The organism is Lwoffella lincolnii (genome assembly GCF_002014765.1).
In the GTDB taxonomy this organism is placed as follows: Bacteria; Pseudomonadota; Gammaproteobacteria; order Pseudomonadales; family Moraxellaceae; genus Psychrobacter; species Psychrobacter lincolnii.
Genome location: NZ_MUYT01000006.1, coordinates 1 through 57,671, shown reverse-complemented (window position 1 = coordinate 57,671; position 57,671 = coordinate 1). Strand labels below are relative to the sequence as shown.

Here is a 57,671-nt window from a genome sequence, read left to right as displayed (position 1 = left end):
AATCACCCCTATTATAAATGGAAACTGCATGCACAAAATGCGTGGGCAGTTTCCTTAATAGATGATGTGGTGCAATTACTAAAGGACATGTTAACTTTATCAACGTCCATCTTGACAACTTTGTCATCTCATGAACAAAACATGTCTAAACAAAGTAAGCAAGCAAGCCCACCACCATTAATACTCACACCATTATGGACAAAAACTGATTATCAACATGCTTTTGATAAGGTACAAGCACACCTACACGCAGGAGATTGTTATCAAATTAATTTAACCCAATGTTGGCAAGCTAAATTACCAATAAAAGCCAATGGTGATTTGTGTCAGTTAGTGGAATACTTACCTAAACTGCATGGCAGCACTCACGCTCCTTTTGCAGGATATTTGATGCTGGCAAATACGCCATCATTTAATCATGACTGTAAATACTTTGAGTTATTAAGTTGTTCGCCTGAGCTGTTTGTGCAGTTTCAATTTACGCTCGATGGTTTAAGCCCTTTAAAAATTACCACAAAACCCATCAAAGGCACACGGCCCAGAGGTAAGACATTAGCCGAAGACCAAGCTTTGTACAACGAGCTGTTAAATAGCCAAAAAGATTTGGCAGAAAATGTGATGATTGTGGATTTGTTGCGTAATGATTTGGGTAAATATGCCCAAACTGGCAGTGTTACTGTGCCAAAGCGATTTGCTATAGAAAGTTTTAGTAATGTTCATCATATGGTCAGCACCATCACCGCCACATTAAAGCAAGATGTGCATCCCATTTGGGTATTATTTGATAGCCTGCCTGCTGGGTCAATTACTGGCACACCAAAAAAACGCTCGGTAGAGCTTATTCACCAGCTAGAGCTTATGCCTAGAGGGGCATATTGTGGCACATTGGGTTATCTTAATTTTGATGGGACGGGTGTGTTTAATGTGTTGATACGTACCTTACAAGCAAAAAATGACGGCACTGTACAATTATGGGCTGGTGGTGGCATTACTGTGGCATCTGATTGTGAGTTGGAATGGCAAGAATGCCATGATAAAGTGGGTAATTTATTGAACATTTTGTCCAATTAGATAGCGTCATTAACCAGATAAGGCAGTGTATGGCATACCATCATTATCATGGTATGTGTGCGATGGTTTAATTGATGTTGACTGTTGCCATCATGATTATTACTATGATGCAATCAAAAGGAGGTTTTATGTCGCCCACCAGTAATCATCAGTTTGCCAATAATCAGCTTGCTAATAGTCAACTTGCCAACCGCCTGGCCGATGTGGTCAATGCCACAGATAACGTTCCTACCCAAGACCAGGTGCTTGATAGCGACAAAGATGCTCCGCTATTGGCAGAAACTAAGCTGTTAAGTGAGTTGATTGTTAAAGTCATTGAATCACAAACTTCTCAGTTAGTGACTAATTTGGTGCATCAACTGTTATCTGGTGATAATCCCAAAACCACCATCACCGAAGCTTTGCCAAAACTGGACGAGACGCAAACCGAAAACTTAATTCGAGCGTGTGGGCTGTTTGCTCAAATGTTTAACATCGCTGAAGACCGTCATCATGAACGTCGTCGTGAAGCATATGAACTGGCGGACACTGTTTCACCCAATAGTTTTGCTGGTGTATTAGCAGATATCAAAGCTCAAGGAGTCCAAACAGAACAGTTGCAACAACAGTTAGAAACAATGCAGGTAAGTGCTGTCTTGACGGCTCATCCCACTGAGGTTCAGCGACAAAGTGTGTTGGGAATGCACCGCAAAATCCGCCAATTATTAGACAAACACAGCCACACTCAAGGCAACAAGCAACAACGTATTAAAGACAAGATAACTACTGTATTATTGGCACTTTGGCAGACTAATGAAACTCGCCATTTCAAAATCACAGTAGATGATGAAATTCAAAATGACATCGCTTACTTTGACTTAAGTTTTTTTCAGGCACTACCCAATTTATATGCAGATTTACAGCGACAGTTGAATGAACATTACCCCAATGCTTGGATACCAGAGATGATTAATATCGGTGGTTGGATTGGTGGAGACAGAGATGGTAATCCTTTTGTCGATGCAGACATTTTAAAAAAAGCTTTTACCAAACAGGCTCAAACCGTATTTTGCTTTTATCATAAAGCATTATTGTCATTGTATGATGAGTTACCATTATCCATCAAACGAGTACAAGTAGATAAAAGTGTCTTAAAGATGGCAGCCATATCACCTGATATGGCAATCTCTCGTACCGAAGAGCCTTACCGCCGTGCCATTGCGTTGATGATTGCTCGCTTAAATGCTTGTGCCGATAACCTTGGCTTATCACTTCATTTTACCTATCAATTTAAGTCTTATCATGATTCTGTTAACAAGAATAATGAAATAGCAAATAATGCAACTAACCCACAAGGATACCAAAATAGCGAAGCATTTTTGGCAGATTTGAAGTGCATTAAAACATCTTTACTCAGTCATGGTAGTGGCGAATTAGCACAAACAAATCTTGATAATCTTATCCGTGCAGTATCAGTATTTGGTTTTTATTTGATGCCACTGGATTTACGTCAACACGCTGGTATTCACACCCAGACGGTACATGAGTTATTTGAAAAAGCCGACTTGGAAGATTATTTATCATTATCTGAGTCAGCACGACAACGAGTACTGTTAAGAGAGTTAGCAACTGCCCGTCCACTTTATAATCGTTATCTCAATTATAGTAAACAAACTCAAAAAGAGCTTGCCATCTTTATGCAAGCTGGCAACATAAAAGACAACTATGGTGAGCTTGCCATTACTCAAAGCATCATCTCTAACTGTGAATCCTTAAGTGATTTGTTGGCATTATCATTACTGATGAAAGAGACGGGGCTGTTAATCATCAAAAATGGCAAACCGCACAGTCGAATCAACATTGTGCCTTTATTTGAAACCATTGATGCTCTTAAAACCTGCCATCACATCATGAATAATCTTTTTACCATACCATGGTATCGCCAGCTATTAACCAGTCGAGATAACATTCAAGAAATTATGCTTGGCTATTCAGATAGTAATAAAGATGGTGGCTATGTTACCAGTCAGTGGTCATTATACCAAGCTGAAGCAGAGCTGGTGAATATCTTTGCTCAACATGGTATACGACTGCGTTTATTTCATGGACGTGGAGGTAGCGTGGGGCGTGGGGGTGGTCCATCATTTGAAGCAATTTTAGCACAGCCAGCAGGATCGGTAGCAGGGCAGATACGCATCACTGAACAAGGGGAGACCATCACCGCCAAATATGCCGATGCCACCAATGCCGAACATAATCTTGAGGCTTTGGTATCTGCCACATTAAAAGCCACTATATTGCCAAATACCACGTTAACCCCCGACCATAATCTGATGCAAACATTCTCACAAGCGGCATTTGTGCATTATCGTGAATTAATCAGTAATCCTGCGTTTATTGATTATTTCATGCAAACCAGTCCCATCACTGAAATTGCCAGCTTAAATATTGGCTCTCGTCCCGCCAGTCGTAAAACATTATCTTGCATTCAAGATTTACGAGCCATTCCTTGGGTGTTTTCTTGGATGCAAAATCGGCTCATGCTCCCTGCATGGTACGGCTTCGGTACAGGAGTACAAACCTTGCTAAAAGATGATGCTCATAATCTTCAAGTACTACAACATCATGCCAAGCACAGTGCTTTTTTTTATGCCATGCTATCTAATATGGAACAAGTGCTTGCTAAAGCTGATTTAACCATTGCTGAAAGTTATCTTGAGTTATCAGAAGACCAAGCCTATGCTAAAGTCATCTTTAGCAAGATAACCGATGAGTTTAACCTTAGCAAACAAGCCTTATTAGACATCACCCAACAAACACATCTACTCACCAGCAACCGATCGCTTGCTCGTTCACTAGCGTTGCGATTACCTTATTTAAATGCCCTAAACTGGTTACAAGTATCATTACTTAAAGAACGTCGAGGGCAGGGTAAACAAAAACCATCATCATTATTTGCTCAAGGAGCAAGTTTTGATGATGAGCGTTTATTAAAATTAACACAATTAACCATCAATGGAGTGGCGCAAGGACTTAGAAATACAGGCTAATCCCAGTAATGAGCCAACGAGAGATAAAATCAAGCCCTAAATACACCCCAAATAAAACCATCGCAACCATATAAACAGTAACCACATGACCATAACAACCACCAAAAACATGACAAATGATATCTTATTGGGCGATGACATTGATGCCGTAACCACCGCTGTGGTACTGGCAACGTTTGGTCATCAAGTGCAGATTTACAGTCACAAACAACGACTACAAGCAACCTTAGAAAAATACAGTTTTGAGCATCAGGTGATGGCGTTATGGCAGTTGTATGTGAATAAAGGGTGTATTGAATTATCCCAGCTACCCCAAAAAATTCATGCTGATGATGCTGACATATCCGTTTGGCAAAATATTTGTCAATCAAAGGTTGAAGCGATTTGGTGGTTTGTGAATGACACCATTCAAGCCAATCAACAGCTGGTCAATCAACGAAAACAAGCTCAACACGACGCCATTGATTGGACAAAAAATGACTGGACAGATGCCATGGTTACGGCTTGTAACACCAGCGAACACCAGTCAGTTGCCATTGTGTTATCAGGCAAACAACCCATCGGCTATTTTCATCAATTATCACAACAATTACACCGCCCTTGGGTGTATTATGTGCCGTTTGTATTTTTACAAGATGGTCAAGCATATCACTCAATGCTGTCTCCATTTTTATGGCTATTGGGTGAAAAAACACCCAACAGTGGTCAACGGGTGTCTTCTTTGACTTTATTGCAAAATCATGCCAAACAAAGTGAAGTGGCGGATATCAATACCATGGAGTTTGCTCGCAGTGGCATCATGGCGATGCTTGCCACTCGGGTCAGTTATATGAATGAGCTGTCAAGACTGGCAGACGCACATAAAGTAGACATCACACGCATCAGTCACATCATGGGATTAGACAGTCGCATCGGAGCAAGCTATTTACAAGCTGGTTGGGGCTTTGGTGGGCGAACGCTTCCTGTCGAGATGCAGCTGATTAAGCAAAGTTTTGCACAGACACACACTGACAGTCAGCTCATCACTGCAGTAGATGCCATTAATGAAGACCAAAAAGAGCTGATATTTCGCAAGTTCTGGCAGTATTTTGATGGTTTGATAGATAATAAAACCGTACTGATTTGGGGTGGCAGTTATAAAGCAGGCTCAGGACGCACACAAAACTCTGCCATTCATCCGTTATTGCGTTTATTATGGTCGTATGACATTCAAACCTTAGTGTATGCAGATAAAGCCACAGAAGAATTGCGATTGACTTATCTACAATCAGAACAATCACAACCAAATCAACCACAATCGGTTAAGCCAAAACTGACGTTGTTACAGCACCCTTATGAACGCATCAATGATGCCCATGCGTTATTTGTGATAAGCTGGGATAACGCTCAGGCGGTGCAAGTGGCTCGCATCAATGACGTGGCGATTCCAGTATTTGACGCAAAAAATTGTTTCAGCACATCTCAAGTTGCTCAGTTGGTGGGGGACTATGTGGGCATGGGCAGATAATTTAATGTGAGCATGGGTTAGTCATGCTTCGCTTTCTTTGGTCAGTGATTCAATCAAGGTTTCCATGCACATATGCCGTGAGCCTTTAAATAATAAGGTGGCTTTGCTGGTTTTTTCTTGGTTGATGCGTGCTTGTAAAGCAGTGAGTAAATCCGTTTTATTATCAAAAGCAACCGCCTCGATACCGCCCACTTCATTTGCCCCTTTGATGGTATATGGGGCAAATTCCCCAACGGCAAATAAGGCATCAATACCAACAGTGGCAATGGTGCGTCCTAAAGCTTGGTGTTCGGCAACTGCTGCCTTGCCAAGCTCGCCCATGTCGCCCAATACCAAAATCTTATCCCCTGTTTGCGATGCCAATACTTTGGCAGCAACACGAACAGAATGGGGATTGGCGTTATAGGTGTCATCAATCAAGCGATGTTTGCCAAGTAACTGACTGCTTAAACGGCCTTTTGGTGGGCGGGTCTGCTCAAGGCCTATGATGATGTCTGCGATGTCAATACCCACAGCATAAGCACAAGCAGCAGCGGCTAAGGCATTATTGACATTATGTTCACCAGATAAAGGCAGTTTTACGTGATGAGTAAAATGCCCAAAATGCAACATAAATTCACTGCGTTCTGGCTCAACTTCCAAGTGACTGGCACTGATGTCTGTGTTGCCAAAACCGATGACATGGCTGGTATGTTGTTCAGCGACTTTACGTAATTCATGACTAAAGTCATCTTTATCGGGGACAATGGCATGTTGTTTGTCGCTTAAAGTATGATAAATCTCAGCTTTGGTTTGACAAATACCTTGACGACTGCCAAACTCGCCCAAATGTGCCGTCCCAACATTCAGCACACAAGCCACATCAGGACGGACAATATTGCTGGTGTAAGCAATCTCACCAATGTGATTTGCCCCAAGCTCTAGTATTGCATATTTATGTTGGTCGGATAATTCTAGGAGCATCATGGGTACGCCCAAATCATTATTAAGATTACCACGAGTAATTAAAGTCGGAGCAAGACGGCTAAAAATACTACCAAGCATCTCTTTACACGTGGTTTTACCACTTGAGCCTGTGATGGCGATGATGGTAACACCACGATGAGCCATACGGCGATGAGCCGCCAACAAACCTAGGGTAATGCGAGTGTCTTCAACGACCAACTGGGGAATATTGATGGAACTCGGACGCTCAACAATGACAGCCACTGCCCCAAGACTGACTGCCCTATTGATATAATCATGCCCATCAAAGTTATTACCTGATAACGCCAAAAAAACATCACCCGTCTGTAGTGTGCGAGTGTCTGTTGAAATACGACCACTGGCAAAAGATGGCATTGTGTCATCGGCAGTCAGCCATTTGCCATTCATCGCTTTGGTGGCAGTGAGTAGATTATCTGCTTGCCAAATATACAACCCTTGACTGTTCATGGTGTTTTGTTTGGTGTGTTTCTGACCATTCAATTGCTGATTGGCAAGTTGCTGATTGGCGTATTGACCATCGGTTTTCGTCATAGGGCATTGTCCTTATTATGATTATGTTGACCATCTGATGTTTTTAACATTCACGTTTTTAACATTCACGTCATTGTTATCATCAATCACGTCCGCTCACACAAATGTCCCCATCTCGCTTGCTTGTTTTTCTAATTTTTTGAGTTTCTTTTTACCCAACCCGCCAAGCACGTCGATGGCATGACGCAAGCGTACCAGTGTCATGTCTGCACCGATGACAAACATGGCGTTCATCACAGGGGTAGATGAAGCACTGCCTGCAATCGCCACAAAAAACGGGGCCATCATGTCTCGCAATTTGATGTCCAATGCCCCACTCAGTCCTTTTAAGGTGGCAAATATGTTGTCTTCTGTCCATATTGGCAAGGATTCAAGTTGCCATGTGGCAAGTTGTAAGATGTCCATAATTTGCTCTTGGCTTAAGGTTTTATGCTCAAAATCGCCCGCTGTGATGGTCGGCAGATTTTGAAAATAAAACCCTGCCCAATTAACCGCATCAGAGAGCAAATGAATGCGTGGTTGAATGGCGGCGGCGATGGCGGTCAGTTTATCGCTATCATTTGCCCAGTTTAGGATTTTATTTTTTAGCTGTTCTGGGGTCAGCTCACGCAGATATTCGCCATTAAGCCAGCTTAACTTGTCAGTATCAAAGATGGGTCCACCCAATGACACTCGTTTAATATCAAAACCATCAATCATCTCATCTAGACTAAATTTTTCTTGTTCAGATGGCAATGAATATCCCATACGACCCAAATAATTAAGCAAGGCTTGTGGTAAAAATCCTGCATCTCGATAATAGGTGATGGATGTGGGGTTTTTTCGCTTAGACAACTTGGATTTATCAGGATTACGCAATAAAGGCATGTGGCACAAAACAGGCATTTCCCAACCGAAGTATTGATACAACAACTGATGTTTGGGTGCAGAGCTGATCCACTCTTCACCACGAATGACATGGCTAATCTGCATCAAATAATCATCGACCACATTGGCAAGATGATAAGTTGGCATGCCGTCCGTTTTTAGCAACACTTGCATATCCACTTGTTCCCAAGGAATGGTTACTTGCCCACGGAGTATGTCATCAAAGGTGCAATTGCCTTCGCTTGGCACACGCATACGGATAACAAAAGGTTTGCCTGATTCGGCAAGTTTGTCCGATTCTTCTTTGGATAAATGGGCATAGCGTCCGTCATAGCGAGGGGCTTCACCTTTTGCCATTTGTTCAGCACGCATGGCATCGAGTTCTTGTGGGGTGCAAAAACAACGAAACGCATGTCCATCATTCAACAATTTTTCGGCATACTGCTTATAAATATCACGACGCTCACTTTGGCGATAAGGAGCGTGTGGACCTCCCACGTCAGGACCTTCTGACCACTCAAGCCCAACCCATTTTAGGGCATCTAAAATCATCTGTTCTGATTGGCTGGTTGAGCGAGTTTGGTCGGTGTCTTCGATGCGTAAAATAAATTCACCACCATAAGCTTTGGCAAATACCAAATTAAATAAGGCAATATACGCCGTTCCCACATGTGGAAATCCTGTCGGACTTGGGGCGATGCGGGTTCGGACAGGACGGTGATTGACAGTGGCTGGTTGCTGATTGGGTTGGTTGGCAAGTGTGGACATGATGGCTCTTTGGTTTGTTAAAATTGGGTTGTTAAAGTTGGTTTACTGACATTGAATTGGTTAAAAACATGAATTGGTTAAAAACAAGCGTGATGGCTTTATTATACTGGTTTCGTAAGATAATTTCATGTTTGCTTGCCAAAACCTGTTTTTGTTCAGATTATCACCATAAAATTCACCATTTACTCTTGACCAATGATAATTGTGCGTCATAATAGTAGGTTGTATAAATTTTAGCCAAAATGTGCCTGCCTGATTTTGATGTGTGTTCTGCGATGAATGACCACTTGCCTAATGATTGCCTAACTGACGATGCCTGCTTGACTGGCAAGGATGTCAGCGATGATTTTGTTCACAATTTTGCTCACAAAGATTTTACGCACAAAAGTGTGTTGTTGTCAGAGACGGTGGCAGCAGTGCTTGGGGTGAATGATTTGGCACATGCCAATTTAGCCACAGGGACATTTGTTGATGCAACTTTTGGGCGTGGTGGGCATAGCCGTTTGTTATTAAAGCATTTACATGACGATGCTCGTTTATTGGTGTTTGATAAAGACCCAGAAGCGATTGCAGTGGCACAGGCATTGGCTGGTCATGACCCCAGAGTGAAGGTGATACATGACAGCTTTGCTCATTTAACCCAACAGTTACAACGACTGGGCATTGAGCATGTCGATGGCATCATGGCGGATTTGGGGGTGTCATCGCCCCAGCTTGATGATGCCAGTCGTGGCTTTAGTTTTATGCGTGATGGGGCGGTGGACATGCGAATGGACACCAGTCAAGGGCAGTCAGTGGGAGAATGGCTATCATCAGTAGATGAGACAACACTGGCAAACATACTGTATGAATACGGTGAAGAACGCCACAGTCGCCGTATTGCCAAAGCGATTAAACAAATGGATAGCTATTCATCAACACTTGAGCTTGCTGAAGTCATCAAACAGGTTCACCCTAACTGGCAAAAAGGCAAACACCCTGCCACACAAAGTTTTCAGGCGATGCGAATTTTTATTAATAATGAGCTTGGTGATATTGACACATTTTTGCACCAAAGCATACAGGCATTAAACACAGGTGGACGGCTGGCAGTCATCAGTTTTCATTCATTAGAAGACAGACGCATCAAGCAGTTTTTGCAAAACCACAGCAAGGGGCAATACCTTGAAGATACCATCTTACCCATACCCCCAAAACGTCCAAAGTACTTTGCCAAACCCAAACGCATTGCCCCAAGTCGCCAAGAAATGCACACCAATCCCAGAGCCAGAAGTGCTTGGTTGCGGTTTGCGGTGCGTTCTGATGTCCGCCATCAGATGGGGTGATTTGACAGTTTTTTAAAACAACCCATTTTTAAAACAGCCCATCAGCCCATTTTTTCAAAATAACCAAACAGCCGTTGAGATGTTATTGAGTAACCCCACACCATGACCAACCACCACCACACCCATTCATTTAAATACGATGGGCTTGCAAACAAACCCCACACACAAGTCTCCCATCATAACGCCCAACACGATGGTTCTGACCTTGCCGATTTGTTGTCACACCGTTATCGGGGGGTGAGCATTTATTTGGTGGCAATGATTGCCTTAGTCATTGGCATCATTGGCACGGGCATCAACATTGCTGAACAAACCATGCAATATCGTCAAGATTATCAAACCCTAAAAAACAAAGAAAAAACGCTCAGTCAATTACAAATCGAACACCAACGCCTATTGATTGAACAACAAACCTTCAGTGCCACCCCACAAATCGCCGCCCGTGCGGTGGCCCAGTTGCGTATGTATTCACCCAAATTGTCCGAAAAACTCATCGTCCAACCCGTCAGCATCAAAGGCATGCCACAAACAACCACACCCAACCAAAATCAACACCGCCAAAACCAACACCACCAAAATCAACAAAACATTGCTCAGTCAATCAACAACAAACCAAAGGCAGGGCAATGACCATGGCAAAGCAACCCACAAACCCAAATGGCAAAATAAGCCATACCCACAAAAAACCAGCCAACCAAACAGCAAAAGCAACCAAAGTAACCAAACTTTTGAAGCGAAACTCACCATCAACATCACCAACAGGGGCTAAACAAACAGGAACAAAACAAACACAGACAAGTTCTCAAAATAAGACAAATACAAAAATCTCTTGGCTAAATAAAGTCAAACGTGAACCAACCAATGACGCTCGTCTGACAAAACGTAAAAAAAACAAGCACGCTGATGACAAGCGAGGACGGTTGGCTCGTTGGTTCATATATGAGTCATCAGGAGCATCTACCTTAGGCAACCATCAAACTGATAAATTCCGCTTTTATTTTATGTGGGGAGTCAGCGCGTTGCTGTTTGCCATCTTAATCAGCAAGGCATTTTATCTGCAAGTCATCAACCCCAAGTTTTATCAAGACAAAGGCAACCAACTTATTCACAGTGTCAGCACACAAACCGTCTATCGAGGAATGATTGTTGACCGCAACGGATACCCTTTGGCAATCAGTGCCCCACTGTCTACGGTATATTTTAGCCCCCACGACTATGCCCGTGATTTTTATGAACTCAAAAAACAATGGATTGACAGCAAACCTGGCGAAACCAAAAATAACTTAGCCAAAAAAATGCAACAGATGGATTTAAACAACTTAGCAACCGCCGCCAAAGTCGATGTCAATGCCCTAAAAAAAAGCGTCAATCTGCGTGATGACATTGATGTGCATGACGATGATGCGGTTAAATCTGCCTTACCATCAGGGGCAGGGTCACATTATTTTTTGTTGTTTAACAAAGTTACCCCAGAAATTGCCAAAAGCGTTACTGATTTAAAGTTTTATGGCGTATATGAAGATAGGCTCACACGCCGTTATTACCCACAATCACAGCCCAACGCACAGCTCATAGGCTTTATGGCAGAAAGTGCAAGCGATCCCAAAAGTGGCTATCGAGGACGGGCAGGTATCGAACGCCAGTATGATGACGTACTGGCTGGTAAAGCAGGCAAGGTATTGGTGGTCAAAGATGGCAAACGCAACACGTTGCAAGAAGTGGCACAGATTGAACCAGAGGTGGCAGGGCAAGATGTTACCTTAACCATCGATTCTCGCTTACAATATCTGTTATATAAAGAGCTTGAAGCAGTCGGCAAATACCAGCAAGCCATGTGGGCAACGGGCATTGTGGTCGACATCAAGACTGGTGAAATATTGGGGTTATCGTCATGGCCATCTTTTAATGCCAACAACTTATCTGAGATGACAGGAGAAAGTCAACGTAACCGAGCCTTATTAGACAGCTTTGAGCCAGGGTCGGTGATGAAACCATTTACTGTTGCTGCGGCATTGGCGTCAGATAAATATCACAAAGATTCGCTGATTGATACATCACCAGGCTTTATTCGCATTAAAGGACATACGATTAATGATCATGGCAATCTTGGCACAATCAGCTTTGCCACACTATTACAAAAATCCAGTAATGTTGCTTCCACCAAAATTGCCCTATCGTTACCCAGTGATGCCATCAGTAACATGCAACATAAATTTGGTTTTGGGCAAAAAACAGCCTTAAACTTTCCTGGTGAACAAAAAGGCACGGTTGTTATCCCCAAGGATAACGAAACCGCCCGCCGTGCCACAGTCAGCTATGGTTATGGGTTAGAAGTTACCTTAGCACAATTGGCTCAAGCCTATGCCACATTAGGTAATGGTGGCATTAAAGTGCCACTTAGCCTGATTAAATCTGACCCATCTCAAAACACATCGAACACAACCCCATATCAGCCAAAACAAGACAAGCCCAAAATGGCACTAAGCCCAACACAAGTCATCAGCCGTGCCGATGCCAACGCCATTGTTGATATGATGGAAGCAGTTACCCTACCAGGAGGAACAGCAACATCAGCTGCCATTGATGGTTATCGAGTGGCAGGCAAGTCTGGCACATCACGCCGTGTTAACCCAAAAGGGGGGTATTTTAGCGACCAGTATCGCACCGTTTTTGCTGGCGTTGCTCCTGTGTCTAACCCACGTTTGGCGGTGGTCATCTCAGTAGAGAACCCACAAAAGCAACACTATGCAGGTCAAGTAGCCGCTCCTGTCTTTCATAACGTCATGCAAGAAGCCTTACGCCTGTATGATGTGCCATATGACAAACCATTAAAATCCGCCACAACCTCATCATGATGAGCAATTAAATCCATAATAGCATAAAAAAACATTCCTAGAATTAAGAGTTTATAAACCATGAAAAAAGAAATTGTTAATAATTTACTCAATACCATTTTAAAAGGCGATTGTATTGAGCAATTAACAACTGTGCCAAGTGAAAGTATTGATTTAATCTTTGCTGACCCTCCTTATTTTATGCAGACAGAGGGTGAATTATTACGCACTAATGGGGATAAATTTGCAGGCGTTGATGATGCGTGGGATAAGTTTAATGATTTTTCAGAATACGATTCTTTTTGTGAATCATGGCTAAAAGAATGCAAAAGAATCCTTAAACCTACTGGCTCTATTTGGGTTATCGGCTCATTTCAGAATATTTATCGAATCGGCCATATCATGCAGAATTTAGATTTTTGGATTTTAAATGATGTGATTTGGAATAAGACAAATCCAGTTCCAAACTTTGGCGGTACAAGATTTTGTAATGCTCACGAAACCATGCTATGGTGTTCAAAAGGCAAAAAAAATAAATTTACTTTTAATTACAAAACAATGAAACATTTAAATGATGACAAGCAAGAACGCAGTATTTGGCAAATATCATTATGTACAGGAAGTGAAAGAATTAAAGGGGAAGATGGTAAAAAAGCCCATTCCACACAGAAGCCTGAAGCCCTACTTTACAAGGTGATTTTATCATCTTCAAAACCAAATGATGTCGTGCTAGACCCATTTTTTGGAACGGGGACAACTGGGGCGGTGGCTAAAGCATTGGGACGCAATTATATCGGGATTGAGCGAGAACAAAAATACATTGATATAGCCGAAAAAAGGCTTAGAGAAATCAAGCCAAAACCTAGCGATATTGAACTGCTTTCTTTGGAGACAAAACCTCCAAAAGTACCAATGAAAACACTTATTGAATCTAATTTTTTGAGTGTTGGACAAACTTTATTTGATAAAAATAAAAATGAAATTTGTATTGTTACCCAAGACGGTAATGTAAAAGATAATGAAGAAACCTTGTCAATACATAAAATGAGTGCCAAACATCTAAAGAAAATAAATAATAACGGCTGGGATTATTTTTATTTGTTTAGAGATGGTAATTTTATTACCCTTGATAGTTTAAGATATGAATACACCAACCAATCAGGCAAACCCCATGAATAATGAAATTTCAGACCTAATAAACCAAGCGGTTTCTAATATTTTAATCAATAGCAGTAGTGAAAATAAACTAAAAAATTTGATTAAAAAGCATGAACTAAAAATACATTTTATACCAAGAAATTACCGTATTTTTGGTGGTATATTACAAAGTATGAATATCCAATTTGGGAACTTTTTAGAAGAGTTTATGACTCTTCTAATAAAATCTGACGGTAGATATGAAATTCTAGAAGATTATAGTGGCAAAAAAAGCAATAAATTTCAATTATCCGCACAAAATGACAATCGAATAGACCAGTTCATAAGTTTATGCCAGTATAGCAATATAATCAATCTTGATGAAGAATTTCTAAAACTTTTAAATGAAATTAAAAATGATGATGATTTAAATCTTTCTTCAATCAGTCATGATATTGATATTTTATTTAAAAATAAAGAAACAGGTATCGTTTATTATTTGGAAGTCAAATACAATGATGACCACGATACGGGAAAATTTGTTGATATAAACAGAAAATTCATTAAAACATATGCTTATTTGGTTCGTGAACTTCCAAACACACAAATTAAACCGATACTTTTCTTTTTTAATAACAAGAAAATGAAGGGAAATATTTATGTTCCAGAAAATACAAACATCAGGCGTGGTAAATCATTTTTTGATGAGTTTTTGAAAATTAAATATGAAGATGTTGACTTGTATATGCGTACTCTTTCAGAAAGCTCAGAAAATATCAAAGCCTTTGATGATTTGTATAGAAAAATAATGGCGATAAAGTAGAGAGCTTGGATTTAAATATTGATGATTTCATCACCAAAGTAAGCAATCATCTTGTTGGTAAAAAGTAGCAAAAATTTACGTAAATATAATATATGGTTGTTTAATGTCATCATGATTCAACAAAAATTCCCCACAAGGACACCGTATCATGCCAATCACCCTTGCCCAGCTTTTTGACCACCCATCATTACATGCGATGAATACCGATGGCCTACAACACGCATTAGCACCCATTTGGCAGGTGGCGTTTGATGGCTTTTGTTTGGACTCACGACAACTGCCCAGTCAGTCGCCACAATATGATAGTAAGCATGATGACAGTAAGCATGACAACAAGCCAGCTTTTGTCTTACTTGCCAGCACCACACAAGACATGGCACGCAGTGCTGAATATGCCAAACAGGCCTTACCAAACACCGCTTTTATTTTAAGCGAGATTGACCCAATATTGTTAGTAAAACATTGTCCACAACTGTCAGATTACCCCCATATCGTACACACACCTGACATTCGTCAATTTTTGGGCAGTATGATGGCCGTTTTTCTATCAACCAAACACTCAACTAAAAACCAAGCAAGCACCCCCTTACCCACTGTGGTGGCAGTAACAGGTACGAATGGTAAAACCACCATCACCCAGCTGGTTGCCCAACTGATGCAAAGCATGGGCAATACCAGTGCAGTCATGGGAACAGCAGGTAACGGCAAACTTGGCTCACTGACACAAGCCACCCATACCACAGGTGATGCCTTGGCGGTACAACAGTTTTTTTATCAAATGGCACAAGATGGCGTGTCAATCTTGGCAATAGAAGCCAGTTCACATGGGCTTGACCAATACCGCTTGCAAGGTCTGCCCATCAAAGTTGCCATTTACAGCAACTTAAGCCGTGATCACATGGATTATCACGCCAATATGGACGAATACGCCATCGCTAAGGCACGGTTGTTTGACCGTTACCATTTCCCAAGCCTTACCCATGCCATCATCAATGCCGATGACACTTATGCCAACTTGATGATAAACACTGCCAAACATGGCGGACTGACGGTATGGACGTATTCTTTAGTCAAGGACAAAAGCATTGGCAAAGAAACAGATGCTCACTTTGTCGCTACCGACATTCAGCCAAGCCTGACTGGCACACAAATACACCTTAACAGCCCCTTTGGTCAGCTGACAGTCAACAGCCCATTGTTGGGTCGGTTCAATGTTGCCAATTTATTGGCAGCCATGGCAACATCGACTGCCTTGGGTGTGTCATTAGATGCTTTACCGACACAAGTCAGCCAGCTCAAAGGGGCGGACGGACGCATGGAGCAAGTGTCAGTACCAATGGCATCACCGATGGGGTGTTTTATTGTGGATTATGCCCATACACCTGATGCGTTAACGCAAGTGCTTAGCAGTCTAAAACCCCATTGTATGGGTAAACTTTGGGCAGTGTTCGGTTGTGGTGGCAATCGAGATAAAGGCAAGAGACCACTCATGGCACAAGCAGGTCTGGCAGTGGCGGACAAGGTGGTATTGACTTCTGACAACCCCAGATATGAAGACCCCAATCAAATTTTAAATGACATGCAAACAGGCATGACTTGTGAGCAACATTATAAAACCATCATCGAAGCTGACCGCAGACAAGCAATTGAATATGCGGTACGCCATGCCAAAAAAAACGACATCGTGGTCATCGCTGGCAAAGGACACGAAACCTATCAAGAAATCCAAGGGGTGCGTCATGATTTTGATGACCGTCAAGTGGTCAGCGAACTTTTAAAAATCCATCACCAATAGCTTAGAACCTATTGCTAATCAGCCATGCTTAATCAATCACGCTTAATCTGTCTCGGTTATTATCCACCGTCTTTTGCCCAATGCCTTTGACCTTCGCCAGCTCATCAACATTGGCAAAACCACCAAACATCTCACGATAAAGAATGATTGCTTGAGCCTTGCTTGAGCCAATGCCCTCTAATGTGGTCAATGTGGCTTCATCGGCACGGTTAATATTAACCATCGGACGATGCTGTTCATCATACTGCATGCAATCGCTCTTGAGCAATGACGTGAGCATAAGCGGTGTGTATGTCAGCATGGCATTGATGGTTGCTATGATGACCACCATGTTTCAGATTTTTATTTGCTAAAACCTTGCCCATATCAGCAAACGCACCAATGGGTAATGTGATGAACAAAGCAAATAGAAACAAAACAACCAAAAATGACACATTGGCAAACAAGACATAAAAAGCAGACATTCGACAGCCTTTTTTTAGCTGTTTTTGATGCCAATATTTGGTTATTATTTGTGTCATGATGTCTGTCTTATGAGGTCTGTATCATGATTGGGTTAAGGATTTTCAAGGTCTTTTGCTTGTTCCCACAGAATATCCATGTCGCTAAGGGTGCTATTTTCAGGGGTTTTGCCAATTTTAGCCAGTTCTTGTTCGATATAAGCAAAGCGTGAGCGAAACTTATGCACACAACTAAGTGTTGCAATCTCTGCATCTAATCCCAATTTGCGAGCAATGTTCACCAAGGCAAAAAAGCAATCGCCCATTTCTTTGTTCATCGCTTGTTTGTTCATCGCTTGCTGTTGATTATCGCACTGCTCTTGATTCAGTCTTTGCCTATCTTTAATCAGGGCTTTTAATTCGTCAATTTCTTCTTGTAGTTTGTCAATGGCATCAAACACCCCCACATCATCATCGCTCCAATCAAAACCAAGTTTGCTGGCATGGTGTTGTAAAGCTTGGGCTTGCATCAATGCTGAGCCTGCTTTGACCTTATCCAACTGACTGACTGCCTTGCCACGAGCCAGTTTATCTGCCAATTCTTGAGCCTTAATGCTGTCCCAACGCTGTTTAACAGCGGCTTCATCGGGTAGATTATCGGCATCAAACACATGTGGATGACGGCGGATAAGCTTCTGTTGCAAGGTTTGGATAACATCTGCCATGCCAAAACGCCCTTGCTCAGCATATAATTGACAATGAAAAACCACTTGTAACAACACATCACCCAACTCAGACTTTAATTCCTCATCATCTGTGCCACCGTCTTGCAAGTCAGCTTGTACTGCTTCTGCCAGCTCATAAGCTTCTTCAATGGCATAAGGAATCAGACTTTGATTGGTCTGTTTGATGTCCCATGGACAATCCGCTCGTAACCGTGCCATCAATGACAGTAAGTCAACAAGTTGTCCTGTGGCAACTGGGGGATTATCAGCAGTCGGTGTGGGTGCGGTTACCACAGTGGTTATGTTGGTGGGTGGGTGAATGTTGGCGGGTGGGTGAACTGAGTGGATTAATGAGTTGATTAAATTGATGTGGTTAGCTTGATTGGTCATCACAATACCTTTGTTAATCACAATGCCTTTATTAATCACAATGCCCTTGTTAATCGTGCCAATGACGTTAAACAAAAGACGTTAAGCAAAAAATGTAAAATGCCATTTAAACAAATTTTTGCACAAAACACACACATAGCAACAGGATAACATGCCAATTTATAGCAATATGTGCTAAAGTAGACAACGGTTTAAGAGCGGTTTAAGTAAAGTCGATGATGGTTCAAGTGTACTAGGTTCAAGTGTACCAATTTGAATTGAACTTGTTACTTGTCATTAAACCCAACTTGAATCCAAATAGAACCTAAAAATGTTAACATTGTAACTAAAAATGTAACATTGAACCTTAAATACAAATACGCCATTTACTCTACCACAATCAACAAATAAGGAAAACATTCTCATGAAATCATTATATTCAACTCAAGCCACGGTAACAGGTGGACGCACTGGTAAAGCAACACTGAGCGACAGCGATTTAAGCATCAACATGGTATCACCTGGTAGCGGTCAGGACGGCAATAATCCTGAACAGTTATTTGCTGTTGGCTATGCTGCCTGTTTTGATGGGGCTTTATCTGTGGTTAAAAAATCACAAAACGTTAACTTTGCATCAACCACTCAAATCACCGTGGAGCTGTTGCAAGGTGATGAACATGATTATCAGTTGGCAGCCAAAATTCATGTCATTGCAAAAGACACTGAATTATCTTCTGATGATGTGCAAAAATTAGTTGAAAAAGCTCACGAAGTTTGCCCTTACTCTAAAGCCACCAGAGGCAATATTAAAGTAGAAGTAACATCAGAAGTTCAATAATTGCCATTTTTTACCATCAAAAGCCCCAAATCACAAATATGGTTTGGGGCTTTTATCGTTTTTTTGTTAGTTTTTTCATTTTCTGTTATTTGATGCCACATGACCATGACCAACAACACCATGACCAACCATTCTGCCATGAATCTAACCCAACTTTCTTCAGCCCAACTGCATCAGTTAAATGACATGCCCAATGTGGCAATCATGGACACCACACACATTAATAAAGAACAGCCACCTTTTGTGTTGGTTGATGGCTCTTATTATCTGTTTCGTACTTATCATGCCCTGCCACCGATGACCACCAGCAAAGGTTTACATACCAACGCCATCAAAGGCACATTAAATGCACTCAACAAGCTGATGCGTCGTCATCACCCCACACACATGGCAGTGGCATTTGACAGCAAATCACCCACGTTTCGCCACAAGCTGTCTTCTGATTATAAAGCCAACCGCCCATCTATGGACAGCGAACTTGCTGAGCAAATCCCCTACATTCATCGTCTGATTCAAGCGTTAGGAATTCCACTGATTCACATCGAAGGAGCAGAAGCCGATGACATCATTGGCACACTGACCCATCGTGCTTGTCAAGAAGGGCATCATGTCATCATCTCCACAGGGGATAAAGACATGGCTCAACTGGTCAATGACTGCGTGTTGCTAGAAGACAGCTTTACTGGAAAAATCACCGATGTCGCTGGGGTAAAAGAGAAGTTTGGCGTTGAGCCACGACAAATGATAGACTATTTGACCTTAATGGGTGATCGTTCAGATGGCATTAAAGGCATACCCGGAATTGGTGAAAAAACCGCTAAAAAACTGCTTAATGAACACAACAGTTTAGACCGCATCTTACAAAATGTTACCAACATCAAAGGACGAGTGGGTAAAAATTTGGTCGAATATGCCGATGACATTCCCATAAACCGCCAGTTAGCAACCATCGTTACCGATTTACCGATAGGATTGGATTGGAATGACTTGGTCATTAACACCAACCCCACCGCTCACGTTGATGAGCTAAGACAGCTTTATGGTGAGCTTGAGTTTAAAGGTGAGTTGGCATCACTTGGACACCCACACCACCCTGCCAACCGCCATCATATCCAAACACAAAAAACCCCAAATCAAGCCAACACACTCACAAACACCATCATCGATGATGTCAAATCCAGTAAAGCCAGCCCATCACAGGATAAAGCATGGCACATCATACTGGACGACTCTGCATTTGATGCTTTGGTTAAGCGGCTTAGCACTGCCAAGCAGTTTGTTATTGATACTGAGACCACCGATTTGGATTGGCGACATGCCAAGATTGTTGGGTTATCCTTTGCACTGCAATCTCATGAAGCCTATTATGTGCCATTGGCTCACTGCCATCAAGATGACCCACTCACCAATAAACAGCTCAACCGTGAGCAAGTATTAGCAAAGCTAACACCAATTTTACAAAACCCTGCCATCGGCAAAATTGGGCAACACCTAAAATATGACGCTCATGTGCTGTCAAATCATGGCATCAACTTAAACATCAACTTTGATAATTGGCAATTTGATACCATGCTTGCCAGCTATGTCATCAACGCAGCTGCCACTCACCATGGCATGGATAACTTGGCACGGCACTATCTACACACTCAAACCATCAGTTACGAAGACGTGGCAGGTAAAGGGGCAAAACAGGTCAGCTTTGATAAGGTTGCTATTGACATCGCCAGTCGCTATGCTTGTGAAGATGCTGACGTAACCTATCAGTTATTTGAATTGTTTACCCAAACACTAAAAGATGATGACAACAACCAACGCCTATTACATCAGCTTGAAATTCCCATCGCCCAAATCCTAACGCAAATGGAATCAGATGGCATTTTATTAGACATTGATTTTTTAACCAAACTGTCTGCTCGTTTTGATGAAGAGATTGCTGTGTTAGAAAAACAGGGGCATAAACTGGCTGGTGAAGCGTTCAATCTGGCATCTCCCAAACAACTGGGGGAAATTTTATTTGAAAAATTGGGCATCAGTGGTCATAAAAAGACCAAATCAGGACAATATTCCACCTCAGAAGCCATCTTATCCACCATTGACCACCCATTAGCAGACGTGGCACTGGAATACCGTAGTCTTGCCAAACTGAAAAATACTTACACCGATGCCCTAGCAACGGTGGCAGATGCTGACAGCCAACGAGTGCATACCAGCTATCATCAAGCATTGACCAGCACAGGGCGACTGTCATCTACCAATCCAAATTTACAAAACATTCCCATACGCACCAAGACAGGAAGACTTATACGCCAAGCGTTTATCGCACCTGCTAACCGCTTGATTATGGCAGCGGATTATTCTCAAATTGAGTTGCGATTAATGGCTCATTTTTCTGCTGATGCCAATCTTACTCGCGCCTTTAACAAAAACTTAGACATTCACACTGCCACCGCTGCTGACGTACTGGGTAAAACGGTGAATGAAGTCACTGCCACTGAACGCCGTAATGCCAAGGCAATTAATTTTGGTTTGCTGTATGGCATGAGTGCTTTTGGGCTTGCTAAGCAGTTGTCCATGAGCCGAGTCGAATCCCAAGAGTATATTGATGTGTATTTTACCCGTTATCCTGCTGTTAAAGATTATATGCAAAACACCCGAGCCTACGCTTATGATAACGGCTATGTGAAGACAATTTTAGGGCGAAAGCTATACACCCCAGACATTTATCACAAAAATCGTATGATAAAACAAGCCGCTGAGCGAGGTGCCATCAATGCCCCTTTACAAGGCAGTGCCGCTGATATCATTAAGCTTGCCATGATTGCGGTCGATGCCATTATCAAAGATGGTTATGCCAATCATGCCAAAATGTTGCTACAAGTGCATGATGAGTTGGTATTTGAAGTGGATACCAACAAGGCAGATGAATTTGCCAGTGCCATCAAAATTGCCATGCAAAATGTGTTGTCTGATACCGCCAAAACCTTAGGTTGGGACATTGATTTTACAGTGCCATTCTTGGTAGAAGTGGGAATGGGTAAGAATTGGGACGAAGCTCATTAGCTTAAGCCCTTATCAATCACAAGACAATATTGATTATTCATACATGCCAAAAGCGGTAGATTTAGTGCTAATGACATGTTCTAGTAATTTACTCTTAGCTCATACCACCGCCCATCAATGTATAGCCGTGCAATAGGTATAATCCCACGCACGGCATTACAAAAAAATAAAGCAGATAAATTAGCCAAGTCGGCATTGGTAAGCCTACGTTCATTAACCTTTTTCCCTTGCGATTGTAACGTGTCCATAACCACTTGTCGCATCACTCCTGACACACCAGATTGAATGATTGGGGGAGTATGCCAATGAGCATGATTTAATTTAATGTTTGTTCTGACATTGTTTTTGGAATTTAAGTTAGCATTTATTTTATGCTGTGGCTGATTATCAGATTGCTGTTTGTCAATTTGCGATATCGGCTCAGCCAATTGATAAAACACATTACTCATCACCCCTTCTACCCAGTTACCCATCACATCTTGCACCAATCCCTCTACCAATGTTGGTTGTTTTTGTCTGTACCTTTCTAATTCACCTGTAACCAATACGCTATCTAAACGGTTAAGTGATTTTAATCCCACCAGTGGCTTAGGCAGACAGGCTATCTGTTGGTGAATACACATGGCATCACCTGTGGGCTGTTTAGGTAAGTCATCAAAGCTCAACGATTGACCTGCCATTAATTTATCAACCAACAACTGATTAATAAAATTTTGCTGTAAATTGTTGGTTTGGGTAAAAATTGCGGTTTTGGTTTCTGTAATGTCCACCACACTGTCGCCATTTATCCAACCATAGCCACGAACAGGCTGTGATACACGACTAACCACCACCTTGATGATGCCATCACCCAAACCAAGAGCGCGCTCAATCAGTTGTTGCATCAGCATTGGCACATCAAGAGTCAGTGATAATGCCATCGCATGACTAAGCAGACGCTGACGATGATGGATAGCCCATAAAATTTGCCCTTGACATACCCCCATGGTGCTAAAAAATCCGTCTGCATAGGCAAAACCACGTTCTGCCAGTAATTTTTGGGAATAATCCTGCGTGCGAATGGTCATGGTCATGAAATTGAGATTAGTTTTGATTTTGAGTGTTTTTTGAGTGTTAAAGTGTCAAATAGCAATGCTGGTTTTATAATCAACTATTTTGATGATGAGCTGTTTCGTTTATCTAGCACCAGCATACAGCTATAAAATTGGCATTTTGCCAACGCCACTTTGACACCGCTGACGTCTTTATCTTTGATGGTCTGTCCACTGAGCATTTGCTTCACCAAATTGCCCCCTTGGTCGCCCATCACATGCCGAGCGAGTAAATACGCTTTTTTGGCATGGCTGATGCTGGTTTTTTTCTCGCTGTCGCTGTCGTTGGGGTTGGCATAGTACCAGTCAATTTCAAAGTAATTGGCAGAATCCACGATGTCCAGATATGGTTCATCGTTTGCCATATGGCGGTATTTGGTGGCAGGACTGCTGTCAAAATCAAGACTATTTTCGTCAATGTCTTTAGGCTTGCCCAACACTGAAAAAATGGCGTCTGTGTCGCTAAGGGCAATGCGTTTGACATCACCACCGCCCCATGATGGGGTATCATAATTGATGGTGGTGCTTTGGGTAATGGCGTTGTTTTGTGTGTTTTTTAACTTGACTTTATCCACAGATTTGTCAGTATCAGTAGAATTGGCAGATGTGTCTGCCACCACTTGTTCACTGCTTTTTTGTTGACAACCCCCAAGCCCCATTAACACAGTAAACGACAAAGACGATGCGACTAAAAAAGTCGTTAAGTTACGCAAGGCTGGCATATATAAGCACTCTTTGAGTAAAAAACTTCAGTTGATTAAGTTGGCTAAGTTTATTAATGAATATGTTTATGAGCATTTCGTTAAGTTTACTTTTTTTTGTCAGTTTTGACCAGTTTTTAGATTGGCTTTTAGCAATAGGAACATCACCCATCATGCCCTTACATTTCATTGTCATTGGCAATCCCATCAGTCACAGTAAATCGCCCCAAATTCATCATGCGTTTGCCAAGCAAGTGGGCTTAGACATCTGCTATCAACGACAGTACTGCCCCAATGATGCCAATGCCTTTACTGCTGTGGTGGGGGCGTTTTTTGCTGGGGGTGGTATTGGGGCAAATGTTACCGTTCCCTTTAAACAAACTGCCCATCAGCTGTGCCAACAAACAGGCAGACTGACCGCACAAGCTGAACTGGCACAAGCGGTCAATACCTTGTATCAACAAGATGGCGTTTTGGTTGGGCATAACACCGATGGTAACGGTTTGGTCAATCATTTGCATCAACTTGGCTGGCTGAGTTCAACCAATTCTACCAATAACAATTCTAACAGCAACCATTTTGCCAGTAAAAAAGTTGCCATCATTGGGGCAGGTGGGGCGACTCGTGGCATCATTTTACCCTTGCTGTCAGCAGGCATTCATCATATTGACATCGCCAATCGCACCGTGGATAAAGCCAAACAGCTCATTTGTGATTTGCATTCAAAAGCCAAACAGATGCCCAATGACATCAAACATCTGTTCGCTCAAGCGTCATTATCTGCTTGTGCCATTGATGCACTGACGGGGCATTATCATCTCATCATCAACGCCACCTCGGTGGGGTTATCAGATTCTCGTTTGCCTTTATCAGAGCATCTTCGTTGTCAGCATGCTTATGATTTGATGTATGGGCGAGAATTGCCATTTTTGCAACACTTTGACGCATTAGGAGCAGACACCAGTGATGGCATGGGCATGTTGATTGGGCAGGCGGCGTTAAGCTTTAAACAGTGGACTGGTAAATCTATTGATACGAGCCAAATTTATAAATAAAAGTTATTAAAATAATACAATTATATGAAATAATTTTATTATTAATAGGTTTATAAAAATCTTTTGGTTATACTGAAGTTGGTTATGCCTGCTTATCAATTTACATACATAAGGAAATTCCATGCTGACTTATAAAGCCCCCTTGCGTGACATCAAATTTTTGCTAAATGATGTGTTTGATTATCCCTCACACTTTAAGACCTTAAGAAATGGCGATAATGCTGACCCCGAAACTGTGGATATGATTTTACAGGGCTTGGCAGACTTCACCGAAACTGTGCTGTCCCCTCTTTATCAGCCTGCTGATGAAGAAGGCTGTCATTTTAAAGAAGGTGAGGTAACCACACCAAAAGGCTTTAAAGAAGCATATGATCAGTTTGTTGAAGGTGGCTGGCAAGGGCTGTCTTATCCTGAAGAATATGGTGGTATGAACCTACCCATGTCATTAAACTTAATCAAGTCTGAAATGATGGGTACTGCCAACTGGCCTTGGGCAATGTATCCTGGGCTGTCCACAGGCTGTATCAACACCATCATGCAATATGGCACTCAAGAACAAAAAGACGTGTATCTGCCCAAACTGGTTGATGGCACTTGGGCTGGCACTATGTGCTTGACTGAGCCACAGTGTGGCACAGATTTGGGACAAGTCAAAACCAAAGCTGACCCCAACAAAGACGGCTCATACACACTCAATGGCACTAAAATTTTCATCTCCAGTGGTGAGCATGACCTGACCGAGAACATCATTCACATCGTATTGGCACGCTTGCCCAATGCCCCTGAAGGCACCAAAGGCATCTCATTGTTTATTGTGCCAAAGTTTTTGCCAGATGAAAACGGTGAGATTGGTGAGCGTAACGGCGTTACTTGTGGCTCAATCGAACATAAAATGGGCATTAGCTCATCTGCCACTTGTGTGTTGAACTTTGATAACGCCATCGGTTTTTTGATTGGTGAGCCTCACAAAGGACTAAAAGCCATGTTCACTTTCATGAACACCGCTCGCATTGGCACAGGCATTCAAGGCTTGGCACATTGTGAACTTGCGTTCCAAAATGCCCTACCCTATGCCAAAGACCGTCGCTCGATGCGTGCATTATCTGGCACGAAAGAAGCCAATAAACCTGCCGATGCCATCATCTATCATGCTGATGTCGCACGCATGTTACTCACCATGAAAGCCTTTGCCGAAGGCGGTCGCTCAATGATTTATCACGTTGCTCGCTATGGCGATAAAATGGCTGAAGGCATCGCCACAGGCAATGACAAAGAGTTTCACAAATGGGACGATAAATTGGGCTTTTTTACCCCTGTTATCAAAGGCTTTTTAACCGAACTTGGTATTGAAGCTGCCAAACATGGTCAACAGGTCTATGGCGGTCATGGCTACATCAAAGAATGGGGCATGGAACTGATTGCCCGTGATGCACGAATTGCCACCCTTTATGAAGGCACAACAGGCGTGCAGGCACTTGATTTATTGGGGCGTAAGGTCATCTTGCAATCCAAAGGCAAGGTGGTGCGTGATTACACAGCAGGCATCATGAAATGGTGTGGCGAATATGCCTTAGATAAAGACATGCGTAAGTTTGTTTGGGCGTTGACCAAGCTATGTGCTGAGTGGAATACCCTAACCGTGCGTATCATGTTAATGGCACGCAAAGACCGTGAAATCATCTCAGCTGCCAGCGAAGACTATTTGATGTATGTTGGTTATGTGATGATGGGCTATCATTGGGCTCGCATGGCGGCCGTGGCATATGACAAGCTAGAAAATGGTGGCAGTGAATCTGCTGAGTTCTATAAAGCCAAAATCCAAACAGCAGAGTTCTATTTTGATAAAATCTTGCCACGCACGTCAGGGTTAGCAGAGAGCATGGTTGCCCCAAGTCAATCCATGACCGACATGGAAATTGACAATTATTCGTTTTATGATGAATAATGGGTTTTATGATGAATAATGGATTGTGTTGGCACATTCTTGTGTTGGCACAATCACCATAAAAACCCCAAGCGTTGGCTTGGGGTTTTTATTGTTTTGGATTGATGGGGGTTGTTTGCCATGGCTTATGATTTGATACGTGATATTGAAACAAGTAACCATTTACCATATTCATTTTTCATGGTGAAATGCCTTGTCTCAGGTTTTCCTGTGGCATTAGAGCTAAATACCGCACTGAATTTCAACGTATTTTCTCCATCTAAACGCCAACCACCGACATTATTCACCGTCAAACATTGATCTTTTGGCTCACCCACCATAAAGGGAATGATGGAATGATTAACACCATGATTGGGTGATAAAGCATCACCTGCTGCCAAATCATAACCTTGTACTTGGCATGAAGCGACTAATAGAACCTGAGAAATATTGTGCTTTGCACCAAGAATCGCATTATCTAATTTTATATCTCCAGTATGAATTGTTAAATTATTGGCAATGCTTGCTAATTGAGACTCGGTTGGAGAAGTAATGGCAGAACTGCTCATTGTCATCACGTTACCTGACGCATCATGATTACCTGTCGTCGTATTGACTGTATTTAATACTTGATTAACCGCCCCAAGTGCTTTGTTTACCTCATCAAAAAAACCAGCATTCGCATGGTTGCTTATGATAAGGACAGATGAAGCCATCATTAGTTTTAAAATATTCATAGCATTCCTTTATTAAATGTTTAAAATGTTTAGAAACCACAATTTACCATATCAAATCCTAAATACATTAACAATCAACATATCAAATCTGCAATTCACCAATATCCGCCACACTCAAAAACAGATTTCTCACCTGTTTAAGCAAGGCTAAACGATTGTTTTTTAAACTCACCTCATCGGTATTGACCATGACTGTATCAAAAAATGCGGTCAATGGCTCAGCAAGATTGGCTAAAGCGGTTAAAATGCCTTGATAATCAGCATTTTCTTGTAACGGTTTGGTCGCTGTTTGGGCGTTTTGTGTCGCTTTAAAAAGCTCTTTTTCTGCAGATTCGGTGAGCAGATTTTTATCAACCGTTTGGCTAATGTTGCCATCAACCTTGGCTAAGATGTTGCCCACCCGTTTGTTGGCTTGTGCCAAGCTTTGTGCTTGGGGCAAACGACGAAACGCCTGCACAGCACGGATACGCTCGTCAAAATCCAATGGCATGTGCGGATTTATCGCTTGTACTGATTGAATGGTATCCACCGCCACACCTTGGTCTTCATACATTGCACGGTAGCGAGCATTGATAAAGTCCATCACATCAGCGAACGTTTTGCTCAGATTGTCAATTTTATTGCCATAATTTTTTAGGGCTTGCTCAATTAATATCACCAAATTGAGCGGTAACTTTTTTTCAATTAAAATTCGCAAAATACCGATGGACGCTCGCCGTAAACTAAACGGGTCTTTTGAGCCTGTTGGGGCTTGCCCAATGGCAAAAATACCCACCAAAGTATCAATGCGGTCAGCCAATGCCAATGCTGTGCCAATGTCAGTCGTGGGCAGGTCATCGCCACTAAATTTTGGCAAATATTGCTCTTTGATGGCATCTGCCACCGCTTTAGGCTCGTTATTTAAGTGAGCGTAATAAGTGCCTGCCACCCCTTGTAATTCAGGAAATTCACCCACCAATGTGCTTGCCAAATCGCATTTGGACAAGATGCCTGCTCGAGTGGCATATTCCACATTAGCGCCGATTTGATTGGCAATAAAGGCACAAAGTTTGGCAATGCGTTCAGATTTTTCCCAAATTGTGCCAAGTTTTTCTTGAAATACTCGGTTTTTTAGATTTTCAGTCAGGGCAAATAAGGGTTGTTTTTGGTCTTGTAAAAAGAAAAATTCAGCATCAGCAAGGCGTGGGCGCACCACTTTTTCGTTGCCTGCGATGACTTGTGATTTGTCTTTGCTATCAATGTTACTGATAAAGATAAAATAGGGCTGTAGTTTGCCATCTTTATCGGTTAGGCAAAAATATTTTTGGTCAGCTTGCATGGTGCTGATTAGCGCTTCTTGTGGTACTGCCAAAAATCGCTTCTCAAAACTGGCTCTCATGGCAACAGGTAAATCCACAAGGGCGGTAACCTCATCAAGCAAGTCTGGTGGTACGATGGGCATCGCATTCACTTCATCGGCAAGGTGTTGTACTTGGTTTTTAATGTCAGCTTGACGTTGGTCAAAGTCAGCTTTGACAAAGGCATTATCCAAAATTGCTTCATAATTATCAGCGTGGTCAATCGCCACACATTCAGGAGCATGAAAACGATGCCCACGGGTTTGATTGCCAGTTGGGTGTCCTTGAATGATGGCATCAATAACTTTGTCATCTGCCATTAATACCACCCACTGCACAGGACGGACAAATTCATCACGGCTGTCTGCTGAACGCATACGCTTGGCTATGGGCAGGTCATCTAAGGCTTTTTGTAACATGGTGGGTAATAGGTCGTTGGTGGCTTGACCTTGCACCTGTAATTCATGACCGACATAGTCGCCTTTATCGGTCTTGATGATGATAAGGTCATTGACATCAATGCCTAAGCCTTGGGCAAACCCTTGGGCGGCTTTGGTGGGGTTGCCATCTGAGTCAAACGCACCCTTGACAGCTGGGCCTCGTTTTTGTTCCACTCGGTCGGGTTGTTTGTTGCTGATGCCATGGATTTGTAGGGCAAGACGGCGTGGGGCAGCATAACTTTTGATGTTGTCAAAACTGATATTGGCTTCAGCCAACGCTTGGCTGACATTGTCATTTAACGCATCACGCAGTTGTCTTAGGTTTTTGGGTGGCAATTCTTCTGTGCCAAGTTCAAATAAAATCGTGGTCATGGTGGTCATTTATCCTTTTCATTACTTTTGTGGCTTTTGTGGCTTTGCTTTTTATTGGGCTTTTTTGGCTTTCTTTGATTGTGGTTGATTTTATTATAACAAAACCATGATAAAAATCTGCTGATGTTTTGTTTGCTTATTGGCTTAAGCAAGTTTGTCAATCACCTGAGTTAAAAAACATGCTAAGATGATGACGCCCCAAAACAGTGAATACACACATAGATAAAACAGCCACGTTTTTAGGAACGATTATGATTTATGACATCATTGGTGATGTACACGGACAAGCCAATAAGCTGATAGGACTGCTTGGCAAACTTGGCTATCAGCAACACTTTTATGAACAAAATGATGAACAAAATGGCATCACCACCCCCTATTATCAACCACCCGTGGGTCATCATGCTGTCTTTATGGGTGATTTGATTGATAGGGGTAAACAAGAAGTAACAACGCTACAGATTGCCTTTGCCATGAAAGATGCGGGGGTGGCGGACATCGTCATGGGCAATCATGAATACAATGCCCTTGCCTACGCCACCAAAAACCAAATTCACCATGCTGACAATGCCAACGATGCTTTCAATGCCAACAATATTGACAATCACGATGGGGGTTATTTACGCTCACATTCGGACGTGCATCATCGTCAGCATCAAGCATTTTTGGCAGAAGTGCCGTTTGGCTCAGATGCTCACGCTTATTGGCTGTCTCGCTTTTATGAGCTGCCTCTATGGCTTGAGACACCACACGCCTGCTTTGTTCATGCGTGTTGGGATACCGACAGCATGGCGGTATTAGCACCGCTATTAACCAATGACAACCGCCTTACCCCACATGCCTTACAACTGACAGGACAAAAAAACTCAATACAATACGATGCCCTAGAGCGTGTGCTAAAAGGGGTAGAAACGCCCCTGCCTGATGGCTTGTATCTGCTGGATAAAGACGGTGGCAAACGCCACAATGTGCGAGTCAAATGGTGGCTAGATGAACTTAACAACCGTCCCATTCATCAGATAGCTCACGCCCCTAACTTCGCCTTAGCCAGCATTCCCATTGATGCGATTAGCCCACCCATCGAATTTGGGTTAAAGACGGATAAGCCTGTGTTTGTTGGGCATTATTGGTTGACTGGCACACCCAAGCCGTTAAGTGAGCAGGTGGTGTGTGTGGATTATTCAGCAGCAAGTAAGACAGGGCATTTGACGTGTTATCAGTTTGACACGGACAATCCATTGCCATTATCAGCAGATAATTTTGTGCAATATCGGCAGGACTGATAAACAAAACACACGTTAATAAAGGTGAAAGCGTGTCACTCATTTGGCCAAATCAAGCTTGGCACAACAAGACTTCATGAGCCAAATCAAAGACACGCCCTAACATGACCTAAAACAATCTAAATCAAACAGAAACCAAACACCGTTATTGCCCAAACCATTTTTGCTCAATTTGCTGATATTTGCCATTTTGACGAATGTTGGCCAGCCCCTGATTGATTTGATTTAGCAGTGCTGTGTTGTCTTTTTTTACCACAATGCCATAAGGGTCATCACCAAACTCTTTATCTATCATTAAGGCAAAATTTTTATCCGCTTGTTGCTGTTGATAATATTGCAAAATGCCACTGTCATGCACCACCGCATCGGTTTGATCATTAACCAAACTTCTAATTAGCGGAAACACCATGTCTTTATTTGTGGTGGCAATACCCATCTGTTGCATTTCTTCTTCTTGTATTGTTCCTGCCATCACTTCCACCCGATGACCTTTTAAGTCTTTAAAAGACGTGATATTGGCAAGCTCAGGTTTGGTTAGGGCTGCTTGGTATGAGACATAATAGGGGTTAGAAAAATTATGAGTTTTTTGACGTTCTGGGGAAGCACTGATATGGGCAATGGCAATGTCCGCTTTGCCTTCAGCCATGCTTGGCAATATCAATGGCCATGGCAATATGTCATAGGTAACAGCAAAGTGCTGATCTTGGGCAATGGCATTCATCACATCAATGTCAAACCCTACTGGTTGTCCGCTTTCATCACGGTAGGTAAAGGGTATACCATCAGTATCGGTATAAACTTTATAAGTGGCGTCTGTGCCAGAAGCATCAGTGGTATTGGCATTATTTGGGTCATCGGTCAAATCAGGTGAAGCATGCGTTTGCGTCTCGCCAGAGCCACTTCCAGAAACATTTTCAGAACCATCAGCAGGCGAACCACCACACCCTGATAACAGGCTGGCGGTTGCAAACAACAACATCAAAGATAATGGCTTGACTGAGCATTTGGTCAATAAGGATTTGCTGAAAGCACTTTTTGTTAAAACACGGCTGCTTAACACATTGAGAAGTGAAGAATGATTCATATTGCACCTTGATATTTATTGTTAAGTTAACTTTTCTTAATTATGAGCATTTTGCTGAATAAAATGGGCATACGATAACGCCATTATATTGATGAATAATGATGAATTTTGCCATTTTACCCAAACAGGTATCAAAAAGTAAGTCCAAAAAAAGACAGGCCAGCACATGATACAATGGTGAAATGCCAATCACACCATACATCAACTGTCCAGCCTGTCTTGGCACAGTATAAAGAAAAGCGGCAAGAAAAGCCATGCTAAACAAGACCACCAATGCTAAGACCGCCAATGCTAAGATTGTATGTGATTGAATATGATGGTTTTTGCCTCACTTCAGACGTTAAAACAAATAAGATAAAACAGAGATGAAACAGGTAACATAAGACAGACAAAAAAAGGAGCATCAACCATGAGAATACGCATCATCAGCATCGGACAAAAAATGCCCAACTGGGTAGAAACTGGTTTTAAAGAATACCACAAACGCATACAACCCATGCTCAGCACGGAGCTGATTGAGCTGGCTGCTGCCAAACGCCACAAAAATCCGTCTTTGGCAAATGTGGTTCAATATCGCCAAGCTGAAGGTGAAGCGATTTTAAACACACACGCCCAAGCCAGCCAAGAAAAACTGTGGGTGTTGGATATCAAAGGAACGATGCTGTCAACAGAACACTTAGCCAGCAAACTGGCAACCGCCATGCAAGATGGTAACGACATCGCTTTGGTGATTGGCGGAGCGGACGGTGTGTCGCCAGAGGTGCTTGCCCAAGCGGATTTTAAATGGTCTTTGTCTCATCTCACTTTGCCACACCCAATGGTGCGAGTGGTGTTAATGGAACAACTGTACCGTGCCATGAGCATCAATCACAACCACCCGTACCATCGAGGGAATTGAACTGTTTCTTGAAATCTAACTAAATCTATCTTATAATATCCAAATGAATAGATTAATTAGTATCAACGAAGCTTCCAAACAACTTGGCGTGTCCATCTCAACATTACGCAGATGGGACGAAAGTGGTGTGCTTGTTGCCCAAAGAACACCTAAAGGACACAGACGTTACGATATTAGTAAAATCAACCCAAACCTACTGCATGGCATAGGCAACAAAGACCGAAAAACCATTGCCTATGCACGAGTATCAAGCCACGACCAAAAGGACGATTTAGAGCGTCAAATCCAAGTTTTAGAACTCTACTGTGCCAAACAAGGCTGGACTTATGAGATCGTGGGTGATTTAGGTTCTGGCATGAACTACCATAAAAAAGGACTTAAACAACTGCTTGACGGCATATTAAACAATAAAATTGGCAGATTGGTTTTAACCCATAAAGACCGCCTATTACGCTTTGGTGCAGAACTTGTCTTTGCTATCTGTGAAGCAAGAAACGTTGAAGTTATCATCATCAACCAAGGCGAAAACCTATCCTTTGAAGAAGAGCTTGCTCAAGATGTGCTAGAAATCATCACGGTATTTTCAGCAAGACCATATGGCTCACGAAGTAAAAAGAATAAAAAACTGCTTGAAGCCGTTAAGGTAGCATTGGAATGACGGTTATTCGTGGACACATCATTGAGCTAAAACCTAACAACGCCCAAGCAACATATTTCAAAAAAGCATGTGGCGTTGCAAGATTTGCCTATAATTGGGCGTTGGCAGAATGGAAAAAGCAATATGAACAAGACAAAAACTACCGTGATGACTGCCTAGCCAAAGGCATAACCATTGACGAAACCAAACTTCACAAACCATCTCAAGGCAAACTAAGAAAACAACTTAACGCCATAAAACGTGAAAAATACCCATTCATGCTAGAAGTAACCAAGTGCAGTCCACAACTTGCCATTATGCAGCTTGGAGATACCTTTAAACGCTTTTTTAAAGGCGAAAGCAAATACCCCCAATTTCGCAAAAAAGGCGTCAATGACCGCTTTTCTCTTTCCAACGACCAATTTAAACTTAAAAGTAAAAATAACAAACCACACATTCAAATCCCCAATCTGGGGTTGGTTAGAATGACCGAACATCTAAGATACAATGGCAAAATCCTATCCGCCAAAGTTTTTACCAAGGGCAGTAAATGGTTTGTGAGTATTGCGGTTGAATTGTCAGAAACAACCAAGCCTTTACCCAAAACAAATAAATCCGTTGGCATTGATTTGGGCATTACAAGCCTTGCCACGCTTTCAGATAGTACAAAAATCAAAGCCCCAAAACCACTTAAAAACAAACTTAAAAAACTGCAAAGATTGTCAAAATCTTTATCAAGAAAACAAAAAGGCTCTAAAAATCGTGAAAAAGTGAAAACCAAGCCATCACGGCTACACTATAAGATTGCCTGCATTCGCAAGGACTATTTGCATAAGCTTACCACAAACATTGTCAAGCAATTTGACATGATTTGCCTTGAAAACCTTAACGTTAAAGGCATGGTTAAAAATCGCAAGCTTGCAAGGTCTATCCATGATTTGGGATTTTATGAATTTAAACGGCAACTGATTTATAAAGCCAACCAATGGGGCAAGAGCATCAAAGAATTGGACAGGTTTTATCCATCAAGCAAGACCTGCCACTGTTGTAATCACAAAGTAGACGAGTTGCCACTTAACATCAGAAATTGGCAATGCCCAAGTTGCAACACAATGCACGACAGGGACATTAACGCCAGTGTTAATATTTTAAATCATGCCACAAAAATTTTAACGACAATTTAGTCGTTAAAAGGCGGTGAGTTCCACCGTGTCAGTCTATGGAGTTGATGTAAGACTTTAGCCCAATGGCGAGAGCAGACAACGGTGAAGTAGAAAGAAAACGCTAAATTTGCTATTAAGTAGGTTTAGGTAGGTTTTTCAGAACGGAATTGACATCACATAAAACGTTGAGCAAAATATCACACAAAGTTGCAACCGTGGCATTTTATCGTCGCTGACGATGATATAGGTAAGGTAAAAAGCAAGTTGCCAATGACCACACATCACAGCGGTGATTGAGCAAGAAACCCAAGACGGTCGCCATGCCACTGATGATGATTTTAATGCCGAATTGGCAAAATCTCGTTTACCAACTGATGTGGTGTTTGGCCAATATTGATAATCAATTCAAAAGGCAATGGCATGAAGCACAACAGCGATAAATCCACCCCACTTGGCATCAGTAAGCTGATACAAAGGCGTATCAGCTCAGCGGTGTTAAAGACCCTACACGCAAGCAACACGGTCAGTGAGCCAGACGGCAAACGAAACGGTGAGCCAAATGATGAAGCAAATGATGCGTTAGCCACATTGTCCACATCGCTCACCGAACAACAGCCACACGCCATTGATGTCAGCAGTCTGACCTCCTTACCAGCGGTATTTATCTCGCATGGTGCTCCAACATTGGCAACCGAGCAATCTGCCACCACCCACGCATTGGCACGAATGGGGCAAAACCTACCTAAGCCTGTCGCCATTATCATCATGTCAGCACATTGGCAATCGCCCAAACTGGAGATTAACAACAACCCCAGCCCTGCCACTTGGCATGATTTTAGTGGGTTTGACCGCTCACTTTATCAGATAAACTACCCTGCCAAAGGGGCACAAGCCTTAGCAGAGACGCTCAGCGATGAGCTGGCAGGTGTGTTGGCAGAATATGGGGACGTGTTTGCCAGTGATTCTGATGAGCAAAAGGATAAAACACACGCCAACACAAAGGTCAGTACCAACCCTTTGCGGCCTTTTGACCATGGGGTTTGGGTGCCTTTGTTGCACCTATACCCGCAAGCGGACGTGCCTGTGGTACAATTATCACTGCCCACACACTTTGATTCTCATGCCTGCTATAAGCTTGGGGCGATGCTATCAGGTTTGCGTCATTTACAAATCTTGCTAATCGGTTCAGGCAGTATCACCCACAATCTAAGTCATTTACGATGGCAAGCGGACACCGAAGACAAACTCGCCAAAGACTTTAAAGTATGGCTATTACGCCAGCTTAAGACCGACATCGCAAGTGCATTGGACTGGCAGACGTTTACGGATTATCAACAAGTACACCCAAGCGATGAACATTTATTGCCGTTATTTTTTGCTTTAGGAGCAGGGCAACGAGTGTCAGTGGTGCATGAAAGCATGATACATCATAGTTTGGGTATGGACATTTATCGGTTTGATTAGGGGTTTTAATGGCACGACAAATCCCAAAACGCACAGCACCGCTTAGCCATCTTATTCTTAATCACTTTATTCTAAGCCTCTTATTCCAAGCTTAATGTTAATTCAAACTTAACTTTGGGTTAATCTTCCATACCAATACCGTGCCAATTAACATCAGCACAAACATCGTCATGCCAAGCTTTGCCACAGGATTGATGGGCAGTAAATTCAGCAAAAATCCACCAAATATCCCCACACTAAACATCAATGCCCCTTGCAACGCACTTGCCATACCAGCTCGATGTTTTTGAAACGCCAACGAAATTGCCCCAGCGTTGGGCTGAGTCAAACCAAGCCCAGAAATGCACATAAAAATGCACACCAACACCAAAGGCAACCACGCCGTTGTCCCCATGGTCAAACCAAGCAACATTAGCCCAGCAGAAGCGATGGCCTGTTGCATTGCCCCAAAACGCAAAATACTCACCAAGCGAAAATGGTTGGTCAGCCATTGATTGAGTTGAGTCAAGGCAATATAGCCTGCCGCATTCGCCCCAAAAACCACACTAAACGTGGACTCAGACAGCCCATAGCTTTCCATCAACAACTCTGATGCTGAGCTAATATACACAAACATCGACCCCATCAACAGACCACCGCCAATGGCAGGCAGGCTAAACCGCTTATCGGTCAACAGTTCCCAATACTGCTTAAACACTTGCTTAATAGAATGATGGTTACGGTATTCTGGCGGTAAGGTTTCTTTAAAAAACAACTTGGTTAAAAGCAAATTGAGTACCCCAAACGCAAGTAAAAACCAAAAAATGGCATGCCAATCAAAAAACCGCAAAAATACCGCTCCCAAAGATGGGGCCAAAATCGGAGCAATGCCCATCACCAACACCATCAAAGAAAATGCCTTTGCCATCTGTTTTGGGCTCATCACATCACGAATGGCAGCTCGAGTAACCACCGACGTTACACATGCCCCCAAAGCTTGCATGGTGCGAGCAATAAACAGCACATACTCACTGCTTGTGGTCACACAAACCAAGGTTGCCAACACAAATAAAGTCATGCCAATGTATAATGGCAATACTCGCCCAACTCGGTCGCTAAACGATCCATAAAATAGTTGTCCAAACACCAATCCCACAAAATACGCTGGCACAGAATTGGCAATAAAAGCGGTTGACACACCAAAGTCATCTGCCATTGCTGGTAAGGCTGGTAAATACATGTCAATTGATAAAGGACCAATGGCAACCATTATCCCCAACATCATCACCCATAGCTTGGCAAAGGTGGGGCTAGGTGTGTTGATAGATGTGTGGGGGCTGTCAGTTGATGACTGCTGGGTTTGGTTGGTCATTTGGTATTTATTGTATTTTTTGGTGTTTATTGTGTTTGCTGTGCAAGCATTGCCTCAGATGACACGACCATAGATGAGACGACTATTGAATACAAAATCAATGCTCCCGAGTCGCCCGAAATTCCACTTCAGGATACCGCTCTTGCATCAGTTGTAGATTGACACGGCTGGGGGCAAGATAGGTCAAATAGCCACCACCATCAATCGATAACTGGTCATGGGCTTTTTTCTTAAATTTGGCAAGCACAACAGGGTCATTGCAATGTATCCAACGCACAGTGGCAATGGATACAGGCTCAAAACTGCATTGTACCTTATACTCTTCTTTTAAACGATGAGCAACCACATCAAATTGCAATACCCCAACTGCCCCCAATATCAAATCATTGTTGATTTGAGGCATAAATACTTGTGTTGCTCCTTCTTCAGACAGCTGTTGCAAGCCTTTTTGTAGAGCTTTAGACTTGAGCGGGTCTTTTAGCACCACACGGCGGAACAGCTCTGGTGCAAAGTGTGGAATGCCCGTAAAATTAAGCTTTTCACCAGAGGTGAAGCTATCACCAATCTGTATCGTGCCATGGTTATGCAAACCAATGATGTCACCGGGGTAGGCTTCTTCTAGGGCTTCACGGTCGCCTGCCAAAAAGGTCAACGCATCAGAGATACGCACCTCTTTGCCAATACGAACGTGATTCATTTTCATGCCTTTTTCGTATTTACCTGAGCAAACCCTTAAAAAAGCAATGCGGTCACGGTGGCGAGGGTCCATGTTGGCTTGGATTTTAAACACAAATCCAGTAAAGTCGCTTTCGGTGGCAGATACCACACGCTCTTTGGTGGGGTGGTCTTTGGGAGCGGGGGCATGTTCGATTAACACATCTAACACCATGTTAACGCCAAAGTTACCTAATGCCGTACCAAACAACACAGGCGTTATTTCTCCTGTTAAAAAGGCATTGACATCAAAATTTTCTAGTGCCAGTTGTACCAATTCAAGCGACTCTTCAAAGGCAGTGAACATCAGATTCCCCAAACGTTGTCTGACATCTGGATAATCGTAGCCGTCTCGCACTTCGATGTCCACAATCTCACCACCATGCCCTTTTTGATAAAAGTAAGTCTTATTTTCGGTCAAATGATACACGCCAACAAAGTCTTGCCCCATACCCACAGGCCAGGTGATGGGGACACACTTGATGTTTAAAACCGTTTCAATTTCGTCAAGCAGCTCAAGCGGATCACGGATTTCTCGGTCAAGTTTATTGACAAATGAGATGATGGGTGTATCACGCATTCGGCACACGTCCATCAGTTTGATGGTGCGTTCTTCCACGCCTTTTGCCCCATCAATCACCATCAAAGCACTGTCCACAGCAGTGAGCGTGCGATAAGTGTCTTCACTAAAATCAGCGTGTCCAGGCGTGTCTAATAGATTAATCACATGGTCTTTATAAGGGAATTGCATCACGGAAGTGGTGATGGAAATGCCACGTTCTTGCTCCATGCTCATCCAGTCACTGGTGGCATGGCGGTCAGATTTGCGAGATTTGACCTCGCCTGCCACTTGAATGGCCTGCCCCCATAACAGCAGTTTTTCGGTCATGGTGGTTTTACCCGCATCGGGGTGCGAAATGATGGCAAATGTTCTTCTAGCCTTGATTTCATTTAGATGTGATTTCAATTTAAGCCCTTTTATTACCCTATTACCAGTATTGTCAACATGTACACCATATTGCTAATGATACACGCCAAAATAGGTACACGCCAAAAAATAAAAAAATAGATGCACACTCAAATCATGTTACTTATTATATCATGACAGTTTTGTCTGCTTAAAAAATAATGACATTCGCCATGCAACCAGCAACCAGCAACCAGCAACCAGCAACCATGCGACATTCTGTCATTTCACTGTTAAATCGTGTTACATTGTTTTGCAATATTTTTAAACGGTTCTACAATAGGTTCTACAACATTTTCCAAGTCACTTTATCCACTTGAGCATTGGCATCGTTTGCCTGTGTGTATGGGTGTTCATGGTTGGGCAAAGCGTGATTTGCTGGTTCATGCGATGATTGATTTTGCTGTTGGGCAATTTCACTGGCTAAGTCAACCGTTTGCATCTCTTTAAGTGCTTCTAGCAACAGCTCATAGTTGGGTGAGAGCATCGCCATTTGTGATGGGTTATTTTGCTTAACATTAAGCAAACATTTGTCTTCAAAATCTTGACTGGCTTGGCGGATTTTTGGCACACCTGTGTAGCGACTTGCTCCCAAAATTCGATGACTTATCTGTGCCAATTCTTCTCTATCACACGCTTGCCATGCTCGTTGTAGTCTGTCTTTATCGTCGCTGATGCCATCTTGCATCATGTGTAATAGTTTGACTGCCAACTCTGAGTTATGTGCCGCTCGAGTTAAGGCATCTTGCCAGTCGATTGATTTGTCTGTGTGGGTGTCCGTCATTTTATCAGCGTTGTCATGATGATTGGTATTGGCTTGCCTTTGCTTGTCGTCAACACTGCTGATGCTGGCTTTAGCAGGGTCATTGATGGCAGATGCTGGCGGGGTTAACCAACGTTGCAATACTTGTTGTAGTTGCGGTCGGCTAATGGGTTTGCCTATAAAGTCATCCATGCCTGATGTGGCCATGTTGGCTTTTTCGTCAGCGACACTGTGAGCAGATAAAGCAATGATGGGTGTGCGGCGGCGTTTGCCATTGCTTTCGATTTTACGGATTTGTTGGGCGGTTTGGTGTCCTGACATTTTTGGCATTTGAATGTCCATAAATATCAAATCAATGTCTGGTTGACGGAAGCTACTGATGATTTCTAACGCATCAAAGCCGTTAGTGGCGGTTACCACGTCGATGCCCATTTCTGCCAATAACGCATCAAGTACCAATAAATTGGGTAAATGGTCATCAACCGCCAGTACCCGTTTGCCTTGCCATGGCAGATGCTCAGGCTTGGAAGTTGGGCGTTTTTGTGAGTCCAACCAGCCATAAAATTGCCGTTTGCCAAAAGGTTCATATAAAACAGCCGCTTGATAACGGCTCAACAATCCCATGTCTATTGCCACTTGATAACCATACAACGCCAAATCACCTTGATAATGCAGACGGATTTGCTTGAGTAAGGCAGTCATGCCATCACTGTCGGTATTATTGACAGTATCGACAATCACATAGTCATAAGGTTGGGTATGTTCTTTTAAGGCGGTCAACAACTCCGCCAAACCATAAGCTTGTGTCAAATGAATGGGCAAAGGTTGCAAGCTGGCAGTCAATGCGTGCATGACCGCATCACTTTCAAGCCATGCCAAAAGACGGTATGGCTTGCTGTGAAAACTGGCTTGCAAATCCTTAATGGGCTTGAGTATTGGCAAAGGCATGTCTGCTGCCAATGGCACATCTGGCATATTCACTTGGGTGGGCAGTCCAAACCAAAATGTTGAGCCAGATTTGGCAAGGTTATGCTGTTCATTATCCCAATAACCAATCTGACCACCCCACAACCGAGTCAACTGCTTACTGATGACCAAGCCCAAACCTGTGCCACCATATTGCCTTGTGGTTGATGGGTCGCCTTGACTAAAGGACTGGAACAGATGGGCTTGGTCTTCTTTGGCAACCCCACGCCCTGTGTCTTGAATGGCGATTAAAAGCTGATTGTCTTTATCTTCATCGACACGCACTTGTATCAGCACTTGCCCCACATCGGTAAATTTAATGGCATTACCCACCAAATTGGTCAATACCTGCTTGATGCGTAACGCATCGCCCACCATTCGCATTGGCACATCATGATAATAATTCACCGCCAATCTTAGCCCCTTTTCGCTTGCTAAAGGCGATAGCATGTCCGCAACATCATAAATGACATCGTATAAACTAAATTCATGATATTCTAGCTCCAGCTTACCTGCTTCAATTTTAGAAAAATCCAACACATCATTCACCAATGCCAACAGATGAGCAGATGATTTGCGAATGGTCTGCACATATAAGTCTTGTTCATCGCTTAACTTGCCATGCCGTGCCAACAGATTGCTAAAGCCATCAATGCTGTTAAGCGGTGTTCTAAGCTCATGGCTGATGTTTGCTAAAAAAGCGGACTTTGCAGCACTGGCAGTGATGGCAGCATCACGAGCGTTACGGATTGAAATGTTTTGCATCTCCATGGCATCAAAGGCCTGCCTTAAATCCGCTTCAGTCTGTTCAGCATGTTCTTTTAGCTCTTGAAAGCTTGAATACACTCGCCTTAACGTATAAACCAAATCTTGTTGTAATAGATTAATCTCCCCTTCTGAACGCACCGCAATGGGCTGATACAACGTATCAATCGTTACCCTTTGTAAATACATACGCATTTCATAAATCGGAGCAACCCAGCGTTTGGCATAACCATTGATGCTCAGCAACAACATCAAAATGGTAAACAGCCCCGTTACCGCCAATGCCAGCATAATCCTAAGATTGGCGTTATCAATCGGCTCATTATCCATGTTAATGATGAGCCAATATCGCCGATTGTTATCAGCGATGATTTGTCGTTTGTACTCTGTTCCCCCATCTTCTGTCCCCACATCATTTTGATAACCAACCGCATGGACAATTTGACCATCATCATCAATGATGCCAATGCGATGTACGTGGGTGTGCATCTTGACATTAAGCAGCGTTTGATGTAATGGTTGATATGGGGGTGATTGATACGAAGAGGATTGATGAATGGGCGTGTCTTGTTGAGCCAAAACCGATAACTGCTCACTGATGGCAGGTTCATAACGCAACAACAAAGCTTGAGCAATGGCTTGCTGTTCGTTACGACTGGCACGGCTGGTCTCAGTATACACCAACACCGCTCCCACCATTGCCAACAAACAAATGGGCAAAAACACCAATAAAATTAACTGCCCATAAGCAGAAGTTAAGTCTAAACGTTGTTTTAAACTCACAAAAAGCGTTCCTTGGTTATGATAAACGGATTATAACCAAATTATGTTTTTATGCCAAAATTCGCTACAATGGACAGTCAACTTATTGATAAAATCAAACACTGATAAAATCAAACAAAAGCAAACATTGATACAAAACAGAGAGTCACATGAACCTTTTAAACAACCAAACCATCACCAATTTCACCACCAAAACCAGTCAGCTTGCCGACTGTGTGGGCTTAACACCACTGGTCAAACTGCAACGCTTTGGCTCACATGCCACCAATGCCACCTTGCTTGCCAAACTTGAAGGCAATAACCCAGCAGGTTCAGTCAAAGACCGCCCAGCGTTTAATATGATATATCAAGCCGAACAGCGAGGCGACATCAAACACGGTGATACCCTAATCGAAGCCACCAGTGGCAACACAGGCATTGCCTTGGCAATGGTCGCTGCCATGCGTGGCTATAAAATGACGCTCATCATGCCTGCCAACGCCACCCAAGAGCGTAAAGATGCCATGACAGCATATGGTGCAACATTGATTGAAAGTGATGGCATCGAACAAGCCCGAGACATCGCCAAGCAAATGCAAGCAGAGGGCAAAGGCGTGGTACTTGACCAGTTTAACAACCCTGACAATGCCCAAGCTCATTACTTAAGCACAGGACCTGAAATCTGGCAACAAACACAAGGTAAAATCACCCATTTTGTCAGCTCAATGGGAACAACAGGCACCATCATGGGTGTGGGAAAATACCTAAAAGAACAAAACCCCAACATTAAAATCATCGGCCTACAACCTGCCGATGGGGCAAACATTGCTGGCATTCGCCGTTGGCCAACAGAATACTTACCAGGTATTTTTGATGCGTCTTTGGTGGATAAGGTGATGGACATTAAACAGTCTGACGCTGAACAAAGCATGCGACAGCTTGCCAAAACCGAAGGTATTTTTGCAGGCGTGTCATCTGGTGGGGCAGCATGGGCAAGCCAAAAAATCGCCCAACAAATCACAACAGATGACCCACATGCCCTGATTGTGTTTATCGTCTGTGACCGTGGTGACCGTTATTTATCCACTGGACTTTATTCACAATAACGACTGGCTCATCAATTTTATCCCTTTTATAAAATAGGATGCCATCAATGCCTTTTCCCCAATCGTTACTGGTGTTTGATATTGAAACCGTCCCTGACCTTGAAACAGGCAGAAGACTGTACCCCAACTTAGCCATGCTGTCTGATGCTGACACTCTGTCTGCTTTGACCGCCATTCGCCAAAGTGAAGCAGGCAATGACTTTATGCGACCACCTTTGCATAAGGTTGCCTGTTTGTCATTATTTTGGTTTGGCTTTACCCAACAGCCAAATCAAGCACAAATGCGACTTAAATCATTTAGCCTAGCAGACATGGACGAAGCACAAATCCTTAGCAAGTTTTTTGCCATATTTGCTGATAAACACCCCAACCGACTGCCCAATTTGGTCAGCTGGAATGGCTCAAGCTTTGACATTCCTGTGCTGATGTACCGTGCCATGCACCATAAACTGTCTGCCCCAGAGTTTTTTGACGAAAACTCCAACCGAGACATTCAATACAATAACTACCTAAATCGCTATCACGATAGGCACACCGACCTGATGGACAAGCTGAGCTTATTTGCTGGTCATAACAAACAACCGCTGGACGTGATGGCAAGCGTTTGTGGTTTTGCTGGTAAAGGGGGCATGAACGGCTCACAAGTGGTGGGGCTTGTACAAGCTGGCAACTGGCAACAATTGACCACTTATTGTGAAAGCGACGTGCTAAATACTTGGCTCATTTATCTGCGATGGCAGTTACTGGTGGGTGGACTTGATGCCACTACCCACCAGCAGTTAGAACAAATCACAGTAAACTACCTTGACACCCTGACCGATGCTCAAGGGCAACGCATTCATCAGGCATTCTTAGACGGCTGGAAGAGGTGATGGTTTATTTGCTGCATCAAATTGGTGCATAACATAAAAGGTGCATAAAAAAAGCCCCCCAAACAACTTTGGTTTGGGGGGCTTTTTAATTTAACGTGCTTAATTTAGCAAAATTTAGCAAACGTTAACAGCATACAAATTACCAAGTGTTACCAAGTGTGTTTATTTTTCTCAGTCCATGCGTCGATTTCTTGTTCAACTTCGTCTTTGGCTTTACCATAACGTTCTTGGATACGACCAGATAATTTTTCACGGCTACCATCGATTTGGGTGATTTCGTCATCGGTCAACTCACCCCACATCTCTTTTACTGAGCCAGTCAGTTGCTTCCAGTTGCTTTCTAGTGTGTTTTTGATTGAATCTAAAGTGTCATTGACGTCATTACTCATACGGATATTCCTTGTTTAAATGGGTTGGTTGATTAAAAGGGTTGTTTTATGGGTTTGTTTGCCATATTGACATATTGATAGGCAGATAATTAATCTAATATCATCTAATTCAAATATCAATAATTCACACACTTACCCTATTTTACAATATCGCTTTTAATGGCTGTTTTCTATTGACAAATTGTGTGTGATTGTGTTGATTTGTTGTCATTTTGCTAAGCATTTGTGCATTGTGGCATTGCTTAGGTACTGGTGCTTAACTGGTTTAGTGATGTACGCCACCCACGCCATGCACATGACCATGTTTGAGCTCATCAGCCGTTGCAACACGCACATCGGTAATCTCCACATCGAAGTGTAGACGCTTGCCTGCCAATGGGTGGTTGGCATCAACGATGACCATATCGTCGGTGACATCTTTGACGGTTACCAACATCACTTGATCACCCGCTTGTGATTGAAATTGCATGCCAGGTTCGATGTTATCCACACCTTGGAAGTTCTCACGGGGGACTTCTTGCACCGCTTCTTCTAAAAATTCACCATAGGCATCGGCTGGCTCAACGACGGCTTGCACTTTATCACCAACAGATTTGCCTTCAAGTTGTGCTTCTAATCCTGGAATGATGTTTTGATGACCGTGTAAGTAGGCAAGTGGTTGACCTTCTTGTGATTGGTCAATGAGCTGACCATCATCGTCTGTTAGGGTGTAGTGAAAGGTAACGGCACTGTCTTTACTGATGGGTGCTTTGTTGATGTCTGTCATGATAATTATCCTAATAAAAGAAATTTAAAAAATATAACGATTAAAACAAAAAACAGCAGATTATCTTGCTTATCTTAAGTTAATGGTTAATTGTGATGATAACCTTAACTTTCAAGAAAAGACAGTAAAATTCAAAAAAGACAGTAAAAATTTTTGAGTTTGAATATTGGTTTGAATAACCATCACTTTTGCCATAGACTTAAGCCCATATGACTTGAGTATTTATCATTTTTTATTTAATTTACCTTTTATTTGATTTGTCGTGTTTATGGGGAATCCGTTTAATGACATATGTACAATACCAATTCAACTTTGACCGTTATCGTGAGCATTTGGTCGATGTGCGCCTGTATTGGCAGGCTGATGATGATAAGCCGATGCTTTGGTTGCCATCATGGCTACCAGGCAGTTATCTGATGCGTGAGTTTGCTCGGCACATCACGGTGGTAACGTATGATGTGTATGATGGCAGTGATGTGCTTGTTGCCAAGCAGGATAATGTTGTTGCCACCAAACACCGTGCCATCAAATTAAGTAAAAACCAATGGCAATTACCCAACGTAACCACAGGGCAATGGGTGCAAGTGCATTATGAAGTGTATTGTTATGATTTGTCGGTTCGCACCGCTTATGTTGATCAGCGTCGTTTGTTTGGGAATTTTTCGTCATTGGCGTTGGCGGTGATGGGGCAGGAACAACAAGCGTGCAAAGTGTGCTTACACGTGCCAATGGGCTTTATTGATGGTTTAATGGGCTTAGTCATTGATGACTTAGCTGATGGGTTGGGCAAAAGCAAGTTTAATAAAACAGAAACAGACAAACGTTTACCCAATAAAGCAAATGCGGCGTTTACTCAGCAACGTGAAGCGTTTAAAGCATTGCTGGCATGTGGTTTGTCTGCCAGCGTCTGTCAATCGACAGATTATCAGAGTTATGAACTGGTGGCAGACAGTTATGATGAGCTGATTGATTATCCATTTGAGTTTGGGTTACAGACCCATACTCAGTTTATGGTAACGGCTCAAGATGAAGAACTTACGCAAGACAAAAAGCTCACGCTTAACAAGCAGATTTGGCATCATGTCTATATTTCAGGTCATCATCACACAGACATGAGTCGACTTCAGCGAGATTTACAACGGATTTGCCAATGTTATGTCAATGTGCTTGGCAGTACACCATTTGATGAGTATCATTTTTTAACCCATGCCAGTGGTCATGATTATGGCGGGTTGGAGCATGGCAACAGCACGGCATTGATAACCCCTAGGGCAGACTTGCCAAGTTTAACTGAGCCTGACGAGCCAAGCGATGGTTATCAACGATTTTTGGGGTTATGTAGCCATGAGTATTTTCATGCGTGGTGGGTTAAGACCATTCGCCCTGATGTGATGATGGCGGTGGATTTGACCAAAGAAGCTTATACGCCATTGCTATGGGTATTTGAAGGTTTTACGTCTTATGTTGATGATTTTATGCTACAAGCCAGTGGGGTCATCAGTACTGACAGTTACCTTAAACTGCTGACAGAGCAAATCAATCGCCATCAGCAAACCGATGGACGAGCTTGGCAATCGGTGGCAGAGTCAAGTTTTGATGCGTGGATTAAGCTGTACCGCAGTGATGAAAATACCGCCAACGCAGGCATTAGCTATTATAATAAAGGAGCATTGGTGGCATTGTGTCTGGATATTTTGCTGTTGACGCAAACTCAAGGCAAAAAGCGATTGTTTGATGTCATTAAGCAGTTTTATCAACTTGCCAAATGTGAGCCAATCGGTCGCATTGGTATGAGCATGGACAGCTTAAATGCAGTGATGTGCGAATATCTGCCATCATCGGTGTGGCAGGCGTTTGTGGATAATTATGTTAATGGTGTCAAACCCTTGCCCATCAAAGACATGTTGGCAAGTGTGGGCGTGAGCATGGAAAACCCACACGACAATCCACACGGCAATCCACACAACAAGCCACACGGCAATCCACCCAAACATCTGCCTTGGGGAATACATACCCAAAGTTCTCCAGCAGGCCTGCTTATCCAAAAGGTCAAACGTAACAGCGTGGCAAGCCAAGCAGGCCTGTCTGCCAACGATGTCATCGTGGCGATAGATGGCATCAAAGCCAGCAATGAGCAGTTGGCACGGGTGGCAAAACAGCAAAGTCAAATCAGCACGCTGACCATACGCTGTCATGCGTTCCGTGGTGATGAGTTGATTTGTGTCCATGTGCCAGCCCAAACGAACACAGGGGTATCTGCCAATCCGCCACTGGATACGGTACGATTGCAACTTAGGTCAGACTCACAAGATGGCACTGAGTTACAGACTGAATCACAAGATGCTGTGATGAATGATTCAAAAGGCAATCCATCAAATGGGGCTAAAAATCAAGCATTACCATCAAATCTTTGGCTAAAGCTGGTTAATGACTCTGTTGAGTATCCGCTTCTTGACTGACATTTTGTTGAGCATCAGCTTCTTGTAAGATTTCAGTAATCTCTGTATCACCGCTGTTAAAATGCACCCTGAGCAAACTCTGCTCATATTTGCTATCAAGCCAAGCGGTGATGCGTTGTTTATCAGTATTTTTTAGAGGTCGTTTGCTGTCAATGTTCACTTGCGTGAGCGTTTGTTGAACGATGTTGTCGCTTGGGTTTGAATGCTCACTTTGATTTGAATGAGCGTCAATCACCGTATTGTTGTGATTGGCAGTGATGTTTGGCTGTTCGTTTATTGGCTGTTTGGGTGTTTTGTTGGCTTTAGCGTGTATGAACCTATCCCCTCGTGTGATGGTAACACTGTCAATCTGTGGATATTGAGCCAGTAATTCTTTATAAAGTTGTTTATCGGCACTGCTGGTTTGTTCAGACAGCGATGAGTTGCTTGCCAACTGTTGTGTCAGTTGTTCGTTTTCTTTGCTGAGACTTTCGATTTGATTAACCAAGTTACGATAGGTAGATTGGGTCAATTCCGTTTTTAAGCTGTTGATGTCCACTTGGTTACTGCCTGTATAACGCACCTCCACCTTGCTCTTAGCAAAGCCTCTGCCAGCTAAGTTTTGGGCTAAGCGGTCTTCTAGGTGTGTAGGGAAATGAACACCACCCACGGTTAATACCACTTCACGGGCTTGTGGACGCACTTCATGTGCCAATATTAAAAATTCATTATTAAAATCTTGCCCATCAACAAAGGCATCTACTGCTTGAGTAAAGCGGGTACTTTGTACCAAATTAAACGCCAAATAACCACTTGGCACAATCATCAAAACAGCAGTAACAGCAATCAACATGTTGGTGCGTTTTTCGGTGATTTCATCTAAAAATTTATGTTTAGGCAGATGAAAAATTTTCACAAACAGTAAGGTTGCCAAAGCAATAAAGACGCTATTAATACAATATAAAAAAAACGCCCCAAAGAAAAAACTCCAATTACCCGTGGCAATGCCAAATCCTGCGGTACACAAAGGTGGCATTAATGCCGTGGCAATGGCAACGCCCGGCACGACGTTAGAAATGCTTTTACGAGTTAAGGCAATGATGCCAGCTGCGCCACCAAAAAAGGCAATCAACACATCCCAAAGATTTGGGGAAGTGCGAGCAAGCAACTCAGGTTGTATTGCATCTAAGGGGCTGATGGCAAAGTACATGGTCGATGTTACAATGCTCAAAGCAGTAAAAATGCCCAAATTACGTAACGACAGCTTAAGTAAGTCTACATCGTTAATGCCCAGCCCATATCCAATGCCCACAATAGGACCCATTAAGGGCGAAATTAACATCGCCCCAATGACCACCGCTGTAGAATTGACATTTAACCCCACAGATGCCACTAAGATGGCAAAAAAAAGCACCCAAAGATTCGTACCCACCACCCTAACATTATCTCTGATGGTTTGGTCAATGACGCTGGGCTCAGCTTGGTCAGTATGTAAATCAAACAGCTCTTTGACTAATGGTGTCATGGTAAAAAAGGCTCATAAAAACCAAAAAAAATTTTGGCGATGATAATACGTTATGAACATATTGGCAATCTCCACCACATCAAGAACCAATCCGATGATTTGCGATAAGCAAGGCGTGGCAGGTTGTGATGTTTTGTGATTGGGCAATTTTACGTTATCATGCAGCTTAATTTTGATGCCACTCTTTGTTATCTCACTTTTTTCTCACTTTTTTTAGGTTACTTATCCACAAGACCATCGACCCGATTAACACACCAAATTAACGAGCCAAACCATGAACCAAGCCAACACCCCCCCAGATAACCCAATTCATCAAGTCGCCATTCATCAAATCGCAACGGCTGGGGAACACAACCTTACTCACCCACCAAGTAAAAAAAAATCCAAACCCTCTGCACGAGTGCGTCAGCGTCTAAAAGATGCCCACCCCCTGCCTTTTGTGGTCGATGGCTTATCACATGATGGGCGTGGTGTGGCAGTATATGGCAACACCCGTAATAACAATGACAACAATGACGATATGGGCATTGATTTTAATCACCTGCCTGATAAACATGGTAAAAAGGTGTTTGTCAACTTTGCCCTACCCCATGAAACCGTGCAAGTGCAACTGACCAACAGCCGTAACAGCTTTGAAGAAGGCGATGCCATTGCCGTGCTTGCCAACCCCAACCCAGAAAGACAACTGCCACCTTGTCCACACTTTGGCGTTTGTGGTGGTTGTAGTCTACAACATTGGCAACCTGATGGGCAGATTGCCTTTAAACAGTCAGTCTTAGCAGAATTATTGGCACATCAAGCAGGCGTACAGCCTGATAACTGGTTGCCTCCTGTGGTGGGCGATCGCTTGGGTTATCGCACCAAAGCACGCTTAGGCGTTCGCTATGTGGCAAAAAAAGACACCGCTTTGGTGGGCTTTCGTGAACGAAGCAGTAACTACCTTGCCGAGCTAAACGAATGTCATGTTCTAGACCCTCGCATTGGCTTTGACATGCAGGCGTTAAAATCACTCATCAGCTCTTTGGATACTCGTGAACACATTGCCCAGCTGGAGTTGGCAATGGGTGAGCAGATAAGCAACTTACCTGATGGCAATCAACCCGTGGCATTGATTGTGCGTCATTTGCAACCGTTAACCGATGCTGATTTGGATAAGCTAAAGACATTCTTTGCTCAGCGTCATTGGCAACTGTATCTTCAGCCCAAAGGCGCTGACAGCATCCACCGCATCGCCCTACCAACCGATGACCATCTCTGTTACCCCGCCAACAACCGCCATGACCAGCAGTTTGGCAATTTGTATTATCGTTTACCCAAATATGATTTAATTTATCGCTTTATCCCCACCGACTTTACCCAAGTCAATTTGTCGGTCAATCAACAGATGACACAACTGGCATGTGAGCTGTTGGATTTGCAAGTAGGCGAACAGGTGTTGGATTTGTTCTGTGGTTTGGGGAATTTTAGTTTACCGATGGCACGTCTGGTTGGTGGTAAAGATGGCCAGCAAGGGCAAGTGATTGGCGTGGAAGGCAGTGATGCGATGACCCAAAGAGCCAAGGACAACGCTCAACACAACAAGTTACATAACACTCAATTTTTTAGCCAAGATTTGACGCAAGACTTTTCAGACAAACCATGGGCAAAAGCGGTTGATGCGTTACTCATCGACCCACCACGCTCAGGAGCATGGGAAGTGATGCAATATTTACCCCACTTTAATGCCAAACGCATCGTCTATGTGTCCTGCAATCCCACCACACTTGCTCGTGATGCTAAGGCATTGATTGACAACGGCTATCGGCTAACACACGCAGGTGTGATGGACATGTTTTGTCATACAGGACATGTGGAGAGCATTGCAAGATTTGAGCGAGTTTAAACAAAAAAACCAGTACCATCAGGCACTGGTTTTTTGACTTCCTCCCCTCCCTATCGTTCGGGGATTCCTTCTGCAAGACGGTGAAGCCCCACCGCAAGCCTAAGATAGTGGCAACCGCCCGTACGACACACCGTACATCTTAGGTTCTTATTTTAAGCTAATCCTACCGTTAGGATTGTCATAGACACGAATTAGCTTAAGTGTGTGTTTGGATACGTCTTACCAGTTAAGTTACTGCGTACTCGCAATTTAGTCTTAACTTAACTGTGGAATGTAAGACATTGAATATAAAAAACTTGGCGGAAGCGGAGAGATTCGAACTCTCGAAGGGCTATAAACCCTTGCCGGTTTTCAAGACCGGTGCATTCAACCGCTCTGCCACGCTTCCAATAGGACGGCTATTATAAAGCATTTTTTACCAAATGCAAGCCAATTGATGTGATTTTTAGCCAATCAGTAAACAAAAAATCATCATCACCCTTGTGCATGTGTGCATGTCATTGACATCTTTAAAATATGATACAATACCATTTTTTATGATTATCCATTTTTAAGCCATTTGCTTAAACCATTTTGCCGAGCCATTTTATGTCCAATACTCCCAATAATGCCCCCAATATCCCAATTCAATCGACCGATGCCATTGCCAAAATGCGAGTGGCTGGTAAGCTTGCCAGCGATGTGCTGGTGATGTTAGATGACCATGTTAAAGTTGGTGTCAGCACCGAAGCCCTTAACCAAATCGCTCATGACTATATCGTCAATGTGCAACACGCCATTCCAGCCCCACTTAACTATCATGGCTTTCCAAAATCCATCTGCACATCAATCAATCATGTGGTGTGCCACGGCATTCCAAGCGATGACAAACTGCTTAAAGACGGTGATATCATCAACATCGATGTGACGGTCATCAAAGACGGCTATTATGGTGATACATCTAAGATGTGGATTGTTGGTGAGGGTTCCATCATGGCAAAACGCATTTGTGATGTGGCTCAAAGGGCGTTGTACGCAGGCATGGCAATGGTGAAAAATGGGGCATATTTGGGGGATATTGGAGCGGCAATCCAGCAAGTGGTTGAGCCAGAACGCTTTAGCATCGTGCGTGAGTTTTGTGGCCATGGCATCAGCAATCAGTTTCACCATGAACCACAGGTCATGCACCATGGGCAGGCAGGCACAGGCATTGAGCTTAAAACGGGCATGACCTTTACGATTGAACCGATGATTAATCAAGGCACTTGGAAGACCAAAATCATGCCTGATAAATGGACGGCAATCACCAAAGACCGTAAGTTATCTGCCCAATGGGAGCATACATTGGTGGTTACTGATGATGGTTGTGAGGTGTTCACCGCTCGCCCTGAAGAAGATTTAAGTTTTTTGACACCATAAGACGTTTTAGTACACAAACCGCTTACTTTTAGGCGGTTTTTTTTGTTAAAGTGAGCATCATAAAAGTGGGTATCATAAAAGTGGGTATCATAAAAGTGGGTATCATAAAAGTGGGTATCATAAAATAGACAAGTGTTACTTTAACACTTGTTCATATGTGCAAATTTTTATATGTGCAAAAATTTGATTGATAACGATAAAAACACGCTTAAAAAAGGATAACTTGGATTTATCATGCGTTTAAATCACCTTCCTAACACCAACCATGATGTAACGGTGCTAAAACTGGCAAAGCCAAAATTGGCAAAGATTGTGCCACTTTTAGATAATGACAATGCTGATGCCAGAGGTCTTGTGTCCGAACAATTGTCCATGTGGCTTAGTCAAACCTTAACCACATTGGACACCGCTTTAGCCAATGGTGTGAGCATTCGTCAAGTGGTGCAAGCTCATGTGGCGGCAGTCGATGATTTGTTGGTGGCGTTGTTTGAGCATCATCAGCTGAAAAATCATGGGCTGGCACTTTTCGCTGTGGGTGGTTATGGTCGGGGTGAGTTGGCACGGCATTCAGATGTGGATATTTTATTGTTGTATCAAAACGAACTGGCAACAGGTGTTGATAAGCATGTTGAGCAATTTGTTACCACACTTTGGGACATCGGGCTTGAACCTTCGTTGGCGGTGCGAAGCGTTAGCGATACAATGGAATCTGCCCATGACCACACCGTTGCCACGGCACTGCTAGAAGCTCGTCTGCTCACAAATGACCCTACCCTGACCTGCAATCTTGCTGCTAATTTTGGCAAGATACCCCATAACGTGGTGAATGATTGCTGGGGGCAAGAAGAGTTTTATCATGCCAAAATGAATGAGAGCAAAAAACGCCATTTGGCACACAACGCCACCGAATACAATTTAGAACCAAACATCAAATCTGCCCCCGGAGGGCTGCGTGATATTCATACGGTCGGCTGGGTCAGCAAACGCTATTTTCGGGTAAATAAGCTGTTTGATTTGGTGCAACAAGCGTTCATCACTGAGCGAGAATATGATGAGCTGATACAGGCGGAGGAGTTTTTGTGGCAAATTCGTCATCATTTGCATCAGATAACAGGGCGTAATCAGAACCAATTGCTGTTTGACCATCAGCGAGAGGTTGCCAATCGCATGGGCTATCAACAGTCAGCTACTGACCCTGCCAACACGGCGGTTGAGCGGTTTATGAAAGATTATTACCGCTGTGCCATGCACATTTCCACCTTATCTGAGATGCTCACCAATCATTATTATGAGACATTAATTGAGGCACGCCTGCCTGACGCTGATAAACCACAAAAAACCACTTTAACTGCCCTATTTAACCGCATCGGTGACCAAATAGCCATCGCTCATCATCGAGTGTTTGCCCAGTACCCTGAGGCGATATTGCACATGTTTTTGTTAATGGGGCAACACGGCATCAAAAAAGTGCGTACCCGCACACTTCGGGCATTAAAAGTCGCCGCCTGTGGCATTGACCAAGCCTATCGAGACAATCCAAAACACCAACAGCTGTTTTTAGCCAATCTCAAAGAGCAAAACTATCTGTTCCACCGATTACGAACCATGAAACGCTATGGTGTATTGGGCAGTTATTTACCAGCTTTTGGGCAAGTGGTCGGGTTGATGCAGTATGATTTGTTTCACCGTTATACGGTCGATGCTCACACGTTGTTGGTCATCAGAGTGTTGCACCGCTTTATTGACCCCAAATATAAAGAAGTGTTTGGCTTGGTCAGTGGCATTTATCAACGCATTGAGCGTAAAGAGATTTTGGTGTTGGCAGCGATTTTTCATGACATTGCAAAAGGGCGTGGTGGTAACCACAGTGTGCTTGGTGAGACAGATGCGGTGGCATTTTGTTTGGCACATGGGCTAAGTGATGCCGATGCCAAACTGGTTGGTTGGCTGGTTCGCCAGCATCTGCTGATGTCTAACACGGCACAAAAAAAAGACATACTAGACCCCCAAGTCATCACCAACTTTGCCCACATGGTCGGTAATGTGACTCAGTTAAATCATCTGTATGTGCTGACTGTGGCAGACATGACTGCCACCAATCCTAAGCTTTGGAACAGTTGGCGAGCCACTTTGATGAAACAACTATACACACGCACTCGCAGTATTTTGCGAGCCGACATTGATGCACCAACCAACCGCCAAGAGATGATAACTGCCACACGAGAACAGGCAATAAAATTACTTGATGACTTATACACATCACAAGACTTAAACACATCACAAACAGATGTGTTGGCCTTTGACCGAAAGGACGTTTTGATGCTGTGGGACGAGTTGGGTGATGAGTATTTTTTACGAGAAATCCCTGAAGACATCTTATGGCACACCCACGCCATTTTAACTCAGCCACCTGTTGACGATGTTGATAATGTTGACAATGTTAATAAGAGTTTCAACATCAACCGTAAACCGCTGATTGTGCTAAGAGAACATCGAGATTTGGCACTTGATGCGGTGCAGGTGTTTATCTATACCCAAAACCAAGACAATCTGTTTGCGGTAACCATGGCAGTGTTTGATTTAATGGGGTTAGATGTGTTAGACGCTCGCATCATCACAGGCACTCGTGATTTTGCCTTAGATTCTTATGTTTTGCTTGACCATCAAGGCACGTTGTTGACTGATGTTGAGCGACAAGATGAACTCAAATGGCGACTGGTAACGGCGTTTGCCAACCCCACCCAACCCAAGCTTGCTCACAAACGCTTGCCAAGACAGCTTAAGCACTTTAGCGTACCAACCCAAGTCCGTTTTGAGACGGTGGCTCAAACTGGGCAACACATCTTGTATCTGACCGCCTTAGACCAACCGAGTTTATTGGCACGTGTGGGGGCAGTGTTTTTACAACATGGCATTGAAGTGCATGCCGCTCGCATCACCACACTGGGCGAAAAAGCACAAGATTTGTTTTATATCAGCGACCGTAAAGACAACCGCTTAAGCGATGATAAATTAAACACACTGACACAAACAATCATTGACATTTTAGACAATTAGTCATCTGGACAATCAGTCATCGACATTCACATGGCTAAGTTCAATCAGCTTAGCAACAGGATAAATTGCCATGAACTCAGCTTTTATCAATTCTGCTTCTATCAATTCTGCTTCTATTAATTCCGCTTTTATTAATCCAGTCATAGAGCAACTACCCCCCTACCCTTTTGCTAAGATGACCACATTGCTTGCTGGTATTGAGCCTGCAAAAGACCAGCCACTTATCAAATTGGGCATTGGCGAACCAAAACACCCACCACCTAAATTTGTATTAGATGCCTTGCTAGAGCATGTTGGCAAAGTGCAACATTATCCAAACACAGGCGGCATGCCAGAGCTGAGCCAAGCGATTGCTGATTGGTTAAGCAAGCGTTTTCATTTGACTGATGTTGACCCAAACCATCACATCATACCAGTGATGGGCAGTCGTGAAGCCATTTTTAGCTTTGTACAAGCAGTCATCAATCGCCATCACATCAAAAAACCTTATGTGGTGATGCCCAATCCCTTTTATCAAATCTATGAAGGGGCAACGCTATTGGCAGGGGCTAAGCCGTATTATGTGCCGTGTACTGCTGATACAAAGTTTAAAGCAGATTATGCCAATGTGCCAGCAGATGTATGGCAACGCACTCAGCTTGTGTTTGTCTGTAGCCCCAATAACCCCACAGGCTCAGTATTAAACCAAGATGACTGGCAACATTTGCTTGCTTTGGCAGATGAACATGATTTTGTGATTGCCAGTGATGAATGCTACAGTGAATTGTATTTTGACACACCACCCATTGGGCTACTACAAGCCTGTGCCACGCTTGGACGTGATGACTATGACCGCTGCGTGGTGTTTCATTCATTATCCAAACGCTCTAATCTGCCAGGGTTGCGTTCTGGCTTTGTGGCAGGCGATGCCAAGCTGTTAAATTCTTATTTGCAATACCGAACTTATCACGGCTGTGCCATGCCCCTGCACCATCAACATGCGTCCATGACCGCTTGGCAAGATGAGACCCATGTGCAAGCCAATCGTGATTTGTATGCCCAAAAATTTGACTTATGGTTAGACAGATTGGGTAACAAACTCAATCTACGCCGTCCTGAAGCCTCTTTTTATCTGTGGGTGGCAGTGCCTGATTGTTTTGATAATGATGATGAATGTTTTATCAAGTCCTTATACAGTCAGTGTGGCATTCATGCGTTAGCAGGGCGATATCTGTCTCGTGATGTGGGCGGGCAAAATCCGGGGCAAGGTTTTGTCAGGTTGGCATTGGTGGCAAGCATGGAAGAGAACCATGATGCCATTGAACGCATCGACAGCTTATTAAAATCGACAGCTTATTAAATGAGATGATGAGATGACACACATCAAAACAAGCTTGCACAAAGTCGGTCAATGTGAGACCAGCCAATGAATGCTCAAAATCTTTGGCAACATGCCCCCAGCACCGCTTTATTATTGGCAAGCTTTGTGGGCTTATTCATTTGGCAAGTGCTGACAGGCACCAGCATCACTGAGCCAAACACACAAGACCTGATAGCGTGGGGAGCAAATGCCTTGCCCTTAACCATGATAAATGAACCATGGCGACTGCTTACCAGTGCGTTTTTGCATGTTGGGGTGATACATTTGTTGTTTATAGGACTTACGCAAACACAACCGA

General features: G+C 43.1%; 41 protein-coding genes, 1 tRNA gene and 1 pseudogene (1 of these 43 running past the window's edge). 26 read left to right on the top strand and 17 right to left on the bottom strand.

Translation table 11 applies throughout. From position 1 onward, the window contains the following. The 3 genes from B0682_RS05345 to B0682_RS05335 all read left to right on the top strand — a co-directional run. Positions 1 to 1,071, top strand: partial view of an anthranilate synthase component I family protein gene (locus tag B0682_RS05345; protein ID WP_240494880.1) — the 3' portion only. Its footprint begins 732 nt before the window's first position; the window shows 1,071 of its 1,803 coding nt (coding positions 733–1,803); the start codon falls outside the window, past its left edge; it ends in the stop codon at positions 1,069 to 1,071. 128 nt (positions 1,072 to 1,199) lie between these two features. Further along, the gene (gene ppc / locus B0682_RS05340) at positions 1,200 to 4,100 is read left to right on the top strand and encodes a phosphoenolpyruvate carboxylase (RefSeq protein ID WP_078307198.1); all 2,901 of its coding nucleotides are present in this window, start codon (positions 1,200 to 1,202) and stop codon (positions 4,098 to 4,100) included. 85 nt (positions 4,101 to 4,185) lie between these two features. Beyond that, positions 4,186 to 5,607 carry a UDP-glucose/GDP-mannose dehydrogenase family protein gene (locus tag B0682_RS05335; protein ID WP_078307171.1) on the top strand — a complete coding sequence of 474 codons (1,422 nt, stop codon included), beginning with the start codon at positions 4,186 to 4,188 and terminating at the stop codon, positions 5,605 to 5,607. A 21-nt stretch (positions 5,608 to 5,628) separates the two neighbouring features. Here the strand turns inward: B0682_RS05335 and B0682_RS05330 are convergent, their stop codons facing one another. Together B0682_RS05330 and gltX are read right to left on the bottom strand one after the other, a co-directional pair. Then, complete coding sequence (locus B0682_RS05330) at positions 5,629 to 7,125, bottom strand: UDP-N-acetylmuramoyl-tripeptide--D-alanyl-D-alanine ligase (RefSeq protein ID WP_078307169.1); 1,497 nt, start codon at positions 7,123 to 7,125, stop codon at positions 5,629 to 5,631. A gap of 96 nt (positions 7,126 to 7,221) precedes the next feature. Continuing rightward, positions 7,222 to 8,760, bottom strand: a complete 1,539-nt coding sequence (gene gltX / locus B0682_RS05325; RefSeq protein WP_078307167.1) for a glutamate--tRNA ligase — start codon at positions 8,758 to 8,760, stop codon at positions 7,222 to 7,224. Positions 8,761 to 9,035: 275 nt separating this feature from the next. Here gltX and rsmH point away from each other — a divergent pair, with 275 nt between their 5' ends. From rsmH to B0682_RS05295, 6 genes are all read left to right on the top strand, one after another. Then, positions 9,036 to 10,085 (top strand): 16S rRNA (cytosine(1402)-N(4))-methyltransferase RsmH, encoded by a 1,050-nt coding sequence (rsmH, locus tag B0682_RS05320; RefSeq protein WP_078307165.1) that lies wholly within the window; start codon positions 9,036 to 9,038, stop codon positions 10,083 to 10,085. 102 nt (positions 10,086 to 10,187) lie between these two features. Next, complete coding sequence (locus B0682_RS05315) at positions 10,188 to 10,715, top strand: cell division protein FtsL (RefSeq protein ID WP_078307164.1); 528 nt, start codon at positions 10,188 to 10,190, stop codon at positions 10,713 to 10,715. 2 nt (positions 10,716 to 10,717) lie between these two features. Then, entirely contained in the window at positions 10,718 to 12,940 is a 2,223-nt protein-coding gene (locus tag B0682_RS05310; RefSeq protein WP_078307196.1) for a peptidoglycan D,D-transpeptidase FtsI family protein, read from the top strand. Between the two features lie 60 nt (positions 12,941 to 13,000). Continuing rightward, positions 13,001 to 14,098 carry a DNA-methyltransferase gene (locus tag B0682_RS05305; RefSeq protein WP_078307162.1) on the top strand — a complete coding sequence of 366 codons (1,098 nt, stop codon included), beginning with the start codon at positions 13,001 to 13,003 and terminating at the stop codon, positions 14,096 to 14,098. Beyond that, entirely contained in the window at positions 14,091 to 14,879 is a 789-nt protein-coding gene (locus B0682_RS05300; protein ID WP_078307161.1) for a HinfI family type II restriction enzyme, read from the top strand. The genes B0682_RS05305 and B0682_RS05300 overlap by 8 nt, the downstream gene beginning before the upstream one ends. A gap of 145 nt (positions 14,880 to 15,024) precedes the next feature. Beyond that, complete coding sequence (locus tag B0682_RS05295) at positions 15,025 to 16,674, top strand: UDP-N-acetylmuramoyl-L-alanyl-D-glutamate--2,6-diaminopimelate ligase (RefSeq protein ID WP_420845506.1); 1,650 nt, start codon at positions 15,025 to 15,027, stop codon at positions 16,672 to 16,674. Between the two features lie 28 nt (positions 16,675 to 16,702). On the opposite strand, the gene B0682_RS09545 is transcribed toward B0682_RS05295, so the two are convergent. The 3 genes from B0682_RS09545 to mazG are packed head-to-tail and all read right to left on the bottom strand — an operon-like array spanning position 16,703 to position 18,229. Then, on the bottom strand, positions 16,703 to 16,924 hold the full coding sequence (locus B0682_RS09545; protein WP_240494879.1) for a ComEA family DNA-binding protein: 222 nt from the start codon (positions 16,922 to 16,924) through the stop codon (positions 16,703 to 16,705). Next, on the bottom strand, positions 16,914 to 17,195 hold the full coding sequence (locus B0682_RS05285; RefSeq protein WP_078307158.1) for a hypothetical protein: 282 nt from the start codon (positions 17,193 to 17,195) through the stop codon (positions 16,914 to 16,916). Before B0682_RS05285 ends, B0682_RS09545 begins: the two co-directional genes overlap by 11 nt. A 35-nt stretch (positions 17,196 to 17,230) precedes the next feature. Further along, a complete protein-coding gene (mazG, locus tag B0682_RS05280) occupies positions 17,231 to 18,229 on the bottom strand; it encodes a nucleoside triphosphate pyrophosphohydrolase (protein WP_078307192.1) in 999 nt (332 codons plus the stop codon). 403 nt (positions 18,230 to 18,632) lie between these two features. On the opposite strand from mazG, the gene B0682_RS05275 reads away from it, so the two are divergent. Then, on the top strand, positions 18,633 to 19,046 hold the full coding sequence (locus B0682_RS05275) for an Ohr family peroxiredoxin (RefSeq protein WP_078307156.1): 414 nt from the start codon (positions 18,633 to 18,635) through the stop codon (positions 19,044 to 19,046). A 105-nt stretch (positions 19,047 to 19,151) separates the two neighbouring features. Beyond that, positions 19,152 to 22,106, top strand: coding sequence for a DNA polymerase I (gene polA / locus B0682_RS05270; protein WP_078307190.1), 2,955 nt, complete (start codon positions 19,152 to 19,154; stop codon positions 22,104 to 22,106). Positions 22,107 to 22,186: 80 nt separating this feature from the next. On the opposite strand, the gene B0682_RS05265 is transcribed toward polA, so the two are convergent. Then, on the bottom strand, positions 22,187 to 23,179 hold the full coding sequence (locus B0682_RS05265; protein ID WP_078307155.1) for an aminotransferase class IV: 993 nt from the start codon (positions 23,177 to 23,179) through the stop codon (positions 22,187 to 22,189). Positions 23,180 to 23,256: 77 nt separating this feature from the next. Next, positions 23,257 to 23,919, bottom strand: a complete 663-nt coding sequence (locus B0682_RS05260) for a hypothetical protein (RefSeq protein WP_078307153.1) — start codon at positions 23,917 to 23,919, stop codon at positions 23,257 to 23,259. Positions 23,920 to 24,071: 152 nt separating this feature from the next. Here B0682_RS05260 and aroE point away from each other — a divergent pair, with 152 nt between their 5' ends. Both aroE and B0682_RS05250 read left to right on the top strand, forming a co-directional pair. Continuing rightward, positions 24,072 to 24,953, top strand: coding sequence for a shikimate dehydrogenase (gene aroE / locus B0682_RS05255; RefSeq protein ID WP_078307188.1), 882 nt, complete (start codon positions 24,072 to 24,074; stop codon positions 24,951 to 24,953). A 121-nt stretch (positions 24,954 to 25,074) separates the two neighbouring features. After that, a complete protein-coding gene (locus B0682_RS05250; RefSeq protein WP_078307151.1) occupies positions 25,075 to 26,898 on the top strand; it encodes an acyl-CoA dehydrogenase C-terminal domain-containing protein in 1,824 nt (607 codons plus the stop codon). Positions 26,899 to 27,023: 125 nt separating this feature from the next. On the opposite strand, the gene B0682_RS05245 is transcribed toward B0682_RS05250, so the two are convergent. After that, positions 27,024 to 27,614 carry a hypothetical protein gene (locus tag B0682_RS05245; RefSeq protein WP_078307149.1) on the bottom strand — a complete coding sequence of 197 codons (591 nt, stop codon included), beginning with the start codon at positions 27,612 to 27,614 and terminating at the stop codon, positions 27,024 to 27,026. Between the two features lie 82 nt (positions 27,615 to 27,696). After that, positions 27,697 to 29,763, bottom strand: coding sequence for a glycine--tRNA ligase subunit beta (glyS, locus tag B0682_RS05240; protein ID WP_078307186.1), 2,067 nt, complete (start codon positions 29,761 to 29,763; stop codon positions 27,697 to 27,699). A 251-nt stretch (positions 29,764 to 30,014) separates the two neighbouring features. Between glyS and B0682_RS05235 the strand changes: the two genes are divergently transcribed. Continuing rightward, positions 30,015 to 31,046, top strand: a complete 1,032-nt coding sequence (locus B0682_RS05235) for a metallophosphoesterase (RefSeq protein ID WP_078307147.1) — start codon at positions 30,015 to 30,017, stop codon at positions 31,044 to 31,046. A gap of 145 nt (positions 31,047 to 31,191) precedes the next feature. On the opposite strand, the gene B0682_RS05230 is transcribed toward B0682_RS05235, so the two are convergent. Continuing rightward, on the bottom strand, positions 31,192 to 32,130 hold the full coding sequence (locus B0682_RS05230; protein WP_078307145.1) for a substrate-binding periplasmic protein: 939 nt from the start codon (positions 32,128 to 32,130) through the stop codon (positions 31,192 to 31,194). Between the two features lie 409 nt (positions 32,131 to 32,539). Here B0682_RS05230 and rlmH point away from each other — a divergent pair, with 409 nt between their 5' ends. From rlmH to B0682_RS05205, 4 genes are all read left to right on the top strand, one after another. Beyond that, the gene (gene rlmH, locus B0682_RS05220; RefSeq protein ID WP_078307141.1) at positions 32,540 to 33,028 is read left to right on the top strand and encodes a 23S rRNA (pseudouridine(1915)-N(3))-methyltransferase RlmH; all 489 of its coding nucleotides are present in this window, start codon (positions 32,540 to 32,542) and stop codon (positions 33,026 to 33,028) included. A 43-nt stretch (positions 33,029 to 33,071) separates the two neighbouring features. Continuing rightward, complete coding sequence (locus B0682_RS05215; protein ID WP_078307139.1) at positions 33,072 to 33,686, top strand: IS607 family transposase; 615 nt, start codon at positions 33,072 to 33,074, stop codon at positions 33,684 to 33,686. Continuing rightward, positions 33,683 to 34,849, top strand: coding sequence for an RNA-guided endonuclease InsQ/TnpB family protein (locus B0682_RS05210; protein WP_078307137.1), 1,167 nt, complete (start codon positions 33,683 to 33,685; stop codon positions 34,847 to 34,849). The genes B0682_RS05215 and B0682_RS05210 overlap by 4 nt, the downstream gene beginning before the upstream one ends. Positions 34,850 to 35,452: 603 nt before the next feature. Then, a complete protein-coding gene (locus tag B0682_RS05205) occupies positions 35,453 to 36,292 on the top strand; it encodes a DODA-type extradiol aromatic ring-opening family dioxygenase (RefSeq protein WP_240494883.1) in 840 nt (279 codons plus the stop codon). A 97-nt stretch (positions 36,293 to 36,389) separates the two neighbouring features. Here the strand turns inward: B0682_RS05205 and B0682_RS05200 are convergent, their stop codons facing one another. The 3 genes from B0682_RS05200 to B0682_RS05185 form a co-directional block, all read right to left on the bottom strand. After that, positions 36,390 to 37,643: a multidrug effflux MFS transporter gene (locus B0682_RS05200; RefSeq protein ID WP_338044647.1), complete on the bottom strand. Its 1,254-nt coding sequence runs from the start codon at positions 37,641 to 37,643 to the stop codon at positions 36,390 to 36,392. Between the two features lie 97 nt (positions 37,644 to 37,740). After that, entirely contained in the window at positions 37,741 to 39,324 is a 1,584-nt protein-coding gene (locus B0682_RS05190) for a peptide chain release factor 3 (RefSeq protein ID WP_078307129.1), read from the bottom strand. A gap of 286 nt (positions 39,325 to 39,610) precedes the next feature. Then, complete coding sequence (locus B0682_RS05185) at positions 39,611 to 42,601, bottom strand: ATP-binding protein (protein WP_240494878.1); 2,991 nt, start codon at positions 42,599 to 42,601, stop codon at positions 39,611 to 39,613. Between the two features lie 149 nt (positions 42,602 to 42,750). Here B0682_RS05185 and cysM point away from each other — a divergent pair, with 149 nt between their 5' ends. Together cysM and B0682_RS05175 are read left to right on the top strand one after the other, a co-directional pair. After that, on the top strand, positions 42,751 to 43,686 hold the full coding sequence (gene cysM, locus B0682_RS05180; RefSeq protein WP_078307128.1) for a cysteine synthase CysM: 936 nt from the start codon (positions 42,751 to 42,753) through the stop codon (positions 43,684 to 43,686). 47 nt (positions 43,687 to 43,733) lie between these two features. Then, a complete protein-coding gene (locus tag B0682_RS05175) occupies positions 43,734 to 44,558 on the top strand; it encodes a 3'-5' exonuclease (RefSeq protein ID WP_143823294.1) in 825 nt (274 codons plus the stop codon). Positions 44,559 to 44,707: 149 nt separating this feature from the next. Here B0682_RS05175 and B0682_RS05170 read toward each other — a convergent pair whose 3' ends face one another. Together B0682_RS05170 and B0682_RS05165 are read right to left on the bottom strand one after the other, a co-directional pair. Beyond that, positions 44,708 to 44,947 (bottom strand): CsbD family protein, encoded by a 240-nt coding sequence (locus B0682_RS05170; RefSeq protein WP_078307124.1) that lies wholly within the window; start codon positions 44,945 to 44,947, stop codon positions 44,708 to 44,710. A gap of 265 nt (positions 44,948 to 45,212) precedes the next feature. Then, on the bottom strand, positions 45,213 to 45,713 hold the full coding sequence (locus B0682_RS05165; protein ID WP_078307123.1) for an FKBP-type peptidyl-prolyl cis-trans isomerase: 501 nt from the start codon (positions 45,711 to 45,713) through the stop codon (positions 45,213 to 45,215). A 284-nt stretch (positions 45,714 to 45,997) separates the two neighbouring features. On the opposite strand from B0682_RS05165, the gene B0682_RS05160 reads away from it, so the two are divergent. Then, a complete protein-coding gene (locus B0682_RS05160) occupies positions 45,998 to 48,172 on the top strand; it encodes a M61 family metallopeptidase (RefSeq protein WP_158077871.1) in 2,175 nt (724 codons plus the stop codon). Here the strand turns inward: B0682_RS05160 and B0682_RS05155 are convergent. Continuing rightward, positions 48,138 to 49,676 (bottom strand): DUF389 domain-containing protein, encoded by a 1,539-nt coding sequence (locus B0682_RS05155; RefSeq protein ID WP_078307121.1) that lies wholly within the window; start codon positions 49,674 to 49,676, stop codon positions 48,138 to 48,140. The genes B0682_RS05160 and B0682_RS05155 overlap by 35 nt on opposite strands. A 274-nt stretch (positions 49,677 to 49,950) precedes the next feature. Here B0682_RS05155 and rlmD point away from each other — a divergent pair, with 274 nt between their 5' ends. Then, entirely contained in the window at positions 49,951 to 51,558 is a 1,608-nt protein-coding gene (gene rlmD, locus B0682_RS05150) for a 23S rRNA (uracil(1939)-C(5))-methyltransferase RlmD (protein WP_078307119.1), read from the top strand. 297 nt (positions 51,559 to 51,855) lie between these two features. On the opposite strand, the gene B0682_RS05145 is transcribed toward rlmD, so the two are convergent. Next, positions 51,856 to 51,946 (bottom strand) — tRNA-Ser (locus tag B0682_RS05145). A 200-nt stretch (positions 51,947 to 52,146) separates the two neighbouring features. Between B0682_RS05145 and map the strand changes: the two genes are divergently transcribed. The 4 genes and pseudogenes from map to B0682_RS05125 form a co-directional block, all read left to right on the top strand. Then, positions 52,147 to 52,956 (top strand): type I methionyl aminopeptidase, encoded by an 810-nt coding sequence (gene map / locus B0682_RS05140; protein ID WP_078307117.1) that lies wholly within the window; start codon positions 52,147 to 52,149, stop codon positions 52,954 to 52,956. Between the two features lie 234 nt (positions 52,957 to 53,190). After that, complete coding sequence (glnD, locus tag B0682_RS05135) at positions 53,191 to 56,013, top strand: [protein-PII] uridylyltransferase (RefSeq protein WP_078307115.1); 2,823 nt, start codon at positions 53,191 to 53,193, stop codon at positions 56,011 to 56,013. 130 nt (positions 56,014 to 56,143) lie between these two features. Next, positions 56,144 to 57,352, top strand: coding sequence for a succinyldiaminopimelate transaminase (gene dapC, locus B0682_RS05130; protein WP_078307180.1), 1,209 nt, complete (start codon positions 56,144 to 56,146; stop codon positions 57,350 to 57,352). 66 nt (positions 57,353 to 57,418) lie between these two features. After that, a pseudogene (locus tag B0682_RS05125) lies at positions 57,419 to 57,671 on the top strand (rhomboid family intramembrane serine protease); the annotation flags it as partial.

Excerpts from the sequence above, each read along its gene's own strand:
- B0682_RS05245 (WP_078307149.1), bottom strand. The coding sequence starts at position 27,614 with ATGAATATTTTAAAACTAATGATGGCTTCATCTGTCCTTATCATAAGC.
- B0682_RS05155 (WP_078307121.1), bottom strand. The coding sequence starts at position 49,676 with ATGACACCATTAGTCAAAGAGCTGTTTGATTTACATACTGACCAAGCT.
- ppc (WP_078307198.1), top strand. The coding sequence starts at position 1,200 with ATGTCGCCCACCAGTAATCATCAGTTTGCCAATAATCAGCTTGCTAAT.
- aroE (WP_078307188.1), top strand. The coding sequence starts at position 24,072 with ATGCCCTTACATTTCATTGTCATTGGCAATCCCATCAGTCACAGTAAA.
- B0682_RS05170 (WP_078307124.1), bottom strand. The coding sequence starts at position 44,947 with ATGAGTAATGACGTCAATGACACTTTAGATTCAATCAAAAACACACTA.
- B0682_RS05335 (WP_078307171.1), top strand. The coding sequence starts at position 4,186 with ATGACCATAACAACCACCAAAAACATGACAAATGATATCTTATTGGGC.
- B0682_RS05330 (WP_078307169.1), bottom strand. The coding sequence starts at position 7,125 with ATGACGAAAACCGATGGTCAATACGCCAATCAGCAACTTGCCAATCAG.
- B0682_RS05260 (WP_078307153.1), bottom strand. The coding sequence starts at position 23,919 with ATGCCAGCCTTGCGTAACTTAACGACTTTTTTAGTCGCATCGTCTTTG.
- B0682_RS05265 (WP_078307155.1), bottom strand. The coding sequence starts at position 23,179 with ATGACCATGACCATTCGCACGCAGGATTATTCCCAAAAATTACTGGCA.
- B0682_RS05315 (WP_078307164.1), top strand. The coding sequence starts at position 10,188 with ATGACCAACCACCACCACACCCATTCATTTAAATACGATGGGCTTGCA.
- B0682_RS05215 (WP_078307139.1), top strand. The coding sequence starts at position 33,072 with ATGAATAGATTAATTAGTATCAACGAAGCTTCCAAACAACTTGGCGTG.
- mazG (WP_078307192.1), bottom strand. The coding sequence starts at position 18,229 with ATGACCAATCAAGCTAACCACATCAATTTAATCAACTCATTAATCCAC.
- B0682_RS05250 (WP_078307151.1), top strand. The coding sequence starts at position 25,075 with ATGCTGACTTATAAAGCCCCCTTGCGTGACATCAAATTTTTGCTAAAT.
- B0682_RS09545 (WP_240494879.1), bottom strand. The coding sequence starts at position 16,924 with ATGCAGTATGATGAACAGCATCGTCCGATGGTTAATATTAACCGTGCC.
- B0682_RS05310 (WP_078307196.1), top strand. The coding sequence starts at position 10,718 with ATGGCAAAGCAACCCACAAACCCAAATGGCAAAATAAGCCATACCCAC.
- rsmH (WP_078307165.1), top strand. The coding sequence starts at position 9,036 with ATGAATGACCACTTGCCTAATGATTGCCTAACTGACGATGCCTGCTTG.
- map (WP_078307117.1), top strand. The coding sequence starts at position 52,147 with ATGTCCAATACTCCCAATAATGCCCCCAATATCCCAATTCAATCGACC.
- B0682_RS05275 (WP_078307156.1), top strand. The coding sequence starts at position 18,633 with ATGAAATCATTATATTCAACTCAAGCCACGGTAACAGGTGGACGCACT.
- B0682_RS05175 (WP_143823294.1), top strand. The coding sequence starts at position 43,734 with ATGCCTTTTCCCCAATCGTTACTGGTGTTTGATATTGAAACCGTCCCT.
- B0682_RS05285 (WP_078307158.1), bottom strand. The coding sequence starts at position 17,195 with ATGACACAAATAATAACCAAATATTGGCATCAAAAACAGCTAAAAAAA.
- B0682_RS05200 (WP_338044647.1), bottom strand. The coding sequence starts at position 37,643 with ATGACCAACCAAACCCAGCAGTCATCAACTGACAGCCCCCACACATCT.
- rlmH (WP_078307141.1), top strand. The coding sequence starts at position 32,540 with ATGAGAATACGCATCATCAGCATCGGACAAAAAATGCCCAACTGGGTA.
- B0682_RS05230 (WP_078307145.1), bottom strand. The coding sequence starts at position 32,130 with ATGAATCATTCTTCACTTCTCAATGTGTTAAGCAGCCGTGTTTTAACA.
- B0682_RS05165 (WP_078307123.1), bottom strand. The coding sequence starts at position 45,713 with ATGACAGACATCAACAAAGCACCCATCAGTAAAGACAGTGCCGTTACC.
- polA (WP_078307190.1), top strand. The coding sequence starts at position 19,152 with ATGACCAACAACACCATGACCAACCATTCTGCCATGAATCTAACCCAA.
- rlmD (WP_078307119.1), top strand. The coding sequence starts at position 49,951 with ATGAACCAAGCCAACACCCCCCCAGATAACCCAATTCATCAAGTCGCC.
- gltX (WP_078307167.1), bottom strand. The coding sequence starts at position 8,760 with ATGTCCACACTTGCCAACCAACCCAATCAGCAACCAGCCACTGTCAAT.
- B0682_RS05160 (WP_158077871.1), top strand. The coding sequence starts at position 45,998 with ATGACATATGTACAATACCAATTCAACTTTGACCGTTATCGTGAGCAT.
- glnD (WP_078307115.1), top strand. The coding sequence starts at position 53,191 with ATGCGTTTAAATCACCTTCCTAACACCAACCATGATGTAACGGTGCTA.
- B0682_RS05305 (WP_078307162.1), top strand. The coding sequence starts at position 13,001 with ATGAAAAAAGAAATTGTTAATAATTTACTCAATACCATTTTAAAAGGC.
- glyS (WP_078307186.1), bottom strand. The coding sequence starts at position 29,763 with ATGACCACGATTTTATTTGAACTTGGCACAGAAGAATTGCCACCCAAA.
- B0682_RS05210 (WP_078307137.1), top strand. The coding sequence starts at position 33,683 with ATGACGGTTATTCGTGGACACATCATTGAGCTAAAACCTAACAACGCC.
- B0682_RS05300 (WP_078307161.1), top strand. The coding sequence starts at position 14,091 with ATGAATAATGAAATTTCAGACCTAATAAACCAAGCGGTTTCTAATATT.
- cysM (WP_078307128.1), top strand. The coding sequence starts at position 42,751 with ATGAACCTTTTAAACAACCAAACCATCACCAATTTCACCACCAAAACC.
- B0682_RS05235 (WP_078307147.1), top strand. The coding sequence starts at position 30,015 with ATGATTTATGACATCATTGGTGATGTACACGGACAAGCCAATAAGCTG.